The organism is Micromonospora peucetia, assembly GCF_900091625.1.
Lineage (GTDB): Bacteria > Actinomycetota > Actinomycetes > Mycobacteriales > Micromonosporaceae > Micromonospora > Micromonospora peucetia.
Map to the genome: position 1 here is coordinate 5251333 of NZ_FMIC01000002.1, position 57671 is coordinate 5309003.

The 57671-nt window shown below is 72.5% G+C and carries 45 protein-coding genes (2 of these 45 only partly in view); 28 read left to right on the plus strand and 17 right to left on the minus strand.

Annotation, left to right across the window (positions count from 1 at the left end):
• Positions 1–465: the 3' portion of a M23 family metallopeptidase gene (locus GA0070608_RS23730; protein ID WP_091630699.1), read on the plus strand. Its footprint begins 711 nt before the window's first position; the window shows 465 of its 1176 coding nt (coding positions 712–1176); its start codon lies off the left edge, out of view; the stop codon is at positions 463–465.
• A gap of 115 nt (positions 466–580) precedes the next feature.
• Here the strand turns inward: GA0070608_RS23730 and GA0070608_RS23735 are convergent, their stop codons facing one another.
• The 3 genes from GA0070608_RS23735 to GA0070608_RS23745 form a co-directional block, all read right to left on the minus strand.
• The gene (locus GA0070608_RS23735; protein ID WP_091630700.1) at positions 581–1369 is read right to left on the minus strand and encodes a class I SAM-dependent methyltransferase; all 789 of its coding nucleotides are present in this window, start codon (positions 1367–1369) and stop codon (positions 581–583) included.
• A 111-nt stretch (positions 1370–1480) separates the two neighbouring features.
• Entirely contained in the window at positions 1481–1972 is a 492-nt protein-coding gene (locus tag GA0070608_RS23740; RefSeq protein ID WP_091630701.1) for a hypothetical protein, read from the minus strand.
• On the minus strand, positions 1965–3350 hold the full coding sequence (locus GA0070608_RS23745) for a molybdopterin-dependent oxidoreductase (protein WP_176733818.1): 1386 nt from the start codon (positions 3348–3350) through the stop codon (positions 1965–1967). Before GA0070608_RS23745 ends, GA0070608_RS23740 begins: the two co-directional genes overlap by 8 nt.
• 301 nt (positions 3351–3651) lie before the next feature.
• Here GA0070608_RS23745 and GA0070608_RS23750 point away from each other — a divergent pair, with 301 nt between their 5' ends.
• On the plus strand, positions 3652–4713 hold the full coding sequence (locus GA0070608_RS23750) for an NAD-dependent epimerase/dehydratase family protein (protein ID WP_091630702.1): 1062 nt from the start codon (positions 3652–3654) through the stop codon (positions 4711–4713).
• A 17-nt stretch (positions 4714–4730) separates the two neighbouring features.
• Here GA0070608_RS23750 and GA0070608_RS23755 read toward each other — a convergent pair whose 3' ends face one another.
• Positions 4731–6146 (minus strand): hypothetical protein, encoded by a 1416-nt coding sequence (locus tag GA0070608_RS23755; protein WP_411970731.1) that lies wholly within the window; start codon positions 6144–6146, stop codon positions 4731–4733.
• A gap of 145 nt (positions 6147–6291) precedes the next feature.
• On the opposite strand from GA0070608_RS23755, the gene GA0070608_RS23760 reads away from it, so the two are divergent.
• From GA0070608_RS23760 to GA0070608_RS23770, 3 genes are read left to right on the plus strand one after another with little or no spacing between them, the layout of a single operon-like run.
• On the plus strand, positions 6292–6966 hold the full coding sequence (locus GA0070608_RS23760) for a glycosyltransferase family 2 protein (RefSeq protein WP_091630703.1): 675 nt from the start codon (positions 6292–6294) through the stop codon (positions 6964–6966).
• A complete protein-coding gene (locus tag GA0070608_RS23765; protein ID WP_091630704.1) occupies positions 6963–7643 on the plus strand; it encodes a TIGR04282 family arsenosugar biosynthesis glycosyltransferase in 681 nt (226 codons plus the stop codon). Before GA0070608_RS23760 ends, GA0070608_RS23765 begins: the two co-directional genes overlap by 4 nt.
• On the plus strand, positions 7640–8383 hold the full coding sequence (locus tag GA0070608_RS23770; protein WP_245715903.1) for a class I SAM-dependent methyltransferase: 744 nt from the start codon (positions 7640–7642) through the stop codon (positions 8381–8383). The genes GA0070608_RS23765 and GA0070608_RS23770 overlap by 4 nt, the downstream gene beginning before the upstream one ends.
• A gap of 60 nt (positions 8384–8443) precedes the next feature.
• Here the strand turns inward: GA0070608_RS23770 and GA0070608_RS23775 are convergent, their stop codons facing one another.
• Complete coding sequence (locus tag GA0070608_RS23775; protein ID WP_176733819.1) at positions 8444–9514, minus strand: CapA family protein; 1071 nt, start codon at positions 9512–9514, stop codon at positions 8444–8446.
• Positions 9515–9659: 145 nt separating this feature from the next.
• On the opposite strand from GA0070608_RS23775, the gene GA0070608_RS32780 reads away from it, so the two are divergent.
• Together GA0070608_RS32780 and GA0070608_RS23785 are read left to right on the plus strand one after the other, a co-directional pair.
• Positions 9660–10271 (plus strand): hypothetical protein, encoded by a 612-nt coding sequence (locus GA0070608_RS32780; RefSeq protein WP_176733820.1) that lies wholly within the window; start codon positions 9660–9662, stop codon positions 10269–10271.
• Positions 10264–10878, plus strand: coding sequence for an HD domain-containing protein (locus GA0070608_RS23785; RefSeq protein ID WP_091630707.1), 615 nt, complete (start codon positions 10264–10266; stop codon positions 10876–10878). The genes GA0070608_RS32780 and GA0070608_RS23785 overlap by 8 nt, the downstream gene beginning before the upstream one ends.
• Before the next feature lie 59 nt (positions 10879–10937).
• Here the strand turns inward: GA0070608_RS23785 and GA0070608_RS23790 are convergent, their stop codons facing one another.
• Entirely contained in the window at positions 10938–12119 is a 1182-nt protein-coding gene (locus GA0070608_RS23790; RefSeq protein WP_091635996.1) for a citrate synthase, read from the minus strand.
• A gap of 68 nt (positions 12120–12187) precedes the next feature.
• On the opposite strand from GA0070608_RS23790, the gene GA0070608_RS23795 reads away from it, so the two are divergent.
• Positions 12188–13387, plus strand: a complete 1200-nt coding sequence (locus GA0070608_RS23795) for a citrate synthase (protein WP_091630708.1) — start codon at positions 12188–12190, stop codon at positions 13385–13387.
• A gap of 33 nt (positions 13388–13420) precedes the next feature.
• Here GA0070608_RS23795 and GA0070608_RS23800 read toward each other — a convergent pair whose 3' ends face one another.
• Positions 13421–14368, minus strand: coding sequence for a helix-turn-helix transcriptional regulator (locus GA0070608_RS23800; protein WP_091630709.1), 948 nt, complete (start codon positions 14366–14368; stop codon positions 13421–13423).
• Between the two features lie 63 nt (positions 14369–14431).
• On the opposite strand from GA0070608_RS23800, the gene GA0070608_RS23805 reads away from it, so the two are divergent.
• Positions 14432–15643: an epoxide hydrolase family protein gene (locus GA0070608_RS23805; protein ID WP_091630710.1), complete on the plus strand. Its 1212-nt coding sequence runs from the start codon at positions 14432–14434 to the stop codon at positions 15641–15643.
• A 29-nt stretch (positions 15644–15672) separates the two neighbouring features.
• On the opposite strand, the gene GA0070608_RS23810 is transcribed toward GA0070608_RS23805, so the two are convergent.
• The gene (locus GA0070608_RS23810; RefSeq protein WP_091630711.1) at positions 15673–16416 is read right to left on the minus strand and encodes an N-acetyltransferase; all 744 of its coding nucleotides are present in this window, start codon (positions 16414–16416) and stop codon (positions 15673–15675) included.
• Positions 16417–16885: 469 nt separating this feature from the next.
• On the opposite strand from GA0070608_RS23810, the gene GA0070608_RS23815 reads away from it, so the two are divergent.
• The gene (locus GA0070608_RS23815) at positions 16886–17323 is read left to right on the plus strand and encodes a TraR/DksA C4-type zinc finger protein (protein WP_141719539.1); all 438 of its coding nucleotides are present in this window, start codon (positions 16886–16888) and stop codon (positions 17321–17323) included.
• A 112-nt stretch (positions 17324–17435) separates the two neighbouring features.
• Here GA0070608_RS23815 and GA0070608_RS23820 read toward each other — a convergent pair whose 3' ends face one another.
• Positions 17436–18362 (minus strand): quinone oxidoreductase family protein, encoded by a 927-nt coding sequence (locus tag GA0070608_RS23820; RefSeq protein WP_091630713.1) that lies wholly within the window; start codon positions 18360–18362, stop codon positions 17436–17438.
• Positions 18363–18485: 123 nt separating this feature from the next.
• On the opposite strand from GA0070608_RS23820, the gene GA0070608_RS23825 reads away from it, so the two are divergent.
• Positions 18486–18938 carry a MarR family winged helix-turn-helix transcriptional regulator gene (locus GA0070608_RS23825; RefSeq protein ID WP_245715904.1) on the plus strand — a complete coding sequence of 151 codons (453 nt, stop codon included), beginning with the start codon at positions 18486–18488 and terminating at the stop codon, positions 18936–18938.
• 162 nt (positions 18939–19100) lie between these two features.
• On the opposite strand, the gene GA0070608_RS23830 is transcribed toward GA0070608_RS23825, so the two are convergent.
• Positions 19101–20363: an NAD(P)/FAD-dependent oxidoreductase gene (locus tag GA0070608_RS23830; RefSeq protein ID WP_091630715.1), complete on the minus strand. Its 1263-nt coding sequence runs from the start codon at positions 20361–20363 to the stop codon at positions 19101–19103.
• Positions 20364–20498: 135 nt separating this feature from the next.
• Here GA0070608_RS23830 and GA0070608_RS23835 point away from each other — a divergent pair, with 135 nt between their 5' ends.
• Complete coding sequence (locus GA0070608_RS23835; protein WP_091630716.1) at positions 20499–22076, plus strand: helix-turn-helix domain-containing protein; 1578 nt, start codon at positions 20499–20501, stop codon at positions 22074–22076.
• Positions 22077–22257: 181 nt separating this feature from the next.
• Here the strand turns inward: GA0070608_RS23835 and recD2 are convergent, their stop codons facing one another.
• Positions 22258–24462: an SF1B family DNA helicase RecD2 gene (gene recD2, locus GA0070608_RS23840; protein WP_091630717.1), complete on the minus strand. Its 2205-nt coding sequence runs from the start codon at positions 24460–24462 to the stop codon at positions 22258–22260.
• A gap of 146 nt (positions 24463–24608) precedes the next feature.
• Between recD2 and GA0070608_RS23845 the strand changes: the two genes are divergently transcribed.
• The 4 genes from GA0070608_RS23845 to GA0070608_RS23860 all read left to right on the plus strand — a co-directional run bounded on the left by GA0070608_RS23845 (position 24609) and on the right by GA0070608_RS23860 (position 30020).
• Positions 24609–25070, plus strand: coding sequence for a hypothetical protein (locus GA0070608_RS23845; protein WP_091630718.1), 462 nt, complete (start codon positions 24609–24611; stop codon positions 25068–25070).
• Complete coding sequence (locus GA0070608_RS23850) at positions 25067–27805, plus strand: M48 family metalloprotease (protein ID WP_091630719.1); 2739 nt, start codon at positions 25067–25069, stop codon at positions 27803–27805. The genes GA0070608_RS23845 and GA0070608_RS23850 overlap by 4 nt, the downstream gene beginning before the upstream one ends.
• Positions 27806–28066: 261 nt before the next feature.
• Entirely contained in the window at positions 28067–29119 is a 1053-nt protein-coding gene (locus GA0070608_RS23855; RefSeq protein WP_091630720.1) for a zinc-dependent alcohol dehydrogenase, read from the plus strand.
• Between the two features lie 127 nt (positions 29120–29246).
• On the plus strand, positions 29247–30020 hold the full coding sequence (locus GA0070608_RS23860; protein WP_091630721.1) for a YqjF family protein: 774 nt from the start codon (positions 29247–29249) through the stop codon (positions 30018–30020).
• Positions 30021–30093: 73 nt separating this feature from the next.
• On the opposite strand, the gene GA0070608_RS23865 is transcribed toward GA0070608_RS23860, so the two are convergent.
• The gene (locus GA0070608_RS23865; RefSeq protein WP_245715905.1) at positions 30094–30585 is read right to left on the minus strand and encodes a winged helix-turn-helix domain-containing protein; all 492 of its coding nucleotides are present in this window, start codon (positions 30583–30585) and stop codon (positions 30094–30096) included.
• A gap of 415 nt (positions 30586–31000) precedes the next feature.
• Between GA0070608_RS23865 and GA0070608_RS23870 the strand changes: the two genes are divergently transcribed.
• Positions 31001–35326: a S8 family serine peptidase gene (locus tag GA0070608_RS23870; protein WP_245715906.1), complete on the plus strand. Its 4326-nt coding sequence runs from the start codon at positions 31001–31003 to the stop codon at positions 35324–35326.
• Between the two features lie 157 nt (positions 35327–35483).
• Here the strand turns inward: GA0070608_RS23870 and GA0070608_RS23875 are convergent, their stop codons facing one another.
• Together GA0070608_RS23875 and GA0070608_RS23880 are read right to left on the minus strand one after the other, a co-directional pair.
• Complete coding sequence (locus GA0070608_RS23875; RefSeq protein WP_091630724.1) at positions 35484–35999, minus strand: winged helix-turn-helix domain-containing protein; 516 nt, start codon at positions 35997–35999, stop codon at positions 35484–35486.
• A 390-nt stretch (positions 36000–36389) separates the two neighbouring features.
• Positions 36390–38189, minus strand: a complete 1800-nt coding sequence (locus tag GA0070608_RS23880) for a serine hydrolase domain-containing protein (protein ID WP_091630725.1) — start codon at positions 38187–38189, stop codon at positions 36390–36392.
• Between the two features lie 221 nt (positions 38190–38410).
• Here GA0070608_RS23880 and GA0070608_RS23885 point away from each other — a divergent pair, with 221 nt between their 5' ends.
• Complete coding sequence (locus tag GA0070608_RS23885) at positions 38411–38758, plus strand: RNA polymerase sigma factor (RefSeq protein ID WP_245715907.1); 348 nt, start codon at positions 38411–38413, stop codon at positions 38756–38758.
• Here the strand turns inward: GA0070608_RS23885 and GA0070608_RS23890 are convergent.
• On the minus strand, positions 38703–40232 hold the full coding sequence (locus GA0070608_RS23890; RefSeq protein WP_176733821.1) for a DUF8189 domain-containing protein: 1530 nt from the start codon (positions 40230–40232) through the stop codon (positions 38703–38705). The two genes, GA0070608_RS23885 and GA0070608_RS23890, sit on opposite strands and share 56 nt — an antisense overlap.
• A gap of 449 nt (positions 40233–40681) precedes the next feature.
• On the opposite strand from GA0070608_RS23890, the gene GA0070608_RS23895 reads away from it, so the two are divergent.
• On the plus strand, positions 40682–42178 hold the full coding sequence (locus GA0070608_RS23895; RefSeq protein WP_091630727.1) for an aminopeptidase P family protein: 1497 nt from the start codon (positions 40682–40684) through the stop codon (positions 42176–42178).
• 49 nt (positions 42179–42227) lie between these two features.
• Here GA0070608_RS23895 and GA0070608_RS23900 read toward each other — a convergent pair whose 3' ends face one another.
• Positions 42228–43610 (minus strand): hypothetical protein, encoded by a 1383-nt coding sequence (locus GA0070608_RS23900; protein ID WP_091630728.1) that lies wholly within the window; start codon positions 43608–43610, stop codon positions 42228–42230.
• A 991-nt stretch (positions 43611–44601) separates the two neighbouring features.
• Between GA0070608_RS23900 and GA0070608_RS23905 the strand changes: the two genes are divergently transcribed.
• The 6 genes from GA0070608_RS23905 (at position 44602) to GA0070608_RS23930 (ending at position 50524) form a co-directional block, all read left to right on the plus strand.
• Positions 44602–45531 (plus strand): acetaldehyde dehydrogenase (acetylating), encoded by a 930-nt coding sequence (locus tag GA0070608_RS23905; protein WP_091630729.1) that lies wholly within the window; start codon positions 44602–44604, stop codon positions 45529–45531.
• Positions 45528–46538: a 4-hydroxy-2-oxovalerate aldolase gene (gene dmpG, locus GA0070608_RS23910; protein ID WP_091630730.1), complete on the plus strand. Its 1011-nt coding sequence runs from the start codon at positions 45528–45530 to the stop codon at positions 46536–46538. Before GA0070608_RS23905 ends, dmpG begins: the two co-directional genes overlap by 4 nt.
• A 101-nt stretch (positions 46539–46639) precedes the next feature.
• On the plus strand, positions 46640–47446 hold the full coding sequence (locus GA0070608_RS23915; RefSeq protein ID WP_091630731.1) for a cupin-like domain-containing protein: 807 nt from the start codon (positions 46640–46642) through the stop codon (positions 47444–47446).
• Complete coding sequence (locus tag GA0070608_RS23920; protein ID WP_091630732.1) at positions 47446–48699, plus strand: 8-amino-7-oxononanoate synthase family protein; 1254 nt, start codon at positions 47446–47448, stop codon at positions 48697–48699. The genes GA0070608_RS23915 and GA0070608_RS23920 overlap by 1 nt, the downstream gene beginning before the upstream one ends.
• A complete protein-coding gene (locus GA0070608_RS23925; RefSeq protein WP_091630733.1) occupies positions 48696–49565 on the plus strand; it encodes an HpcH/HpaI aldolase/citrate lyase family protein in 870 nt (289 codons plus the stop codon). The genes GA0070608_RS23920 and GA0070608_RS23925 overlap by 4 nt, the downstream gene beginning before the upstream one ends.
• On the plus strand, positions 49562–50524 hold the full coding sequence (locus tag GA0070608_RS23930; protein ID WP_091630734.1) for an ornithine cyclodeaminase family protein: 963 nt from the start codon (positions 49562–49564) through the stop codon (positions 50522–50524). Before GA0070608_RS23925 ends, GA0070608_RS23930 begins: the two co-directional genes overlap by 4 nt.
• A gap of 1 nt (position 50525) precedes the next feature.
• On the opposite strand, the gene GA0070608_RS23935 is transcribed toward GA0070608_RS23930, so the two are convergent.
• A complete protein-coding gene (locus tag GA0070608_RS23935; protein WP_091636000.1) occupies positions 50526–51020 on the minus strand; it encodes a MaoC family dehydratase in 495 nt (164 codons plus the stop codon).
• 150 nt (positions 51021–51170) lie between these two features.
• On the opposite strand from GA0070608_RS23935, the gene GA0070608_RS23940 reads away from it, so the two are divergent.
• From GA0070608_RS23940 to GA0070608_RS23955, 3 genes are all read left to right on the plus strand, one after another.
• Positions 51171–52535: a hypothetical protein gene (locus GA0070608_RS23940; protein ID WP_091636004.1), complete on the plus strand. Its 1365-nt coding sequence runs from the start codon at positions 51171–51173 to the stop codon at positions 52533–52535.
• 193 nt (positions 52536–52728) lie between these two features.
• The gene (locus GA0070608_RS23945; protein WP_091630735.1) at positions 52729–53154 is read left to right on the plus strand and encodes a VOC family protein; all 426 of its coding nucleotides are present in this window, start codon (positions 52729–52731) and stop codon (positions 53152–53154) included.
• 427 nt (positions 53155–53581) lie between these two features.
• Positions 53582–57671, plus strand: the 5' end (the start) of a protein-coding gene (locus GA0070608_RS23955; RefSeq protein WP_091630737.1) for a carboxypeptidase regulatory-like domain-containing protein. The gene runs 5171 nt beyond the window's last position; only the first 4090 of its 9261 coding nucleotides appear in the window; the start codon lies at positions 53582–53584; its stop codon lies beyond the right edge, outside the window.

Here is a 57671-nt window from a genome sequence, read left to right on the forward strand (position 1 = left end):
TACACCGGCACCGACGTCACCTGCGGCGGGTCGGCGACCGGCCGGCACGTCCACTTCGGTCTGCGGCAGAACAGCGCGTACGTGCCCATCGCCGGCCACGGCATCGGCAAATGGGAGATCACCAACGGCGCCGGTGCCTACCAGGGCGGCGCGCGGCACGGCTCGGCCTGGGCCGGTGTTGGCGGCGGCCTCTACAACTACGGGGCGCTGGGCTTCAACCAGGCCGTGGTCGACGCCAACGGTGGCGGCACGCTGACCAAGCGGGCCGGGCCCGGCACCGGCTACGCCGTACGTGGATCGGTGGGCGACGGCGCCACGGTCACCGTCTCCTGCTCCGCCAACGGCACCTCGCACACCGGGCGGTACGGCACCACCGCGCTGTGGAACCGGCTGAGCGACGGGACCTGGGTGTCCGACGCCTACCTGTGGACCGGGTTGAACGGGGCGATCAACGGCTGGTGCTGACCGGGCACCGACCAGGCGTTGACGCAGGGGCCTCCGCCACTTCGGCGGGGCCCCTGTGTCGCGCGAGGGTGCCCGCCGGTCAGACCGCCCGCACGACCTGGATGCCCCGGATACGTCAGTCGGGCAGCCCGAACTGAAGCGAGACGTGGACCCGCTCGGTGACCGTGTCCCGCCCGCCGAGGGCGTCGCGGACCCCGGCGGTGAACGCGGCCCTGCCTTCCGGGGAGGGCAGCAGTTCGGGTGACATCGCGGAGAAGACGCCGCCGACCATGTCGTGGACGGTGAGCGGAGCGGCGTACGCCACCGACGACTCCACCACCCGGTAGCCGGCGGCGACGAGGGCGTCCCGGTTGTGCCGGCGGCCGGCGTCGTCGGTCTGGCAGGTCGCGGTGACGGGGTGCCCGAGCAGATCCTCCAGGCATCCGCGCAGTGCCCGGGACCACTCGGCGTCCTGCGACCACAGCGGCGCGCCGTTGGTGATCACGACGACCCCACCTCCGGGGCGCAGCAGCGGCCGGGCGGCCCGGAACAGCGTCTCGCGGTCCATGAAGTGGATCGCGACGGCGACGGACAGGGCGCCGACCGTCCCGTCTCCCAGCAGCCGGCCCAGGGCGGGCAGGTCGCTGTCCGCGCCGAGCAGCCACGCGGCGTTGGCCACCCCCGTGTCGACGGCGGCCCGACGGGCCAACGTCAGCATGTCCGGTTCCGGATCCACGCCGACGACCGCGCCGACCCGGGCGGCGAGCGGCAGGCTCAGTTGGCCGGTCCCGCAGCCGAGGTCGATCACGGTGTCGCCGTTGTCGAGACCGAAGGCCCCGACGACGGCGTCGAGCACCTCCGGCGGGTATCCACGCCGGTGTCTCGCGTAGTAGGTGGCCACCTCGCCGCTGAAGCCCGTTGCCATGCGGCCAGCCTCCGCCGGCCCGGCCCGGAAGGCGAGCGATTCTGCTCAGGGCAGCGTGATTCCGCCGAGCCGTGGGCCACGATGATTCTTCGCGGCGACGGACAGCGGCGGCTACCGGCCGCCCGGCGCGGCAAGCGACCGCGCCCGCCGCCGGAGCGCGTAGAGGATGCCGCTGGCCAGGAACAGGGCGGCGCTGAGCAGCAGCCAGCGGACCAGGAAGGGCTGCTGGTCCTGACCGGTCGCGGCGGCGTAGGTCTCCCGGCCCTGCCTGAGGATGCCGGGGAGGTAGACGAGGAACAACAGCCCGGCGGCCAGCGCCGGCACGCGGAGGTGGTTAAGCAGCGACGGCCCGGACGCCGGCACCGCCGACCGGTTCCGCAGGGCCCGCCGCAGGCCCCGGTCGGCCAACGCGTAGACCGGGAACAGGACCAGGTCGTGGGCGACCGCCGCGCCGACGAACCAGAGCAGCAGGGTGACGGATCCCGGCTCGCCGGCGACCCGGAGGACCACCCATCCGGTGACGGCGAAGCAGCCGGCGAGCAGGAGCAGGTGCCGCGCGCCGGCGCCGTACGCGGTCCGGAACCGGGCCCGAGGCTCAGCCATCGGTACGCGTCCGGAACTCGATCTCGCCGACCCACTTCGTGCAGTGCACCCCGGGCAGGGCGGGCACGATGATCCGGGCCGGGTAGCCATGGTCGAGGGAGAGGTCGGCGCCGTTGACGCCCAGGGCGAGCAGGGAGTCGGGGTCGAGCACCTGGTTGGCCTGGAGGGTCGCCTGGTTGAAGAGTCCCGACTTCTCCAGGGAGCGGACGTGGGCGGAGGCGGGCGTGCCCGCCCCGACGAGGGCGGCGAGGTCGCTCAGGCGTACGCCGGTCCAGGTCTGCACCGTCGACCACCCCTCGACGCAGGCGATCGGCAGCCGGGCGGTGTGCTGGGCCATGGCCAGCAACGCGGCGCGGTCGAGGGCGACCACCCGTTCGCCGGCGCGCAACGTCACCCGCCAGCCCGGTCCGGCGTCGGCGGCCCCGACGCCGGCCGCGGCGGCGGTGCGGTTGACCGGGAAACCGTTCGGTCCCTCGCCCGGCTGCCGGCCCCGGGGCAGCAGCAGAGCGGTACGCCGCCACACCCCGTCGAGGCTCTGCCCGACGGTGAGCGCCCCCAGCAGCAGGGACAGGCCGCCGACCAGGGCGAGGGCCCCGCGCCGGCTGACGGTCGCCGGCCCGGGGTGGCTGGCCACCAAACCGTCCGGGTCCGGCGGCTCGGGTCGGGTGGCGGCGCGCGGGGTGGTCAGCGCGGCGCGCGGGGGGCCCGACCGCAGCGCGGAGAGCATCCGGGGCAGCTTGAGGGCCACGTGCGCGACCAGGGCGGCGGTGAACACCCAGGCGCCGAAGTAGTGGGCGGTGTAGAAGTCGAACCCGAACAGGTACGCGTACTGGATGTCCAGCAGCCCCGTGGCGATCTGGAACAGGATGCCGCCGACCAGCAGGAGCAGGGACAGCCGCTCCAACACCTGCGCCACCGACCGGGCCGGCGGCCAGTCGAACAGCTTCGGAATCACCGACCAGAGTTTCGCCAGCACCACCGGGATCAGCACGATCCCGAGCGTCACGTGCAGCCCCTGGGTGAGGCGGAACAGCCAGGCCGGGCGGGTCGGCCAGTCGAACTGCGGCAGCCGCAGCCAGCCGACGTCGCGAGGCAACGCCTGGCCGAACTGCGGGCCGTAGGCGAGATAGTCGAGCAACCCGGTGATGATCACGAGCGGCAGCGTGGCGAGCAGGACCACCCCGAAGACAGCGGTGAGCCAGGGGCCGCGCAGCGGACTGCGCCACCGGTCGGCGATCCTCGCGAGGCCAGGCGGGGGATGCGCTGCCAGAAAGCGCCACCACCGCCGAGGGAAGCCGGGCGCCGGACGCTGTGTGGTCCCGGCCCGCGTCGGCCGGTCGGAAGGGTTCCCGGCGGGGGTGGCGCTGTCGGTGCCCACCGATCCTCCTCAACGGCTGTCGACGGGATGTCCCCCCGGCCGTGGATTCCTTCTGGGAGTCGCGGGAACACGTCGGGTCGGCAGAGCCGCCCGCGCCAGGCATGGCCGGGCCGCGGCGCCGGTGACGCCCGCGCGGGCCCACTGACCGCAGGGTAGAGGCGGTGCGGGGCACAGGGGTGTGGTTGTGGGATTCCGGCAGTTCATGAACCCCGGGGTACTCCGGGTGGGGCGATGTTTCGAGTTTCTTACGCCTGCCGTGACCCGGCCCGCCACCGCCGTCCGCCGACCTACGCTGAGCGGCATGCGGTTACTGGTCACCGGCGCCGCCGGCTTCATCGGGTCGCAGGTCGTCGACCTGCTCGCCGCCGAGGGGCACGAGGTGGTGGCACTGGACGCGCTGCTACCCCAGGCACACGGGGGAGAGCTGCCCGAATGGTCCCGGCGGCACCATCCCGTGGTCGGTGACGTCCGCGACGCCGAGCTGCTCGACCGGCTCCTGCGCGGGGTCGACGTGGTCTGCCACCAGGCGGCGATGGTCGGCCACGGGCTGGACCCGTCGGACGCTCCGGCGTACGCCAGTCACAACGACTACGGCACGGCGGTCCTGCTCACCGCCATGCACCGGGCCGGTGTGACCCGCCTGGTGCTGGCCAGTTCGATGGTCGTCTACGGCGAGGGACGCTACGAGTGCGCCTCGCACGGGGTCGTCCGTCCCGCCTCCCGCCGCCCCGCCGACCTGGCCGCCGGCCGGTACGACCCGACGTGCCCGCGCTGCGCCGCCGTCCTCACCCCGGCGCTGGTCCCGGAGGACGCCCCGCTGGAGCCACGCAGCACGTACGCCGCCAGCAAACTGGCCCAGGAGCACCTGGCCGGCGCCTGGGCGCGGCAGACCGGCGGAGGTGTGTGGGCGCTGCGTTACCACAACGTCTACGGTCCCCGGATGCCCCGCGACACCCCGTACGCCGGAGTGGCCTCGATCTTCCGGTCCGCGCTGGCCGACGGCCGGCCGCCCCGGGTGCTGGAGGACGGCCGGCAGCGCCGGGACTTCGTGCACGTCACCGACGTGGCGCGGGCCAACCTGCTCGCGCTGGGCACGCCCCCGCCGGGGGAACTGGTGCCGGTCAACATCTGTTCCGGTGCGCCGCGCACCGTCGGCGAGCTTGCCGCCACCCTCGCCACGGCGATGGGCGGGCCGGCGCCGCTGGTCGTCGGCGGCGCCCGGTCGGCCGACGTGCGGCACGTGGTCGCCGACCCCGCCCGGGCGGCCGAACTGCTCGGCTACACCGCGCGGGTCGGGTTCGCCCAGGGGGTCGCGGCCTTCGCGACCGATCCGCTGCGTGAGCCGGCTGCGTTGCCGGCCTGAGCGGTCGCCAGTGCGCTTCAGGAGACCGTCCAGACCAGGTGGCTGACCGCGAGCGCGGTCGCGGCCTGCCCGGCCAGCCACCAGCGGCGCGTGGCCGGGGGCAGGTGGGCGGCGGCGATCAGCAGCCAGCCCACGAACGGCAGCCAGATCCGTTCCACTTCCGCCTTGCTCAGCCCGGACAGGTCCGCCGCGAGCACCACCACTGCCGCGGCCACCGGCAGCAGCACCGTGGGCCCGCCGGCCCGCCCGGCCACGGCCGGCACGGCGAACCGGCGGCGGGCCGGCCCGCGCGGGCCGGTCGGCACGGACCGCGCCACCGCGACAGCGGCCGTCACCGCGCGGCACAGCGCCGGCCCGAGTACCGGGCCGGCGGAGAGCACCAGCGCCGCCAGGTTCGCCCACACCCAGTAGCCGTACGGGCGGTCGGCCGCCCAGCCCTGGTAGTAGCGTTCCACCACGCGCTGATAGCCGTCCCACCACCGGAAGCCGGCGAGCCCGAACGCGGCCACCACCGCCGCGACGCCCGCGAGGCCGGCGCACAGCGCGGCGATCCGGTCCGCCGGCCGCAGGACCAGCACGGCCAGCGCCAGCAGGCCGACCAGGACGAAGCCGTACGACAGGTGCAGCGCGAAGCCCAGCAGCAGCCCGCCGACGGCGGGCGCCACCCGACCGCGTACCGCCAGCAGGGCCAGACCGGCGGCGACCACGCCGGCGAAGATGCCGTCGGCGGAGGCGCCCACCCAGACCGCGCCCGGCAGCAGCACCAGGAACGGCAGGACGGCGCGGGCGGCCCCGCTGGCGCCGAGCGCCCGCAGCGCCACCGGCACCGAGACGGTGACGGTCGCGCCGACCAGTACGCACGCCAGCGCGGCGGCCGTGCCGCCGCCCAGCCCGATCCGGTCCAGCCCGACGAAGACCAGCAGCGCCCCGGGCGGGTGACCCGCGGTGTGGGTGGACCACGAGTCGGGCTGGAAGTCGAGGATCCGGCCGGTGAAACCGGCCAGCATCGCCGGGATGTCGGTGGTCCCGGGCACCTCGTGCAGGTACTCCGCCTGTGGGGTGAGCCGTTCGGTGAGCCCGGCCGACCAGCCGTCCACCAACGCCAGCGACAGCGTCCACGCCGTCGATGCCAGCCAGGCCACGCCGAGCAGCGGGACCCAGCGGGCGGTCCGGGCCCAGCGCACCCCGAGACCGATCACTCCGCCCGCCACCAGCACGGCGGCGGGCGTGCCCCAGCCGGCGTGCGGTTGCCAGGTGGCGTACAGCGGGGCGGCGTCCGCGTGCAGACCCACGCCGCGGGCGTTGAGGACCGCGCCGACCGCCGTGGCGACGGCGACCAGGGCCGCCTCGACGCCCAGCACGGCCAGGTCGAGATGCCGCCGGCGGGTCGACGTCCGACCGGGGGTGTCCGGCGGCGCGGTGGTCGTTCCCATGTTGACCGGACGGTACGGCCTGAGGCCGACCGATGTCAGCCGAACAACCGAACGTAACTGTCTGTTAAAGGCCGACTGGGTACCAAAAAATCGGTATGGCCCGATCTGCCCACCGGGACCCGGGCGGCGTCCTAGCGTCAACGGTATGCCGACACTGATCGACGTGGTGCTGCCGTGCCTGGACGAGGCCGCGGCCCTGCCGGGTGTGCTCACCGCGCTGCCGCCCGGATATCGGGCGATCGTGGTGGACAACGGCTCCCGGGACGGCTCGCCCGAGGTGGCCACCCGGTACGGAGCCCGGGTGGTGCGCGAGCCGCGCCGCGGCTACGGTGCCGCCGTGCACGCCGGGCTGGAGGCGGCCGAGGCGGACCTGGTGTGTGTGCTGGACGCCGACGGCTCCTTCGACCCTGCCGAACTGCCCGCCCTGGTCGCCCCGGTGGCCGACGGAGCCGCCGACCTGACGGTGGGGCGGCGCCGGCCGGTCGTCGCCGGGGTGTGGCCGTGGCACGCCCGCGCCGGTACCGCCCTGATCGCGGCGTTGCTGCGGCAGCGGGGCGTGCCGCTGCGCGACCTAAGCCCGATCCGGGTGGCCCGACGCGACGCGCTGCTCGCGCTCGGCGTCACCGACCGGGCCTTCGGCTACCCGCTCGAGCTGCTGATCCGGGCCGCCGCCGCCGGCTGGCGGATCCACGAGCTGGACGTCAGGTACGCCCCGCGGGCCGCCGGCACCCGGTCCAAGGTGTCCGGCTCGGTCCGCGGAACCCTGCGCGCCACCCGCGACTTCGCCGGGGTGCTGCGCGACGTGGGACGATCGCGATGACCGTGCTGCTGGTGATGGCCAAGGCGCCCGTGCCGGGCGCGGTGAAGACCCGGCTCGGTCCACCGGCCACCCCGGGGCAGGCGGCGCGGCTCGCCGCCGCCGCCCTGCTGGACACCATCGACGCCGCGCGGGCGACGCCTGGCGTGACGGCCGTGCTGGCGTTGTCGGGACGTATCGAGGACGCCGAGGCCGGCGACGAGCTTTCGGCCGCCCTGGTCGGCTGGTCCGTCCTGCCACAGCGGGGCGGCGGGCTCGGCGAGCGGCTCACCAACGCGTACGCGGACGTCGCGGAGTCCTTTCCGGGGCAGGAGGTGGTGCAGGTCGGCATGGACACCCCGCAGCTGACCCCGGCGCGGCTGCGCGCCGCGATCCACCGGCTCGCGTCGACCGACGCGGTGCTCGGCCGCGCCGTCGACGGCGGTTGGTGGGCGCTCGGGCTTCGCGAGCCCCGGCACGCCGTCGCCCTCCGCGACGTGCCGATGTCCACCCCGCAGACCGCGCGACACACCTGGGCGGCGCTCGTCGGGCGAGGGCTGCGGGTCGCGCCCCTGCCCGTCCTGCGCGACGTCGACGTCTGGACGGACGCACTGGCGGTGGCCGCCGAGGCCACGGAAAGCCGGTTCGCTCGCCAGGTCGCGACACTCCGCCCCACCCTCGTTCCCGGCGGCCTCCCGTGACGGTGCGCGCTGCCGGGCAGGCGGCTGGGCCAGGCGATACGGAAGCAGGCGCCGGTTCGACCGGCGGGCCGGGGGACCACCGGGACGAGAGCGCCGCAACCGGCGGCGACGTCTTCGCCGCCGCACTCGCGGCGCGGCCCGGCGGGCACTGGCTCGATCACAGCGACGGCCGGTGTGACCCGCTGCCCGTGCACCGCTGGCAGGGCCCGGCCGAGCCGGCGCTGGCGGACGTCGTCGCCCGGTGCGCCGGCCCGGCGCTGGACGTCGGCTGCGGACCCGGCCGGCTCACCCTCGCGCTCAGCCGGGCCGGGCACGCCGCGGTCGGCGTCGACGTCTCCGCGCGCGCGGTGCGGCTAACCCGGGCACGCGGGGCGGTCGCCGTTCACCAGGACGTCTTCACGCCCCTGCCGGCCGAGGGACGGTGGGCTCACGTCCTGCTGATGGACGGCAACATCGGCATCGGCGGCGATCCGGTCGCGCTGCTCGCCCGGTGCCGGCAGTTGGTCCATGCCCGAGGGACCGTCGTCGTCGAACTCGAACCTCCCGGCCCCGGACTCTGGCGCGGGTACGCCCAGGTGGGGTCCCGCTCACCCGACGGCGAACTGCGGCGCAGCGGGGCGTTCCGGTGGGCGCGGCTGGACACCGTCGCCGTGCACGTCGCCGCCGGGGCGTCCGGGCTGAGGGTTCGGGAAACGTTCGCGGCGGGCCGGCGCTGGTTCGCCGAACTCGCCGCCGGCTGACCCCGGTCAACGGCCCTCACCAGCCTCGCCGGGCGCGGGGCCGGGGAGGCGACCTGCGAACTACCCCGTGGGCGACGCGGCGAGCCCGGTGCAGCCGCGCAGATCCGCGTACTCGCGGAGGATACGGGTCGCGTCCTGCCCGCCCGCGAGTTGGGACTGGCCGGTGCGCCGGGAGATCAGCGCCGGCACCAGCGCCGTCTTCACGATCTCCGCACCGCGCAGGGTCACCCGCAGCACGCCGGTGTCGTTGCTGTACGCGTCGTTCCGCCACCACAGGAAGTTGCCCAGCCCGTACTGGACGAAGGTCCTGCCGATCCAGCCGTCGCCGAGCAGCAGGTGGGCGTGGGTGCCGACGACGATGTCAGCGCCCGCCTGGGCAATCTCGTCGGCGAAAGCGCGCGCCTCGGCGGGCGGGCACGCGGCACCCTCCGTGCCCCAGTGGACGTAGACGACGACCACGTCGGCCCGCTGCCGCGCGGCTCGCACCGCCGCGACCGCACGGGGAAGGTCCCTCGTCATCGCGATGCCGGCCCGGGTCTCCGTGGCCCTCCATTCCGACCACAGCTCGTCGACCTGGCTGAAGGCGAGGAACGCGATGCGCGTACCGCTGACCCGGGTGATCCACGGCGCGTACGCCGCCGCCGCGTCGACACCCGCTCCGACGGCCGGCACCCCGGCGGCCTTCGCCGCGTCGACGGTATCGGCGAGTCCGTCCCGTCCGTAGTCCAGCGTGTGGTTGTTCGCGATCGACACGACGTCGACCCCGGCCGCCCGCACCGCGTCGTAGGTGGTCGTCGGTGCCCGGAACAGGAACTGCTTCGGCTCGGGGGAGCCACGCGTGGTGACCGCGGTCTCCAGGTTCACCATCGTGAGGTCCGCGGCGGACAGCGTCGACGAGATCGGCCCGAACGCGGTCGTCGGGACGTCCAGCAGGCCGGCCGTACGGCCCGCGAAGTGCACGTCACCCGCGAAGGCCAACGTGATCTCGGCGGGCCCGACCGGCGACGAGGGGGCCGCCACCTCGGCGGAGCGGGCCGGCGCACCGGCCGGCGGGTTCGGCCCGGCCGGGCACGCGGTCAGCGCCAGGGTCAGGGTCGCCACCGGCGCGACGAGGGATCGTGACCACCTCACCTCAGGCAGCCTACGGCGCACCGCCTGTCTCCGAGCCCGCTTGGCCGAGTTGGTCGGCACTGCCGTTGCTCGCCGGCAGCCCGATGCGTGGGCGGTCGTCCGTCGCTTCGTCGACGGGCGGGGGGAGACCTGACAGCATGTGTCCATGCGGGGCTGGCGGAAGCACGTCCTGCTCATCGTCTGGGTGGTCCTGCCGGTGACCGCCTGCACGTCCTCACCGGACGCGGACCATGGCCCCCGGCCCTCGCCGGGAGCTGCCACCTCGGTCGGCGCCGCCACCGGTGCGCCGGCCCCGACCGCCGGTGGCCCGGGACAGGTGTCGTGTGCGGACTCGATCGACGCCGCGCCGCAGCCCCCGGACGGATACCGGGTCGTCGTGGGGGACGTGGCGGTACCTACCCGGACGGTTCTGCAGGCGGCGGAATCGGGGGAGGCCGATCCTGCTGCGCGTCTGTTCGCCAAGTGGGGACTGGTGGTGCGGTCCGGCGCGGTGGTCGATCTTCGAGTGGCGCCCGGTTGGGAGGACAGGGCGCGCATCGGCTGGGGCCACTCGGCCGTGCCCGCGGTGAACGTACGCGTGGGCGCCTGCCCGCCGGTCGCCGGTCGGACGCAGTGGCTGGCCTTCGCCGGCGGGACCTGGGTCGCGCAACCGGGCTGCGTACCGGTGGTGGTTCGTTCGGGCGGCGGGCAGGCTCAGGTGCATCTAAGCATCGGCGTGCCGTGCGACGGCGTGGACGGCCGGTACTCCGATGACTGATCTCCGGGTCGCAGTTCCCACCGACAGGCAGATCCGCGCGCTGCACGAGCGCTACGCGCCCACCCCTGAGGCCTTCGATCTCGTCCACACTCACTGTCGGATCGTCTGCGGCCTGGCTGAGCAACTCCTCGACGGTCTGGGGGCGCACGCCCTCGACGTCGAGCTCGTGCGCGCCGGAAGCCTGCTCCACGACATCGGCGTCTACCGCCTGTACGGCCCTTCTGGCGTGCTGGATCAGAAAAACTACGTACGCCACGGCGTCCTCGGCTATGAACTTCTACGCGACCTCGGATTTCCGGAGGCGCTGTGCAGGTTCTGTTCTCATCACACCGGAGTCGGACTGTCGCGCGAGGATGTTCTCCAGCAGGGACTCCCGCTACCGGTCGGCAACTACCTCGCCGAGACCGACGAAGAGCGGTTGGTGATGTACGCCGACAAGTTCCACAGCAAGACGAGCCCGCCGACGTTCGTGAGCGCCAACTCCTACCTGGCCGGCGTGCGGCGTTTCGGCGAAGACAAGGCAACTCGATTCATGTTCATGGTGGCTGAGTTCGGTGAACCAGACCTGGCGGTGCTGGAAGGCGAGTACCAACCCGGTCTGGCGTGACGGTGGGCGTCGGAAATGTCGTACGGCAGGCAACCCGCCGAGGCCCGTGCCGCCGGGGTTCACGACCTCGGTGGCGAGTACACCTGGCCCATTGGCGGTGCGGCCTCGGCCGGCAGCGGCTGGGGCGGGCGGGGGCCCACGTACCGTGAGTCCGGCCGGATGATCTTCGAGTCCTCGGCCTGCTCCAGCACGTTCGCGCACCACCCGATGACCCGGCTGGTCGCGAAGGTGGGGGTGAACATCTCCCGAGGCAGCCCGCACAGGTGCATGACGACGCCGGCGTAGTACTCCACATTGGTGTGCAGTTCGCGGCCCGGCTTCAGCTCCGCCAACAGCGACAGGACCCGCTCCTCGACGGCCGTGGCGAAGTCCACCAGTTCGCCGCCGAGAGATCGGGCGACCCCCTTGAGCATGCGCGACCGGGGGTCCTCCGTGCGGTAGACGGGGTGCCCGAACCCCATGATCCGCTCGCCGTTCAGGATGCGGGCGCGCAGCCACGCGTCGGCCCGGTCCACGGAGCCGATGGCGTCGAGGGTGTCGAGGGCCCGGCTGGGGGCGCCGCCGTGCAGCGGACCGGAGAGCGCGCCGAGGGCGCCGCCGACGCAGGCGTAGATGTCGGCGCCGGTGGAGGCGATGACGCGGGCGGTGAAGGTGGAGGCGTTGAAGCCGTGGTCGACGGTCGCGATCAGGTAGCGCTCGATCGCGCGGGCGTGCGGTGCGGACGGCTCCTCGCCGGTGATCATGTACAGGTAGTTCGCCGCGTGTGACAGGTCGTCGCGCGACTCGATCGGCTCCAGCCCCGCCCGCAGCCGGAACAGGGCGGCCAACAGGCTGGGGGTGAGGGCGCAGAGCGCCATCGCCTGTGCCCGGCGTTCGGCCGGCGAGGTGTCGTACAGCGGGCGGGCCCCGGCGGCGAGGCCGGCGACGGCCAGCGCGGCCCGCAGCCCGCCCATCGGGTCCGGCGACGTCGATGCCGCGGCGATGTCGGGCAGCGCGGCGGCGACGGCGGGCGGGATGTGGCGCAGCGGCGCGATCTCCCGGTGTGCCGCCGTGGGATCGGCGGGCAGGCAGCCGTCGACGAGCAGCGCCCAGACATCCTCCAGCGTGCGGTGCTCGGCCAGGTCGATCGCCGAGTACTGCCGGTAGTGGTAGAAGCCCTCGGCGCCGCGGACGCGGCCGATCGTGGTGTCGGTGACCACGACGCCGGCGAGCCCGCGCGGAACGGTGATGGTGTCAGGCATGCGGGCAGCGTCCCGCCGACGGACGAACACAGTCAATGTTGATCCAGTCAACATGAGACCATGACCACATGTCCGGGGAAAAGCTGCTGACAACCGCCGAGGTGGCACTTCGCCTGCGCGTCAAGCCAGAGACGGTCTACGCGTACGTCAGCCGGGGGTTACTGGCCCGGGTCAAGGTCCCCGGCGAGCGGACCAGCCGGTTCCGGCTGGCCGACGTCGAGCGGCTCGCCGCCCGCACGCAGGCGACCCGGCCGGACCGCGACGCCGCCCCGGCGATGCGGACCGCCACCACCCTGATCGCGTACGGGCGGCTGCACTACCGGGGACTGGATGTCGCGAAGCTGGCGCCGGAGACCCCGTTCGAGGAGATCGCGTACTGGCTGTGGACGGGTGAGCGGCGCCGGGAGACCTTCGCGGCATCCGTGGAGACTCTCGACCGGGCCAGGCTGGCGAGCAGCCACCTGCCCGCCCGGGCCCGACTCTTCGACCGGCTGCCGGTGGTCGTGGCCGTCGCAGCCGCGATGGACCCGCTGCGCTTCGACCTGGCGCCCGCCACGGTGACGGCTCTCGCGCCGGCGTTGTTGTCGACCATGGTCGATGCCCTGCCCGTCGCCGGGCAGGCACCCTCCGACGAGCGTGTCGCCGCCCGCCTGTGGTCGCGGCTGACGGGCACGCCGCCGACCGCGCCCGGTCTCCGGGCGCTCAACGCCGCACTCGTCCTGCTCGCCGACCACGACCTGGCCGCGTCGACCATTGCGGTACGCGTCGCCGCCTCGACCCGGGCGAACCCCTACGCGGCGGTGCTGGCGGGTCTCGGCGCGCTGGACGGACCGATGCACGGGGCGATCGGCAGCGGTGTCCACCGGATGATCGGGGCGGCCCGGCGGGAAGGGGCGCCGGCGGTGATCGCCGAGTGGCTGCGGACCGGCGGCCTGCCCGGGTTCGGGCACCCGCTCTATCCGCAGGGCGACCCGCGGGGCGCCGCCCTGCTCGGTCTCGTCGCGGACCTGCCGGTCGACGGCGACCTGCGGCGGGCCGTCGACGACCTGACCGGCACGGCGGCACGCCGGGACGCCCCGCCGAACGTCGACTTCGCGCTCGGCGTGCTGGCACACGCGACCGGCATGGGGCCCGGCGCCGCCGAGGTGATCTTCTCCGTCGCCCGGACGGCGGGCTGGATCGCGCACGTCAACGAGGAGTACGTCCAGCCGGCCAACCGGTTCCGGTGGAACAGCGGCTACACCGGGCCGGCACCCGCCTCGCCGTGAACCCCGGCACGGCTGGTCCTCGCGGGTGTCCGGTCAGGTGGCGCGACGGCAGCGGTCCCCGAGGGCGCGGATCGCGTCGACCAGTTCCGGAGGACCGGTAACGGTGAAGTCCACGCCGACCGAGGTGACCATCCAGGCCAGGTCGGCGGCCGTATCGGCACCGAGGTGCAGCAGGCAGGTGCCGTCGTCGACGGGCTCCACCGCGCCCATTCCCGGCCACACCAGGTCGGCCACCGTCGCGGCCGGCCGGTGCATGGTGACGGTCGCCCGTACGGCCCACGGGCCGGTGGACAACTGCCGGGACAGGTACCCGGTCACGTCACCGTCGGGCGGCTCCCTCAGGGTGAAGCGTGGCCCGCTCGGGGTGCGGGCGCGCAGCCGGTCGACGCGGAACGTGCGCCAGTCGTCCCGATCGGTGTCCCAGGCGACGAGATACCAGTGCCGGCCCCAGTTGACCAGGGTGTGCGGCTCGACGTCGCGTACCGTCCCGCCGCCCTGGTGGTTGGTGTAGTCGAACCGCAGGCGCTCGCGGCGCGCGGTGGCCTCGGAGATGGCGAGCAGCACGCTCGGGTCGACCCGTGGGCCCCCGTCGGCGACCCGGACGGTGGCCTGTTGCAGGGTGGTGACCCGGTGTCGCAGCCGGGACGGCAGCACCCGTTCCAGCTTGGCCAGCGCGCGCAGCGCGGTCTCCTCGATGCCGGTCACCGAACTGGCCGTGGCGGTGCGCAGGCCGATGGCGACCGCTACCGCCTCGTCGTCGTCGAGCAGCAGCGGCGGCAGGGCCGCGCCGGCGCCCAGCCGGTATCCGGAGATGCCCCGGGTGGCGCGCACCGGATAGCCCAGCTCGCGCAGCCGGTCCACGTCCCGGCGTACGGTGCGGGTGGTCACCCCGAGCCGGCCGGCGAGGTCGGCGCCGGACCAGTCCCGGTACGTCTGCAACAACGACAGCAGTTTCAGCAGGCGAGCCGACGTCTCCAGCACGAGGACAAGGATGCCAGCCGGTTAGGAAGCATCCTGACCTAACCGGCTCCTAATGTCGTCGCCGTGACCGATTCCCGTTCCGAGATCCGCCCCTTCCGCATCGACATTCCCCAGGAGCAGTGGGACGACCTGACCACCCGGCTGGCGAACACCCGCTGGCCCGTGCTGCCCGACGTCGGCTGGAGCCGCGGCGTGCCCGTCGCGTACCTGAAGGGTCTGGCCGAGCACTGGCGCACCGGCTACGACTGGCGGGCCCACGAGGCGGAGCTGAACAGGATCCCGCAGTTCGTCACCGAGATCGACGGGCAGCGGATCCACTTCCTGCACGTCCGCTCGCCCGAGCCGGACGCGACGCCGCTGATGCTGCTGCACGGGTGGCCGGGCTCGATCCTGGAGTTCCTCGACGCCATCGGCCCGCTGACCGACCCGCGCGCACACGGCGGCGACCCGACCGACGCGTTCCACCTCGTCGTGCCGTCCCTGCCCGGGTTCGGGTTCTCCACGCCGCTGGCCGGGCCGGGCTGGGGGAGCGAGACGATGGCCACGGCGATGGTGCGGCTGATGAGCCGGCTCGGCTACGAGCGCTACGGGGTACAGGGCGGGGACACCGGCTCCTGGGTCGCCCCGGCCATCGGCCGGCAGGCCCCGGAGCACGTGCTCGGGGTCCACGTCAACGCGCTGCTCACCTACCCGATCGGCGCCGACGGCGAACTCGACGGGCTCACCGACGCCGAGCAGCGGCGCCTGGCGGCGATGGCGAGCTACAACGACGGCTACCTGCAGATCCAGGCCAAGTCGCCGCACACGCTGGCGTACGGGCTGCACGACTCGCCGGCCGGGCAGCTCGCGTGGATCGCCGAGATGTTCCACCGCCTGACCGACCGCCCCGCCGACGAGCCCCTCGACACCGTCGTCGACACCGACCGGCTGCTCACCAACGTCAGCCTCTACTGGCTGGCCGGCGCGGGCGGATCGGCGGCACAGGTCTACTACGAGGACATCACCGCGAACGCGTGGAGCGACGGGGCGGGCGAGTGGGGCGACACCGGGGCGGACGGCGACGCCGCCGCCAGCTGGTCGGCCCCCGCCGCCGGCACGGTGCCCACCGGCGTGCTGGTGTCGACCGCGAAGGACGTCACGATCCGCCGCTTCGCCGAGCGTGAGCACCGCGTGGTGCACTGGACGGAGCACGACCGGGGCGGGCACTTCTTCGCCCTGGAGCAGCCCCGGCTGTTCACCGAGGACGTGCGCGACTTCTTCCGAAAGGTCCGCTGAGACGGCCAGCCGTGAGCGGCCGGCAGCGCCTACAGCCGGTGCCGGACCCAGACGTTGGGCTCGACGTAGACGGCGTGGTCGTGCGCCACGTCGCAGTGCACCGGCACGAGGGCCCCCGGCACGTGGACCGGCCCGGTGGTGTCGAACGGCAGGCCCGTCCAGCGACGCCAGTCGGCGAGGGTCCCGGTGATCGTCATCGACCTGGCGGCGACGCGCTCGATGTGTCCGCCCGCGCGGACGTGCACCCGCAGCCACGGATCGACCGGCAGGCCGTCCTCGCGGACCTGCGCCGCGTACTGCGTCATCGGCAGTTCGGGCCGGGCGTGCTTGCCGCTCGGGCGGACCGGCGCGACCAGCGTGTCGTAACCCAGTCGGGCGACGGCCTCCCGCATGGCGGCGAGCATCAGGGCGGACAGCCCGGTGCCGCGCCGGTCGGGCCGGACGCAGATCTCCAGCGCCGAGACGATGTTCGTGGCGGTGCCGGTGAGGCGGTTGATGGTGGCCCGCTGGATGACCCGGTCCCAGCCGCCGTCGGGAAGCTCGTCCTCCGTCCAGCGCAACGGTACGGCGTACGCCCGGGCGACGGGGCAGCCGGGATCGGCGGGGTCTACGGCGGCGAACACGAACTCGGGATACAGGTCGTGGGCGACGCCGTAGTACACCGCGCCCATCGGGTCCCACAGCATGAACGGCGGCCAGGCCCCGTCGAAGTCCTTGTCGAGCGGACCGGCGAGGTCGGGGCGGTCCGCCAGGCTCACGATGTCGAGGGTCACGGCGGCACCGTAGAGCGCCGGCCCGGCACGCGCACGTTGTTTTCGGGGCCTGTGCGCCGGGTCACGCGCCCGGATCGAGGCGGCAGCGCAGCGACGCGCCGCCGGGACTCCGGCGCCGCTGGCCGGTACACGGGCGTTCGGTCTATGGTGGCGCCGTGATCGCTCCCGGCCCATTCCGGCAGCCCCGCACCGTGGCCTACCAGGACCTTTCCGTGCAGTCGCGTACGACTGCGGCGGTCGGGCCGCGGACCCACCTGGTCGCGGGCGCGATCACCCGCCGCCCCCTCGTGCCGTCGGTCGCCCTCGCCCGCCGGGGCGCCGTCGCGCCGCCGACCCGGCGGATGCCTCTCCAGCGCCGCCCGCCGCCACCCGGCCGAGATCCACAGGACCGGCACCGGCGGGCGGAGCGCACCAGCGCTCCGCCCCTTCTTTTCATTCCGAGCAGGGAGAAAAACCGATCGTGTACGTCGTGAACAGGCAGGACGAGCTGGGTGTGCTGCGGATCGTCCTGGAGGAGCAGTACGAGCGGCACAGCACCCAGCTGGCGCTGCTGGACCGGCAGGCCCGCCGGATCCGCTCCGACGGCGCCGACCTCGAGGCCGCTTCCGCGTTGACCGCCGCCACCCGACGGGCGCTGGGTGACATCGCCCGGGCGCTGCACTACCTGGAACAGGGCCACTACGGCGGCTGCGAGGGGTGTGACCGCGACATCCCGATCGAAGAGCTGGCGCACCGGCCGTCGACCCGGTTCTGCGCCACCTGCCAGCCCGTGGCTCGCCAGCGCGCTGCCCACAGCCGGCGTACGGCACCCACCATCGGCATCGCCCCGCGTGAGGGCAGCTGGCCGAAGGCCGGAGCACCCTCGTGGAGCGACCGCTGTCGCCACCGGAGCGGCCCCGGGGCATGAGGTGACTGTCTTGCCGGTGCCGACCGGTCCTGTCGCAGGGCCTCCCACAGGCGTAAGCCGTACGCCGGTCGGCAGCGGCGGGTCGGCCGGAGGGGGCGGTCCTCCAGGCGAACTACGGCATCAGGACGATGCGCTCGTCCGTCTCGGCGGTCCACGCTTGCGAGATCTCCGCGAGTGGGATGCGCCGGGCCCGCACCTCGATCGCGCCCTCGGCCACCGCGATGGCCAGCTCCGGCAGTTCTGAGATGAATTCGTGGGGGGAGACGGAGCCGATGCCGCTGCCGATGATCTGTAGCTGGGCGCCGCGCAGGGCGGCGGACGGGACCGGTGCGGAGTCACCGGCGATCGATCCGATCTCGATCCAGATCAGCGGGACGCGGCGGTCGGTGCGAGCGGTGAGCAGCTGGATCATGGCCTGGCCGGTGGGTTCGCCCCAGACGTAGTCGAGAACGACATCGACGTCGGCTGCCTGCTCGATCTGGTCGAACGTGATCACCTCGTCGGCGCCGAGCGCGGGCAGAGTGGCCAGACGCGCGGTGTCGCGGCCGGCGGCGATCACCTCGGCGGCGCCGAATCGCTTGGCGATCTGGATGGCCATCCGTCCGGCGCTGCCTGTGGCACCGAGCACGAGGACCCGCTGGCCCTTCGGGAAGTCGATGCGGCGGCGCAGCGCGACCCATGAGGACATCCCGGGGTTCATCGCGGCGGCGCTCTGCACGGGATCGATGTTGTCCGGCAGGAGAACGCTGCGGCGCGGGTCGATCACGGTTCGTTCGGCGAACGTGCCCAGGGCCGTGTCGTCCAGCACCGCATAGCGAAGTCGCCCCTGGTTGTCGCGCACGACGCCGTCGACGCCGGGAACGAGCGGCAGTACGCCGTTGCTGGAGTAGTGCGAACCGTCGGCCTTTGCCCTCGTCAGGTGGTGCAGTCCGGCCGCGAGAACCTCCACGACCATCTCATTCTCGCCGGTAGCAACCGGTTCGGGGTGCTCGCCGTAGCTCGGCGGGGTGTTCAAGGCGGTGATGACAGCCGCGTGCATGTGGCTCCCCTCGGATGGTTTGTATTACCAACAAGAGTGATGATGGTTGGTATTGCGAACCATGTCAACTAGCATGCGGACATGACTACCGATGCGCCGGCTGGAGTCTCCGCGGACCCTCTCGTGGACGCCCTCGTCCGCAACGCCTTTCAGGTGATGGGCGTGCTCACCCGGGTCGGCGCCGAGCATGACCTGTCATTGACGCAACTGCGGGTCCTTGGCCTGCTGCGCGACCGCAGGCCGCGGATGACCGAGTTGGCCGCGTTCCTCGGCCTGGACAAGTCGACGATGTCCGGCTTGATTGACCGTGCCGAGCGCCGGGGGCTGCTCGCGCGTGGCAAGAGTGCCGAGGACCGCCGAGCCGTTGACGTGTTCCTCACCGCGGTCGGACTTGAGTTGACCGAGCGGCTCTACGGCGAGGTCAGGGCCGCGCTGCTGCCGGCAACCGGCCGGCTGGACCCGGAGCAGCGCCATCGGCTCACCGAACTGATCGAACCGGTCCTCGCTCCTGTCGCTGGCGCCGGGGAGCCCTCGCCGAAGAGAATCCCGGCGCGCTTGGAACTCGCTGCCGACTGACGGTCTTCCAACGAATCGGTCTCTACTGGCGCGAAGGTGAAACAAACGTCCAGTCAGACGCGCCCGGCGCTCCGCACCGCGAGCGGGAGAAGGGCGGCTCGCCCGTTTCCCGCCTGCCAGCCATCAGCTCAGCACTGCTGAACCGGCCCGCCATACTCACCGTCAGCGCAGCGGGTCGAACGGGCGGAGCTCCACGGGCTGCCCGTCGCCGGTGATCTGCGCGGCGAGCAGCTCGCCGGTGAGCGGGCCGAGGGTGATGCCCCACATGCCGTGGCCGCCGGCGGCGAAGACCCGCGGTGACCTGGTCCGCCCGATCAGGGGAAGGCCGTCGGGGGTGCAGGGCCGCGAGCCGACCCACTCGTCGGTGCGGGCATCCAGGTCGGCGCCCCGCAGCAGCGGTCGCGCGGCCTCGGCGATGGCCGAGATGCGACGCCGGTCCAGCGGCGCCTCGGCGCTGCGGAACTCCATCATCCCGGCGACACGCAGCCGGTCGTCCAGCGGCGTGCAGGCCACGCGCTGCGCGGGGAAGTAGACCGGACCGGCCGGCAGGTGCTCGATCGCGACGCTGAAGCTGTATCCGCGGCCGGCCTGCACGACGGTCCGGACGCCGAAGCGCCGGGCCAACTGGCCGAGCCAGGTGCCGGTCGCCAGCACCACCGCGTCGTAGCGCTCGTCGGTGCCGGCGGAGGTCACCACCCGGACCCCGGTCCCCTCGTCGCGGACGTCCACGACGTCCACCCCGGCCACGATCGCCGCGCCCCGGGCGCGGACGGAGTCGGCCAGTGCGTGCACGTACTGCCCGGGGTTGATGTAGCGCTGGTCGTGCAGGCGGATGGCGGCGCCGACGGTGTCCGCCAGCGAGGGCTCCACCTCCCGCGCCTCGGCCCCGGTCAGGACGTCGAACTCGATGCCCTGGCCCGCGGCGTGGATGTGCGCCAGCTCGTCGAGCAGGACCGACCGCTCGGCCTCGGTCCGGTATGCCGCGATGAACGACTTCGCCTCGTGCGTCGGCGCCCCGACCCCGCCGGCCGCCAGCACGTCGAACGCCTCCAACGCCCGCCGGTTCATCGGGATGAAGGCCCGCATCGCGGCCTGCCACTTCGACGGGGTGCTGTGTCGCGCGAAGCCCGCCAGGAACCGCAGGAGCCGGGGGTCCGCGCGCGGCGGCACGTAGACCGGCGAGGACGGGCTCAGGACGGCGCGCAGCCCGTAGCGCAGCACCGCCGGCTCCGGCAGGGGAGTGGTGATGCCGGGAGTGAGCCAGCCCGCGTTGCCCCACGACGCGCCCGCCGCCACTCCCGTACGGTCGAGCACGGTGACCCGGACCCCCCGCTCCTGCAGGAACCAGGCGGTGGCCAGCCCGACCATCCCCGCGCCGACGACGGCGACGTGCTGGGGGGCGGGCACTGACTCGACGGGGGACATGTCGTTTTCTCCTTCAGGGGCAAGCGAGGTTGCGGCCAATCCTGTCCCCGCCGGGCCGAGAGGTCATTGTTCGTTGCGACCAAGGATCGCCCAGGTGGTTGGCCGGACCGGACAAGACCGAGGCACAATCGGGTCATGCTCACCGTGGCTGGCGTGGTGGACGCGGCCGGCGCCGCGTTGCTCAAGATCGTCGTGGCCGCCGGCGAGGCGGAGGTCCGCGACGTGACCCTCGCCGAACTCGACGACGCCACGACCGGCCAGAGCGGCGACCTCGTCCTCGGTGCGGGCATCTCGACACCGGACCAGGCACTCGCCGTCCTCGCGCGCTGCGACGAGACCGGGGCCGCCGGCCTCGTCCTCAAGCCCCCGCTGGCCGCGCACCCCGGGGTGACGTCGGCCGCCGCCGAACGGCGCCTGACCCTGGTCGAGTTGCAGCGCCACGGCTCCTGGGCGCAGCTCGTCTGGCTGCTGCGCGGGGTGATCGACCGGGCCGTCGCGCCCGGCTCGCCGGAGACCGGGGAGCCCGGCGTGTACGACGAGTTGTTCGCCCTCGCCGACGCGACCGCCGCCGTCGTCGACGCGCCGGTGACGATCGAGGACGCCCAGTCGCGGGTACTCGCCTACTCGTCGCGGCAGGACCGAACCGACCCGGCGCGCGTGTCGACCATCGTCGGACGCCGCGCCCCCGGCAACGTGATCGCCCACTTCCGTTCCCGTGGCGTCTTCCGCAAGCTCGCGACGGGCAGCGAGCTGATCTTCGTACCGCAGGGCCCGGACGGGACGCTGCCCCGGCTCATCGTCCCGATCCGCGCCGGCGGCGAGCTGCTCGGCTCGATCTGGGCCGTTGTCGAGGGCCCGGTGCCGGACGGGCGGCTGCGCGATCTCCAGGGCACCGCGTCCGTGCTGGCCCTGCACCTGCTTCGCCTGCGGGTTCAGGCCGACGTCGCGCGCCGGGTGTCGGCCGACCGTCTGCGGGCCGTCCTGCGGGCCCCCGGCAGGATCGGTCGGGAGGAGCTGGCCCTCTCCGAGGGGCCGTGGCGGGTCGTCGCGCTCGGCGTGGACGGTGGGACGGGGGAGATGGTCGACAACCTCGCCCTGTGGGAGTCGATCACCCGCCGGCACGGCTGGCGCCAGCCGCTGCTCGCCGACGTCGGAGACGTCCTGTTCGCCGTCCTGGTCGACGAGGGAGCCTCGCCCGGGTCCCGGCGGTGGATGGAGAAGCTGATCCACGACGTCGCCGTGCACGACCCCGGGCTGCACGCCGCGTCCGGCGGCGTCGCCCGTGACCTGACGGACCTGCCGCGCTCGCGCGCCGAGGCGGCGGAGCTGCTCGCGTTGCGTGGTCCGGCCGGACCGCGGGGCCCGATGCTGCGGTTCGAGGACCAGTGGGCGGAGGTGGTCGTGCACCGGCTGGTCGGCGCGATGCCGAGCGTCGACCTGCTGGTGGGTGGGCCGCTGCCCGACCTCGTGGCCCACGACCGGGAGCACGGCACCGACTACGTCGCCACGGTCGCCGCCTGGCTCGACCAGCAGGGCGACCCGAAGCGGGCCGCCCGGCAGTTGCACGTACACCCCAACACGCTCCGGTACCGGATGCGCCGGCTCACCGAGGTCGTCCCCGTCGATCTCGGGTCGCCGCGTACCCGACTGGCGTTGCAGATCCAGCTCGCGGCGCTGCGCCCCGCGCCGACCACACCCCGTTCGGCTGGGTAGAAACGCGGGCCGGCCACGCCCCGGTGCCCAGCATCCGGGCCACCGCCTCCGTCGGGCTCGCCCGGTGGACCCCGCAGTCAGGGCATGCCAGGATGTCCGTTCCGGCCGGCAACTCGTCGGACAACAGTTCGTCGTCCATGGGCGGTGGCTGAGGCCGTCACGGGCCGGAGCGTCGAGTCGCTCAGCCGAGGCGGTGGTCGAGGGCGGTGTGGCGACGCCCGGCGCCGACGGTACGGACGGCAGCCGCGAGGGCGCGGCGGGAACCGACCAGGACGACCAGCTTCTTGGCGCGGGTGACGGCCGTGTATAGCAGGTTGCGTTGCAACATCATCCAGGCGCTGGTGGTCAGCGGGATGACGACGGCAGGGTACTCGGAGCCCTGCGAGCGGTGGATCGTCATGGCGTACGCGTGGGCGAGTTCGTCGAGTTCGTCGAAGTCGTAGTCGATGCTCTCGTCCTCGTCGGTGCGTACGGTCAGGGTCTGCTCCTCGGTGCTCAGGGCGGTGACGATGCCGACGGTGCCGTTGAAGACGCCGGCCTGGCCCTTGTCGTAGTTGTTGCGGATCTGGGTGACCTTGTCGCCGACGCGGAACACCCGTCCACCCAGACGTCGCTCGGGTTGCCCGTCGCGGGCCGGCGTGAGCCGCTGCTGGAGCAGTGTGTTCAGGGCCGCCGCACCGGCGGGGCCGCGGTGCATGGGGGCGAGGACCTGGACGTCGCGGCGCGGGTCGAGGCCGAAGCGGGCCGGGATCCGGGTGCAGGCGACGTCGACGGTCAGGGCGGCGGCGGCCTCGGTGTCGTCGCTGGCGAACAGGAAGAAGTCGCTGAGGCCCTGGAGCAGGGGTGGCTTGCCGGCGTTGATGCGGTGGGCGTTGGAGACGACCCCGGACTCCGCGGCCTGGCGGAAGACCTGCGTCAGCCGGACCCGGGGGATGGCCGGGGCGGCGAGCAGGTCCCGCAGGACCTCGCCGGCGCCGACCGAGGGGAGCTGGTCAACGTCCCCGACGAGCAGCAGGTGCGCGCCCGGTGGTACGGCCTTGACGAGCTTGTTGGCCAGGATGAGGTCGAGCATGGAGGCCTCGTCGACGACGAGGAGGTCGACGTCGAGGGGATTGTCCCGGTCGTGGCTGGCCTCTCCGCCGGGGCGTAGCTGTAGCAGTCGGTGCACGGTGGCCGCCGGATGCCCGGTCAGCTCCGACAGTCGCTTCGCGGCGCGGCCCGTCGGCGCGACGAGGGTGACCTTGGCCCTCTTCGCGGCGGCGAGTTCGACGATCGAGCGGACGGTGAAGCTCTTGCCGCAGCCGGGACCGCCGGTCAGCACGGCGACCCTGGAGGTGAGGGCGAGCCGGACCGCCTGTTCCTGCTCGGCGGCGAGGTCGGTGCCGGTGCGGGCCTTCAACCAGGCCAGCGCCCTGCCCCAGTCGACGCCTGTGAAGTGGGGCAGCCGGTCGGCGCGGTCGCGCAGCAGCCGCAGCAGGGATCCGGCCAGGGACTGCTCGGCGCGGTGGAACGGCACCAGGTACACCGATGCCGTCGGCTCGCCGTCCGGTCCGGGCAGCGTCTCGCGGACCACACCCTCCTCGTCGACGAGTTCGTCGAGGCAGGCGGTGACGAGGTCGCCCGGCACGTTGAGGATCTTGGTCGCGTCGGCTACCAGTTGCGGGTGGGGCAGATAGCAGTGCCCGTCGTCGGTGGCCTCGGACAGGGTGTGTTGCAGGCCGGCCTTGACCCGCTGGGGGCTGTCGTGCGGGATCCCGACGGCCTGGGCGATCGTGTCGGCGGTCTTGAACCCGATGCCCCACACGTCGGCTGCCAGCCGGTACGGCTCGTTGCGGACCACGGTGACGGAGGCGTCGCCGTACTTCTTGAAGATCCGCACGGCCAGCGAGGTGGACACGCCGACGCCCTGGAGGAAGAGCATCACCTCCTTGATGGCCTTCTGCTCCTCCCACGCCGCGGAGATCTTCGCGGTGCGTTTCGGTCCCAGGCCGGGCACCTCGACGAGGCGGGCCGGCTCGTCCTCGATGACGCGGAGGGTGTCGAGGCCGAAGTGGGCGACGATCCGTTCGGCGAACACCGGACCGATGCCCTTGACCAGCCCGGAACCGAGGTAGCGGCGGATGCCCTGGATGGTGGCCGGCAGAACCGTGGTGTAGGAGTGCACCTCGAACTGCCGGCCGTACTGCGGGTGCGACGACCACCCTCCGGACAGCCGCAGGCTTTCCCCCGGCTGGGCTCCCAGCAGCGCACCGACCACTGTGAGCAGGTCACCGCCGCGGTCGGTGGACACCCGGGCGACGGTGTAGCCGGTCTCCTCGTTGACGTAGGTCAACCGCTCCAGCACCGCGTCCAACACGGCCGACGGCGGGCGGGTGGCGGCAGTCACCCGCCCATCCTGCCTCCTGCTGAGGCGGGGGCGCCGTCGGCCCAGCCGTCCTGCCGCCACGAACTCCCGGACGGGCCTTCAGGCCCTGGTGCCGGAAACCTTACTGTCGGGTATCCGGGCTGGCGGCGTACCGGCACGATGGCACCGTGACCGAGCCCCAGAACACCACCGCCGAACTGGTTGTGGACGCCGCTCACGCGGCGGTGCGTCGACTCGCCCCCGAGGAACTTCCGATCTTCGACGAGGTGGCCGCCGGCTGGCGACGGCAGCTGTCGAAGGGAGGCCCGACCTGGTCCGTGCCGCAGGGCGGGGTCGGCTTCGGCATCGACGTCACCCTGCTCACCGAACTCGTGCTCCAGGTGGTGGCCGCGGCCGTGGGTGAGGTGCTCGTCCTCGGTGCCACCGCCGCCCGGGTCGGTCTGCTGCGTCGCCGTCGCCGTGAACTGCCTGCCCCGCCCGAGGCCGGACCGGGACTGGATTCCACCCAGGCACGCCGACTGCGGGAGGCGTGTCACCGGCACGCGGTGGCGCTGGGTCTCGATCCCGCCCGGGCGGAACTGCTCGCCGACGCGGCCGTCGGCGCGATGGTCGATCCACCGGACGCATGACCGGGCCAGGTGCCGGCCCAGGCACCCCTCCGGACCGGCTCGGCTGGCTCTACACACTCGTGCTGGCATCCCTGATCAGCGTCGGGATCAGCGCCGGCGGCCTCTACTTCCACGCCGACCGCTCGCTCGCCCGCCCCTGGGCGGTCGCCGTCGACGTCTGCACCCGGGTCCATCCGGCGGAACAGTCGGCTGCCCGCGAGCGTTGTCTGGCCGGGCAGTTCGGCCGGCGCGGAGCGGTCATGGCCACCGGGGCGGGGATCGCGCTGGGCGGGGCGGTGGTGCTCGTCCTGGTACTGCCGCTGACCGACCGGCGCCGGCTTCGTCGCCGGCTCACCCTGCCGGGCGCACAGGAACGGTTCGTCGAGCTCTGCGACCGGAACCGGTTGGTCGGGCGACACCGGCCGAGGTTGGTCGTCGCCGCCCCACCCGTACGGCAGGCGTACACCACCGGTGGCGTGCTCGGCCGGCCGACGGTGGTGCTCCCGGCGGCCGTCGCGGTGGCCCATGCCGACCCGGCGCGGTTCGACCCCGTCGTCGAGCACGAACTCGCGCACGTCCTCGCCCGGGACGTGGCCTGGGCATCGGCCGTCCGGGGCCTGATCTGGCTGCCGGTGCCGGCGGTGCTCGCCGCCGGCCTGCTCGAGGTGGCCTTCTTCGGGCTGAACGCGACCTACCTGGCGGCGCTCGGCCGGACGGCGCTCATCGCGGTGGTGGCCGCGCTGCTGGCTGCCGGGCTGCTGCGGCGACGTGAGCGGGAAGCCGACCGGTATGCCGCCGACGCCGGCCACACCGAGCACCTGGTCGCGCTGCTGGGCACCGGGACCGCTCGGCCGACACGACGGAGTTGGCTGCTCGCCCGGCATCCCGCTCCGGCGGTCCGGGCTGCGGCGCTGGGCCGGCCCGCGGACCCGCCGGGTGGCTGGACCCACGGGCTGGCGGTCGGCGCGGTCGCGATGCTGGCGATGAGCTCCGCTGCCGCCCTCGTGGGTGATCTCTTCCTGACCGGGCAGGCGACCGTCGGGCCGCCCGTCGCGGTCTGTGTCGGCTCCGTCCTGCTGAACCTCGGACTGCTGCCCACGCTGCTCCGCCGGGCCACCGCCGGCGCGGGCGGCTGGTGGCGGCCCGTTCTCGGCGTGGCCACCGGCTTCGCGGGGGCGGCGTTCATCGCCACCGCGCTGCCGGTCCCGGGAAGTTCGGGCGTGACCGCCCGGGCGGACGTGTCGGTCGCGATGCTCGTCGCCGCACTGGCGGGAGCACTCGCCGCCGCGGTGGCCGGGCTGTGCGTGTTGCTGGCGCGACTGGTGGTCGCCCTCCGGCCCGGACCGGCCGGCTGGCGTTCGGCCACGTACCTGGTCGCGGTAGCTGCCGGTGTCGCGGTGCTCTGGCCGTTGCCGGCGCTGGCGTCCGTGCCGACCGATGGCCAGGCGGCCCGCGACTGGCTGGTCTTCGCGCTGCCCCGCACCGGTTGGCCGCTGCTCGCGTTACTGGTCCCGGTGCTGGTCGGCCTGCTGCTCCGCGAGGGCCACCGGCGCCCTGCGTCCCAGCGGGACCGGGGGATCGTGGCGGCGGTCCTGATCGCCGTGCTGATCGGTGCCGGGGCCGCCATCTGGCGGACCGAACTGTTCCCGCCGGACACGCTGGCCGAGGCGAACCGGATGGCCCAACAGCGCTGGCTGCTCTGCGCGCTCACCGGCTGGGCGGTCCTGGTGGTGCTCGCGTTCGGCCGTCATGCCGGTGTCGGCCGGGCGTTGACCGCAGGCTGGCTGGCCGGCACGGCGGCGGCGCTGTCGCAGTACCTGCACGCCCTGCTCACCGGACGGGCGGACGGGCTGGGAACCGTCGAGGCGCACCTGCTGGCACCGCTGGTCTGGCTGGGCTACCTCGTCGCGTTCACCCTCCCGTTCCTGGTGTCCCGACCGCCCGTGCCCGGCCCGGATCCGTCCTCTTCGGACCGGCACCGGTCGGCCGTGCCGGCGGTCGCGATGCTGGCGGCCGCGCTTGCGGTGGCGGTGCTCGGGCCGGGGATCCCCGGGGTGTACGCGCCGGTCCCGGCGGCTCCGAACGGAGCCGCAGCGCCGTCGGCGGTCCCGGCCGTCCCGCCGGTGCCCGACGCCACCCCAGGGCCCGCGCGACCCGGTCCCGGTCGGCTGCTCACCCGTGCGGAGGCCCGCCGGGCGGCCGGTGCGGTGCGGGCGGTGCTGCCGCGGGGCTGGCGGGTGCCGCCCGACCGGGCCGACAGCGGCAGCTCCCGGATCGACCCGTCGGCCTGCCGGCCGCTGGCCATGGACTCCTACCTGGACCGCCTCGGTAAAGCCGAACGGGTTCGGGAGCGGATCCGCTACGCGACGGTACCCGGCCCCACGGCCACCGCGTCGACCGAACTGGTGGTAGAGATCAGGTCCCATGCCGCTCCGGTGCCCGTGTCGGTGCTCGCCGAGGCAGAGTCGTCGCGCCGGGCCTGCCCCCGCTTCACCGCCCGGGGCGCGAACGGCTCGGCCATCCGGTTCGCGGTCGGCGCGAAGCCGCCGCCCACGCTCGGTGAGCAGTCCTGGCGGGTGGACTACCGGCTCACCGCGGGCAGCGGGCAGACCCGGATCACCGGACAATCGGCCTTCGTGATCGTCCGGGCGGGGCACAACCTGGTGACCGTCTATGCCAGCGCCATCGAGGAGCCCCTCGACGAGCGGCTGCTCGGTGCGGCGGTCGAGGCCGCCGTCGCGGGACTGACCGGCTGACGGCGAACCCCAGCGGCTCGTGCCGCCAAAACCGCCCGCTCAACCGCCGCACCACCACGGCGTCGTCGAAGTCGCCAACCCCGCCACGACCGGCACTTCGGCCGTCGGGCGGGTCGACCGATGTGGGCGGCGGGGCAGGATCGGCGATCTGCGGCAGTCCGGTGACCCGACCGGCGATGAGCCACTGCCTGATTCTCCTGATCGAGGTTTCCCGCGCCGCCCGGGTGGAAGACGGGACTGTCGCCGAGAGGAAGGGTCCGCATGTCTGCTGATCGCTATCTGGCAGTCGCCGGTCCGCGCGAGCTACGCGAGGGTGAGGTGTCCCTGGCTGACCCGGGAGCCGGCCGCGTGACGGTCGACATCACGTACACGGGGATCTGCGGCACGGACGTTCACGGGTACACCGATGGGCACATGCTGCCGCCGGCTGTCTTCGGGCACGAGTGGACCGGATCGATCTCGGCAGTGGGCGAGGGCGTGCAGGGGCTGCGGGCCGGCCAGCGGGTGGTCGGCGGCGTGGGGTCGGCGTGTGGTCGTTGTCCCCAGTGCGTCGCCGGGCATGCCCGCAACTGCGACACCGTGTTCGCCGAGGCCAACGGGGTCGACGCCGACGCACCTGACTACGGCGCCTTCGCCACCCGGGTGCAGGTCTCGGCGCGGCGGGTGATACCCGTTCCGGAGAGCCTCTCGGATGTCGAGGCGGCGCTCGTGGAGCCGACCACGGTCACCTTCCACGCCGTACGGCGCGTCGCGGCCGAGTACGGCGCCACCACCGTGGTCCAGGGTGCCGGACCGATCGGGCTGCTCACCGCCCAGAACGCGCGCAACGCCGGAGCCGGACCGATGATCATCTCCGAGCCCTCGCCGGCTCGCCGTGCGCTGGCCGGCAGGCTGGGATTCGCCCATGTGGTCGAGCCGGCCGACCTGCGGACCGCGCTGGACGAGCTCACGGCCGGTCTGGGCGCAGATCTGGTGTACGAGTGCACCGGCGTACCGTCGCTGCTCCAGCCGTCGGCGGAGCTGGTGCGCCGGGGCGGGACGCTCGCGTTGCTGGGCTACCCGCTGGAGAACTCGAGCATCAGCTACGGCGACTGGCAGAGCCGCGAGCTGACCGTGATCGGGTCGCTGGCCTACCACCACGAGGACTTCGTCGGCGCCATACGCGGGATCGCCGCGGGTCGGATCGACGTGGCGGCACTGCACACCGCCACCTTCGGCCTGTCGTCGCTCAGGGATGTTCTCGAAGAACTCGATTCGGGCCGCAGCGAGCACACCAAGGTGCTGATCGACCCGAAGCGGGACGGTCGGGCCTGATCCGGACGGCAGCGCGCCGATGCCGGGCAGGGTGCCGGGTGCAGGCCGGGAGGCCGCGACGAGAGCTCCCGTGGTCGTCGACCAGCGATTGTGGACATGTTCTTCCGCCGGTGGGCAGGATGGGCGCGTGGACATCGAGCCGGTCGACTCGGCGCCCGGGCAGGCGTTTTCGCGGACGATCCTCCGACAGCGCTGGGCGGACCTCACGTTCCTGCACTGGGCGGTCGCGCCGGAGCTCGTCGCGCCCCTGCTGCCCGCCGGCACCCGCCCCGACACCCTCGACGGGGTCAGCCACGTCGGCCTGATCGGCTTCCGCATGGTGGGGCTGGGCCTGGGCCGCGGGCCGGGGGTGCCCTACTTCGGCAGCTTCTGGGAGACGAACGTGCGGCTCTACTCGGTCGACGACACCGGCCGGCGGGCCGTGGTGTTCCGCTCGCTCGACGCGTCGCGGCTGGTCCCGGTGCTGGTCGCCCGGGCGACCCTGCGCCTGCCGTACATGTGGTCGGCGATGCGGCTGGACCGGGACGGTGACCGCTACACCTACCGGTGCCGGCGCCGCTGGCCCGGCCCGGTCGGTGCGACGAGCCGGATGGTGGTGCGGGTGGGGGAGCCGATCGCCGACCCGACCCCGCTGGAGCACTTCGTCACCGCCCGATGGGGGCTGCACACCCGGGCGTACGGGCGCACGCTGCACCTGCTGAACTGGCATCCCCGCTGGCCGCTGCACCGGGCGCAGCTGTTGCACCTGGACGACGAACTGGTCACCGCCGCCGGGCTGCCGGCGCCGATCGGAGCGCCGGCCAGCGTGCTGTATTCCCCCGGCGTCCCCGTCCGGTTCGGCCCACCGGTCCCGCTGCGACGGCCCGGTGGCCGGGCCGAGCCGTCAGGCGCAGCCGGTTGAGAGCGGGCTAGCCGTCCCGCAGAGCTCGCTTCGGCAGCGGACCTGGACGCGTTCTGCCCAAGTCAGGCAGTCGTCATGAACCGCTGACCTTCGGCTGCTGGTGGTCGGTCAACCGGAACCCGACGCCGCGTACCACGTCGATGGCCACACCGGTGCCGAGTTCGTGGAGCTTGCGACGCAGCCGCTTCACCAGGGACTGCACGTCGGCCTTGCGTTCCCGCCCCTCGTCCCGCCAGACCGCGTGGTGAAGTTCGGCGTAGCTCCAGGCCCGGATCGGCTCGGTGGTCAGGCAGGCCAGCAGGTCGTGTTCCAGCCGCGTCAGGCCGATCTCGCGGCCCCGGATGCGGGCCGTCGACCGGGCCGAGTCGATCAGCAGAGTGTCGTCCTCGTTGGCCGTGGTTGTGCCGGCGGGCGCCCCCGCGGAGGGCTCCGAGCCAAGCCGCGGTGAGGCCGAGATCAGTCTGCGCAGCTCGTCGAGGTCGGCGACCAGCAGCAGCGGCGCGACGCCGTCCAGGCGTTCCGCGAGTCGTATCCGCTCGGCTGGCGACGGCGTCACCGCGATCACCAGCGGAAATGGTTCGTCGGCCGGATCTGGTCCGGCCGGCGCAGTGCTTTCGTCGCGTGCCCCCACAGCACCCACCCGCAAACCATGGGCAGTCTCTGCCCATTCTCGTCATGACCGTGACAATCATTGGCAAGCTCTCCGAACGCCGGCCAACGGTTAGTGACAAATTGCTTACGGCAAGTTCTTGATCGTCCTTTCTTGTCGATCATAGTGTCCACACGGGCAGCCAGCGCGACCCGCGCGGTGCCTGGGGGGCATGTAGGGGTCGGTTCCGGTTCAACCGAACGGAGACGAGTCCCTGCACCCTCCACCATGGCTCGTTCCACTCTGGGTCGTTCTGGAGGAGGCACCACCGATGTTCATACGTCCACCCACGAGGCGTTTAGCCAGATCCCTGGTCAGCGCCGGCGCGGCGATGATCCTCGCCGCAACAGCTCTGGCCGCGACCGGTGCAGGCGCACAGGCCGCTCCGTCCGACAAGATCCGGCCGGAACTCACGAAGGAACTCCAGGGCAAGACCGAGGGAGACTTCTGGATCCGCTTCAAGGCCCGGCCGGACTTCGGCCAGGCCACCGCGATCAAGGACTGGGCCAAGCGTGGCACCGCGGTCGCTGACGCGCTGAAGAAGACCGCCGCTGACAGCCAGTCCAAGATCCGGGCTGAGCTCGACGGCTCGGGAACGAAGTACCAGACCTTCTGGGCGACCAACGCGATCAGGGTCAGCGGTGGCTCCCTGGCGATGGCGCAGAACTTCGCCGCGCACGCCGAGGTCGAGGGCCTGTACGCCCCGATCGCCTACAAGGTGCCCGAAGTCAGCAAGGGCACCGACGAGAAGACGGTGAACGCCCTCGAGTGGGGCATCGCGAACATCAACGCCGACGACGTCTGGTCCCAGTACGGCGTCAAGGGCGCCGGCATCACGGTGGCGAACATCGACACCGGGGTCCAGTTCAACCACCCCGCGCTGGTGAACTCCTACCGGGGCAACAACGGTGACGGCACGTTCGACCACAACTACAACTGGTTCAACGCCGCCGGGACCTGTGCCACCGCGCCCTGTGACAGCAACGGTCACGGTACGCACACGATGGGCACGATGGCGGGCTCCGCCGGTGCGAACCAGATCGGCGTCGCGCCCGAGGTCAAGTGGATCGCGGCGAACGGCTGCTGCCCCAACGACGCGGCGCTGGTCACCTCCGGCCAGTGGATGCTCGAGCCGACGGACCTCAACGGCCAGAACGCGGACGCCAGCAAGCGGCCGAACATCATCAACAACTCGTGGGGAACGACCCTGCCCTCCAACGACCCGTTCATGGAGGACGTGACGCTGGCCTGGACCGCGTCGGGCATCTTCGGTGTCTGGTCCAACGGCAACAGCGGATCGGCGTGCCAGACCAGCGGCTCACCGGGCAGCCTGGTCAGCAACTACTCGGCCGGCGCCTACGACGTAAACAACAACATCGCCAGCTTCTCGGCCCGCGGTGCCGGCCAGAACGGCGAGATCAAGCCCAACATCGCGGCGCCCGGTGTGAACGTCCGGTCGAGCATTCCGGGCAGCGGGTACGCCAGCTACAACGGCACCTCGATGGCCGCCCCGCACCTCGCGGGCGCGATCGCGCTGCTGTGGTCCGCCGCACCGGCGCTGGCCGGTGACGTCCCCGCGACCCGGGCGCTGCTCGACAACTCGGCGATCGACAAGGCCGACGCACAGTGCGGCGGCACCGCCGACGACAACAACGTCTTCGGTGAGGGACGGCTGGACGCGCTCGCGCTGCTCAACGCCGCCCCGATCGGCGACACCGGCACCCTGGCCGGCAAGGTCACCGACGCGGCCACCAACGCCCCGATCGCCGGTGCCACGGTGACCCTGACCGGCCCGGCGGACCGCGAGCTGGTCACCGGGGCCGACGGGACGTACTCGTCCCTGCTGCCGGTCGGCGACTACCAGGTCGCCGTGGCGGCGTTCGGCTACCAGGCCAAGACGACGCCGGCAGCGGTCGCCCGCAACGCCACCACGACGATCGACGTGGCCCTGACGGCCGTGCCGAGCGTCACCGTCAGCGGAACCGTCACCGACGGCTCCGGGCACGGCTGGCCGCTCTACGCCAAGGTGACCGTGGAGGGTTCGTCGGGCGTCTCCGACTACACCACGCCCGTCAACGGCCGCTACAGCCTCAAGCTGCCGGCCGGGAGCACGTACAACCTGAAGGTCGAGGCGCAGTACCCGGGCTACCAGACGGCGACCAAGCAGGTCGTCGTCGGCACGGGCAACGCCACCGCCAACGTTGCGGTGCCGGTGCAGACCAACGCCTGCAAGACCGCGCCCGGATACACGTTCGGCTCGGACGGCGAGTACGAGACCTTCGACGGCAGCACCGTGCCGGCCGGTTGGTCCGTGGTGGACCACGCGGCCAGCGGCCAGGTCTGGAAGTTCACGGATGACGGTGCCCGCGGCAACCTGACCGGCGGCACCGGCAACTTCGCGATCATCGACAGCGACGAGTACGGCTCCGGCGGCAAGCAGGACACGTCGCTCGTCAGCCCGGTCGTCGACCTGACCGGCGTCGCGGCACCGGTGATCCGGTTCAACCAGGACTACAACTGGCTGGGCAGCGACCGCGCCGACGTCGACCTCAGCCTCGACGGCGGGACCACGTGGACCAACGTGCTTCGGCAGGCGGCCGACGTCCGCGGTCCGAAGGTGACCGAGGTCGCGATCCCGCAGGCCGCGGGCCAGGCCCAGGCCCGGGTCCGGTTCCGCTACTACGACGCCTCGTACGAGTGGTGGTGGGCGGTCGACAACGTGCTGATCGGCAGCAAGCTCGTCTGCCAGCCGATCGACGGCGGTCTGGTGCTCGGCCACGTCCGCGACAAGAACAACAACGGCTACGTCAACGGCGCCACCGTCACCAGCGACGACCGGCCGACGGAGAAGGCCACCACGGTGGCGACCCCCGACGACCCGGGCCTGGCGGACGGCTTCTACTGGATGTTCTCGTCGCTGACGGACACCCACGGTTTCACCGCGCGGGCCGGCAACTACGTCAGCCAGAGCAAGCAGGTCGACGTCCAGGCAGACTGGGCGACCGCGTCGACCTTCCAGCTGGCGGCCGGCCGCCTGTCGGTCAAGCCGGCCCAGGTCACCGGGACGGTCCGGATGCCCACCGGCAAGGTCACCAAGGCGTTCACGGTGACCAACACCGGCGGGGCCCCGGTCGCGGTCGAGTTCAGTGAGCGCGACGGCGGATTCGAGCTGCTCCGGGCCGACGGGTCCCGGATGAGCAAGCAGGAGGTGCTCGGCTCCCGCGGCGCGCCGGAGCAGCGGCTCGAGGTCCCGACCTCGTTCGCCGCGAAGACGTCCGGCAAGTCGGCAGCGGCGACGTCGGCCGCGGTCGGCCCGCAGGCCGAGCCCTGGACCGACATCGCCGACTACCCGGCGGTCGTGATGGACAACCGGGTGGTGAACCTGGACGGCAAGGTGTACTCCATCGCCGGCGGCACCGGATCGGTGTCCAGCGCGAAGAACTACGCCTACGACCCGATCGCGCAGACCTGGGCGCCGATCGCCGATCTGCCCGGCGCGCGCACCGCCATGACGGTGGGCGTCGTGGATGGGAAGATCATCGCGACTGGTGGCTGGGCGGCGGCCGGCCCTGACGGCACCACCTGGTCGTACGACCCGGCGGCCAACACCTGGACGGAGAAGGCCGACAACCCCGCGCCGCGCTCCGCCGCCGGTCAGGCGGTCGCGGACGGCAAGCTCTACGCCATCGGTGGCTGCACCACGTCGTCCTGCACGCCGATGTCGAACGACGTCGTGCGGTACGACCCGGCCAGCGACAGCTGGGAGACCCTGGCCGACTACCCGAAGTCGGTGGCCTTCGTCTCCTGCGGCGGGATCGACGGCATCGTCTACTGCACCGGAGGCAACGACGGCTCCGCGGCGCAGAAGGCCAGTTACGCCTTCGACCCGGGTGCCAACACCTGGACCGCCATCGCCGACGCGCCGTCCGACAACTGGGCCAGCTCGTTCGCCGTGGCCAACGGCAAGTTCCTCGTCGTCGGTGGCTCGCAGGGCGGCGCCATCACCAACGCGGGCTTCGCCTACGACCCGGCCACCAGCTCGTGGTCCAGCCTGCCGAACGCCAACACGGCACGGTATCGCGGTGGCGCGGCGTGCGGCTTCTACAAGGTCGGCGGCTCGTCCGGTGGCTTCACCGCCACCAACGACAGCGAGGCGCTGCCCGGCTTCGATGAGTGTGCCGCCAGCAGCGCCGACGTCAGCTGGATGACGATCGACAAGACGGCGGCCACCCTGGCGCCGGGCCAGGCTGTCACGGTCAACGTCGGCATGACGGCGAGCGTGGACCAGCCCGGCACCTACACCGCCTCGGTCGCCATCAAGGAGAACACCCCGTACACGGTGGAGCCGGTCGCGGTCACGATGAACGTGCTGCAGCCGACCACCTGGGGCAAGTTGATGGGTACGGTCACCGGGACGAGCTGCCAGGGTGGCAGCTCGCCGATCTCCGGTGCCATCGTCCAGGTCGACTCGTGGGCGATGTCCTGGACCTTCGCCACCGACGCCGAGGGCAAGTACGCCTACTGGATGGACCGCCGGAACAACCCGTTGACGATGATCGTCGCCAAGGACGACTGGAAGCCCCAGACCCGTCAGACGAAGATCAACACCGCCACCCCCACGGTGGAGGACTTCGCGTTGTCACCCGTGCGCTGCTGACACCGGCCGTCAGCTGACAGATCCGGCCCGCCTGGTTTCCGACCAGGCGGGCCGGACCGCGTCCGGCCCGCACCGGATGAGGGTTCGACGGCCGACAGGCTGCGACCCCGGTGGTGCACGTCAGACCCTGATGGCCGTCAGACCTCGGTGGTGCCCGTCAGAGCGGGGCGAGGCGGAAGCCGACCCCGCGGACCGCGTGGATCGTCGCCGAGGCGTTCAACCGGGCGAGCTTGTGCCGCACCCGCCGCACCACCGAGTGCATGTCAGAGCCCCGCCCGAGGTGGACGTTGCCCCAGACCTCGAGGTGCAGCCGCTCGTAGGTCCAGACCTGCCCGGGTGCGCCGAGCAGGCACCGCAGGAAGTCGTGCTCCAGCCGGGTCAACTCGATCTCGCGGTCCAGCCAGCGCAGCACGCGTCGGTCGGAGTCGACGCTCAGGCCGGTCGGCGGAGGTGTCACGGCGCCCTGCGCGGGCTCGGCTGTCACGGCCACCGGGGGCGCGGCCACGGCCACGGGCGCGACGTGGGGCGTCCCGGCCACGTCGAGGAACTTCCGTGCCTGATCGACGCTCGACACGATCAGAAACGCCTCGGTCCCGCCGAGCAGACGCGCGAGCTGCCTGCGTTCGGCCGGCGAGGAGGCGATGCCGATGACCAACGGAGCGACCCCCCTCATTCCCACCCCTTCCGGTTCTCCACCCACTCCGGGACGAATTCCGTCACGACGCCGATCAATCAGCGCACTGACCCTAGTGGTGTCTTGTCTCGCTTCGGTTAAAAACAGTGACACTTTGGCATGGCTGAATTGCTTGCGATTCGCGGGTGGAGCCGGGGTGTCGCCCTTCATGATGGCTTGACCTCATTCGACGGATGTGTTCTCCGGCTGTACGGGTCCAACAACCGACAATGCCCTGGCCGGAGTGATCGGGGCCGCGCGTCAGGTCCGGTGAATCGTCACACCTCGGCACCCGCCGACGGCGGTTCGGTCACCATGTCGACGCTCCCGCGCCCTGCCGGACGGTGCCGGCGGCGAGGCGACGGACCCGGGGCGTACCACGTCGGCCGGTCAGGTCCGGGCGGGCGACCAGCCGGCGGGAACGAGCCGGGCGCCGTCGCCGCCCTCGCCCTGGAACAGGAACCCGTCCCGGTCCGCCGCCACGATCCGATCGACGTAGACGCCCCGACCCTGGCTGGAAGCGTCGGTGCTGCTGCTCCAACGCAGGTGGGTCGCCCGGTCGGGCAGTTCGACCGAGACCTGCCACCAGACCCGGCCGCCGTAGCCGGTGACCGTGCCGTCACTGGCCCACCGCCGGTCCCCCTGGCGTAGCAGCATCCGTCCCGGAGCCCAGGTCGAGCCTCCGTCGGTGGAGACCTCGAACCGGGCACTGTCGTAGCGGGGCTCGGTGTCGTACCAGAGCAGGAAGCTCGCCGTGCCGCCCCGCGCCGCCCGGCGTAGCGGGGCGGTGAGGGTGACCGTCGCGAGGTCGCGCGGGTCTGCCCGCCAGGCCTCGCGCGACCGGGGTCGCACCGGCATCGCCTCGGCGAGATCGCGGGCGACGGCGCGCCGGGCGACGTTGTTGCTGCCCCAGCCGCGATCGGGGTGCACCCGGTTGCTGAGCAGGATGACGAACGAGTGGGAGAGCGGGTCGACGACGATCGACGTCCCGGTGAAGCCGGTGTGCCCGAAGGCCACCGGGGAAGAGAGCCCCGTCATGTACCAGTGCTTGTTGAGCTCGAAGCCCAACCCGCGATCGCTTTCGGGGTAGGCCTGCTCCAGCGGGGCGTTGTGGTTGACCAGCATCGCGCGCACCGTCTCCGGGCGCAGGATCCGTCGCCCGCGGTACTCGCCGCCGTTGAGCAGGGACTGGCAGAGCACGGCCAGGTCCGCCGCGGTGGAGAAGACGCCCGCATGTCCGGCCACGCCGCCCAGCGACCACGCGTTCTCGTCGTGCACCTCACCGTGGACCATGCCCCGTCCGGTGTACGGCTGGTACTCGGTCGCGGCGATCCGCGACCGTCGCTCCGGCCCCGGGTTGTAGCCGGTGTCCGTCATGCCCAGCGGCGCGGTGACGCCGTCCGAGACGAGCGCGGCCAGCGGCCGGCCGGTCACCCGTTCCACCAGCACGCCCAGCGCGATCAGCCCGAGGTCGGAGTAGACGTAGCGGGTACCGGGCTGCACCCCGGGCGCGAGCGGCGTGGCGAGCGCGGCGGCGAACCGCTCCGCCGGCGTCGGGTACCTGCTCCACAGCGGCGTGAAGGCGGGCAGGCCCGAGGTGTGGGTGAGCAGCATCCGTACGGTGACCGCCTCCTTGCCACCGGCTGCGAACTCCGGCACGTACCGGGCGACCGGCGCGTCCAGGTCCACCCGTCCCCGCTCGACCTGCTGCATGGTCACGATGGTGGTGAACAGCTTCGACACCGACGCCAGGTCGAAGATGGTGTCGGGCCGCATCGGGATCTGCTCATCGGCGGGGAGTTCCACCCCGACCAGCCCGGGCGGCGGTCCGACGGCGGCGTATCTCAGCGCGGACCCCACCGCGGCGTGCTGCACGATGACGCCGTCCTTGGCCGCCAGGACCACGGCACCCGAGTAGGCGGGATGGCCGGGGTGGTCCGGCGTCGGGCGCAGGTACGCCGCCAGGTCGGCGGGCAGCCGATCCACGTGTTCGGGGAGTAGCCCGGCCTCGCGGGCGTGGCCGGGCCGCAGCGTGTCGTGCCGGAAGTGGATGTCGGCGGGCGTGACGGCCGGCGGTGCCGATCCGGCTGGCGGCGGCGCGGCCCCGGCGCCGGCCTGGACGGGCAGCGGTGTGAGGGTGGTCGACAGTGTGGCCACCAGGACGGTCGCGGTAAAGAGTCGGGCCTTCATCGATGACGACCTCTCAGTCCGGATGGCTGAAACTTAGCTACGCATCGATGAATCGTCAAGAAGGTTTGCTACAGGTCGGGGAACCGGGACGACCTGACGAACGCGCTCTCCCGAATGGAACCCGCGGGACGCGGGCGGTGTCATGAAATCGTCCCCACCGGAGGTATCCCTGAACGACGAAGAACTGGTCGCCCGCGCCGGAGCGGGCGACCTGGAAGCCTATGAGTTCCTGGTCGCCCGGCACACCGCATCCGCATACCGGACGGCGGTGCTGCTCGGGTGCGGGTTCGGACGCGGAGGACGTCGTCCAGGAGGCGTTCGTGAAAGGACACCGCACACTCTCGCGCTACCGGGGAGAGTCGTCGTTCCGGTCGTGGCTGATGGCGATCGTGGCCAACGAGACCCGCAACCTGCACCGGTCGCGCGGCCGGCGCGACGGGCTCGCTGCCGCCGGTCGACGAGGCAGCCCCCACGGCGGGGCCGGTGGCACCGTCCCGCCGTGGGGGCTGGGCGTCACTCGCCGACGATCACCAGTTGGGTGGAGTTGTCCGGGAGGCCGGCCATGCTGACCCGGCTGCCCTTCGCCCCACTGGTGGTGCCGACACCCGCGACTGTCCGGAACTCCGACCACGCACCCGTCGCCGCCCGGACCCGGTGGTGGATCTGGTTGTCCGCGCCGACGATCGTCACCTGCGACGTGCCGTTGGGTAGCCCGGCGACGGTGACGTCCTTCGCCACGGCGGGCGTGCTGGTGCCGGCTCCGTTGAGCGGCTGGAACTCCGACCACGAGCCGTTCGCCTGGCGGATACGGTGGTGCAGTTGGCCGCCCGACCCGGCGATGACGACCTGGGACGACCCGTCGGGCAGCCCGGCGATGGCAACCGCGCTGCCCTTGGCGGTGGTGGTCGTGCCGGTGCCGGTGAGCGGTCGGAACTCGGTCCAGGTGCCGTCGGCGTGCCGGCCGCGGTGGTAGATGCCGTCGTCCATGCCGACGATGAGGACCTGCGCCGAGTTGTCCGGCTGTCCGGAGATCGCGACGTCCCGCGCCCCGGCCGCGCTCGTGGTTCCGTACCCGTTGAGGCGCCCCCACCCGGTCCAGTTGCCGTCGGTGTTACGGACCCGGTGGTAGACCGTGTCGTCCGTGCCGATCATCACGACCTGGGTGGTGCCGTTGGGCAGGGCCGCGATCGCGACCCGCTTCCCCTGGGCGGGACTGGTCGTGCCCATCCCGTTGAGTGGTTGGAACTCGGTCCAGGTGCCGTTCGCGTGCCGGCCACGGTGGTAGATCCGGTTGTCCGCGCCGACGATGACCACCTGGGCGGTGCCGTCGGCGAGCCCGGCGACGGCCACGTCCTTGGCGTCTCCCGGCAGCGGCGTCTGGTAACCGTTCAATGCGCCGAAGCCGCTCCACGACCCGTTCGCCGCCCGCACCTGGTGGAACATCGGCCCGGCCCCGGCCGGCTGCGCCCCGGGCGAGGTGAAGATCCGCACCGCGCCGATGAAGTCCGAGCTGCCGCTCTGCGCGCGGGTGCGCACGGTCAGGCCGGGGGAGGGCGCCTCCACGATGGCGTTCTGCCCCAGGTACATGGCGACGTGGTAGATGCCGGCGGCGGTGCCGTTGTCGCTGTAGTAGATGAGGTCACCGGGGAGCATCGCGGACCAGCTGAAGACCCTCGGCCAGCCCTCCGCCTGCGCCCGCGCCCACTGGGCACGGGTGCTCCCGGCGCCGAGGATGTCGCGGCCGGTAGCCCGGGCGTACGCGTACCGCACCAGGCCGGAGCAGTCGAAGCCGCCCCCGGTGGCCCCGGGGCTGCTGCCGTGCCCACCGCCCCAGACGTACGGGACGCCGAGCTGGGAACAGGCATGATGGATGGCGGTCTGGGCCTGCGGTGCGGCCCCGGAGGCCAACACGCCACAGGCGGGCGCGGCCTTCGCCGGGGCGGCCACCAGCAGGGAGGCCGCCAGGACGACGAGCGCGGCCAGCGTACGCAGGTAGGTGAGCCGCCAGCGGGCGGTCGGGTGGGGGAGGGCGGGTGGAGACATGACCACTCCTTGCATCGGTGGGCTCGGGCGGGGCCGGCTCGCATTGTGCGGGACCGCGACGGCTGCGGAACAGATCGCTCTTCGTAGATACACTTTCGTCGACGGGTGCGGGGCCGGGACGTGCCATCACGGGAATGGTCAGTCGCTTCGCCTGGGCGTTGGCCTGGTTGTCGGCGGCCTCGGCCTTGAGCGCCCGGTAGTAGCGCCCCGGATGCCGGTCGAGCGGCTTCGGAAATGTTGCAACGGATGTCAAGACATCGATCTACTGTGGCGTTTCGGTGAAACTCGACGGTCCGTGCCGCTGCCACCGACGTCGATACCCGCGCCGGCTGCGTACGCATTGCGGTGACGACCGCGAACCGCCCGCGCCGCGAGGGCGCCTCAGGCGGCCCGGTCGAGGGTTCGCACAGCTTTGCCGGGGCACCGGAGCGCATGGCAGGATATCGACCATGACAAGCGACGAGCAGGTGAAAGCCAGCCATCGGAACACCCCGACGAGCGACGAATTCCGCGCTTTCATCGCCTCCGGTTGGGCCCGTCCGGAGGCGGCGCCTGTCCCGCGCGTGGAGGTCGCCGACCACGCGGCCCGCCGCCGGGCGGCCTTGTCACGGCGGTTCCCGGGCGAGCGCCTCATCATCCCCGCCGGCGGCCTCAAGGTGCGCAGCAACGACACGGACTACACCTTCCGGCCGCACACGGCCTTCGCCTGGCTGACCGGGCTCGGGTTCGACAGCGAGCCCGACAGCGTCCTGGTGATGGATCCGAAACCCGACGGCCACGAGGCGATCCTGTTCTTCCGGCCGCTGGCCCCGCGCGACAGCGAGGAGTTCTTCGCCGACTCCCGGTTCGGCGAGTTCTGGGTCGGGCCCCGCCCCACCATGAGCGAGGTCGAGCAGCGGCTGGGCATCGGCACCCGACACGTCGACTCGCTCCCGGACATCCTGGCCAAGGACGCCGGCGCGACTGTCGTACGCGTCGTGCGCGGGGCCGACAGCGAGCTCGCCCGGCTCGTCGACGAGACCCGGGCCCAGGCGGAGGCGTCCGCGCCGGTGACGCAACAGCACGAGGCGGATGAGGAACTGGCCCGCCATCTCTCGGGGATGCGACTACTCAAGGACGAGTGGGAGGTGGGCGAGATGCGCAAGGCGATCGCCGCCACCCACCGTGGCTTCGACGCGATCATCGCCGGGCTGCCCGAGGCCGTCGGCAAGGAGCGCGGCGAGCGGTGGGTCGAGGGCCTCTTCGGCCTGTACGCCCGGCACGACGGCAACGGGATCGGCTACGAGACCATCTGCGCGTCCGGCGACCACGCCAACACCATCCACTGGACGAAGAACACCGGGCCGGTCCGCGACGGCGACCTCATCCTGGTCGACGCCGGGGTCGAGGTCGACTCCCTCTACACCGCCGACATCACGCGCACCCTCCCGGTGACCGGTCGCTTCACCGACGTGCAGCGCAAGATCTACGAGGCGGTCCTGGAGGCGCAGGAGGCCGGCCTGGCGGCGGTGAAGCCGGGCAACAGGTTCAGCGACATCCACGCCGCCGCCAACGTGGTCATCGCCCGGCGGCTGCACGAGTGGGGGCTGCTGCCGGAGGGGGTGACCATCGAGCAGACCCTGGACCGCGAGCGTGGCGGCTGGCACCGGCGGTGGATGGTCCACGGCACGTCCCACCACCTCGGCATGGACGTGCACGACTGCCAGATGCTGCTGCGTGAGGAATACAACGACGGCGAACTGAAGCCCGGGATGATCCTCACCGTCGAGCCCGGCCTGTACTTCAAGGCGGACGACCTGCTGGCGCCGGAGGAGTTCCGCGGCATCGGCGTCCGCATCGAGGACAACGTGCTGGTCACCGAGGACGGTCACGAGAACCTCTCGTCGGCCATGCCGCGTACCGCCGACGACGTCGAGGCCTGGATCGACCGGGTGCGCTCCGCCTGAGCCGTCGGCGGCCGTCGGGCACCGGGATCCGGTGCCCGACGGCCGTCGGTCAGCCGCCGTGGAAGGTGCAGCCGATCTTCGCGCCGCCGGCCATGCTGACCACCCCGACCTCCGGGTCGGTGCTGCCGCGGACGAGGCAGCCGGCATACCCGTCCTCGTCGACGACGTCGCGGTCGGCCAGATAGATCCCCCAGTTGAGATAGAGCTCCTGTACGCCGCCGACCCCGTCGGGAAACGGCTCGGCGGTGGGCTGGACCCGGCGTTGCAGCACGTACGGGCCGTCCATCGCAGAGTCGAGCCGGGCCTGCCACTCGGCCTCGCCCACCGTCCAGCCGGCGAGGACTCCGTTGCCGCCGTGCAGCAGCGTCGGCTTCAGGATCAGCTCGTCCCGCCGGGCCCGGGCGTAGGCGAGCAGGTCGACCTCGGCCCCCTCGGGATCGGTGCCGCGCGGTCGCACGTGCCGGGTCCACGGCAGGATCCGGTCGATGCAGGCCAGCTCGTCGGCGTCGAACAGGCCCCGGTGCCGATCGTCGGAGAGCATGGCCAGGGTGCCCTTGTTGCCGTAGAGCTCGGCGTCCAGGCGGCTGAACAGGCCGACCTTCTCCTGCTCCACGGCGGCCAGCAGCGGTTCCACCTGCGCCTCCACTGCCGGGTCGGCGAGGTCCTCGGGCAGGAAATATCGCAGGACGACGTCGACGGCGCGGCCCGCCACCGTCGGCCGGCCGTTCGGGTATGTGAACTGGCCGAGGTGGCAGCCGATCCCCTCGACCCCGTACCCGGTCAGCATCTCGGCGAGCACCTCGAGCCGGGACCCCACGATCGGGTAGTTCTCCGTGGTGTCCACCACGGCGACGACCGGTGGCCGGTCCGTGGGGATCATCGCGGCGCACTCCGCGTACATCGTCCGCACGATGCAGCCCAGCGTGTCCTGGTACCCGAGCCGGTGCTGCTCCACGAACTCCCGCAGCGGGGGGTACGCCAGCATCGCCCGGTTGATGTCGGCACTCTCGAAGCCGCCGAGCGCGCTGGTGACGTTGAATTCGAGCAGGCGGAATCCCGCGCCGTCGTGGTAGAGGTCGGCGCGGCCCAGCGGGACGAGCGACCCGGCGCGGGCGCCGCGCGTGATCAGCGCCGTCTGCCGGGGATCCATGCCGACGGCCTCGGCCAGTGCGGTGAGGTCTCCGTCGAAGACCCGCTCCGGCAGGGCACGCAGCAGGTCGTAGACCGTGCGCAGGTCCCGGGCGACGGTCCGGCATTCGGTCTCACCGAGGAAGGCCGGGCCGTTCATGAACCGGTCCCGGTACGGCTCGAGGGTGGCCGACTCCCGGGCGGCGGCGGTCGGGTCGTCCGTCGACGCACTCCGGGCGAGTTGCCCGACGTACGTGCGGCCCAGTGCCGACCTGCTCAACACGGGCGGGTGGCTGGTCGTCATGGAGTGTCCTTTCGGGCGGATGGCACGTCCGGTCCGGGGCGGGCGGGGGTGCGGCGGCGAGCTTTGTCGGCGACGAGGCCGACGATTCGTTCCATTTCCTTTCGATCTGTCGGCCCACCACCGCCGCCGCCGATTCGACCGGACAGTCTGGAATTGTCAGCAGGGTGGAACTGACGAAGATGGTCGCAAATTGGCGCGACGGCGTCGACGGCGCAGTGTCGCCGGTGCGGCACGACGGATCTGTGACCTGACGCGGAAGGGGCCCGGGTTGCGGGGAGGGCGCGGAACGGGGCGGGTGGACGACCCGCCCAAGGGGTGTCAAAGTGCCGCAACCTGGCCGACGGGCAGGTCGGCATGCTCCACCATCGGCAGTTCTGTGACCGTTTGCGCTCCAGCATGGACTGTCGTGAGAGTGACGTAACAGCCCGGTCCACTTCCGGTGACCATCTGATAGCTTCGATGCCGGCGAGCCGCTGCGGCTGACGGGAGCGCAACGGCAGCATTGGTTGTCGTGCATGCAGACGGGAGCTTCTTCGGTTGTTACGTCGAGACTTCTGAGATCAAGCTGTATGTCCGATTGTTGCTCGACGACGTGGCAATTCCAGCCGAACGGAATCCGCCGACCTGCTCCCGGCCACGAGGTGTCCCGACACCCGCCCGGCGTACCCGCCTCCCGGCGACCCACCGATCGCGACGTCCCTGAGGGGCGGCAGCGCCGCTGTGGGCGTCGCGCGCGTCGTCCGGACACCGAGCCCAGGCTCGGCACGGCTGGTCAGCCCCGGCGGCGACGCCGACCCCGCGCACCCGGTCCCGGTGGTGCCGGCACGGAGTTCCACCCGGGCCGCTGCCGGTCCCGCAGCGCACATCGAATGGTGAGGACGACGTACATGAGAACCTACGATCCGGACACCGCGAGCCACGCGACCCGCACCCGCCGATCCTCCGCCCAGCGGTCGCGGACCGACCGGCTCCGGCGCCGTGGAGGCACGCCTTGAGTCTCACCGTGGACGTGACCGACGCCGAGGCCCGGTTCGCCGAGCCCGCCTCCGTCGCCGTCATCGGCACCGGGGCGATCGGCCAGGACCTGATCAGCAAGATCCACCGTTCTCCCTCGTTGGACTGCCGCCTGGTGGCCGGGCGCAACCCGGCCTCGGCCGGCCTGCGGCACGCCGAGCAGTTCGGCTACCCCGTCACCGCCGCCGGGATCGACGCCGTGCTGGCGGCGGGCGATCCGTTCGACGTCGTGTTCGACGCCACCAACGCGGCGTCCCACCTGCGCCACTGGGCGCTGCTGGAGCCGCTGGGCACGCTGGTGGTCGACCTGACGCCCAGCCGGGTGGGCCAGATGGTGGTGCCGACCGTCACCGGGGTGGGAGCGACGACCGGGCGCAACATCAACCTGATCAGCTGCGGCGGCCAGGCGTCCATCCCGGTCGCGCACGCGCTCGCGAACCGCTTTCCGGTGACCTACATCGAGGTCGTCTCGACGGTGGCCAGCGACGTCGCTGGCCGCGGCACGCGACTGAACCTCGACGAGTACGTGGCGACCACCCGGCACGCCATCACGACGTTCTCCGGCGTGTCCGACGTCAAGGCGATCCTCAACATCAGTCCGGCGGTGCCGCCGGCGACCTTCCGGACGGCCGTGCACGCGCGGATTCCCGGCGCCGACGTCGCCGCGGTGCGCGCGGCGGTCGAGGGGGTGGCCGAGCAGGTGCGCTCCTTCGCCCCCGGTTACGCGGTGACCGCCTGCACCGTGGTCGACGACCGGGTGACCGTCGCCCTCCAGGTCACCGCCCACAGTGACGTCCTGCCCGGGTACGCCGGCAATCTCGACATCATCAACTCGGCCGCCATCCTGGTCGCCGAGCAGCACGCGGCCCGGCTGGGCCGGACCGCCCGCACGGAGGCGGCCCGATGAGAAGCGTCGTGATCCACGACCCGACCCTGCGCGACGGCCAGCACGCCGTCCGCCACCAGCTCGGGGCGGTCGCCCTGCGCCGGTACGCGGAGGCGGCGGACGCGGCGCGGATCCCGGTGGTGGAGGTCGGTCACGGCAACGGTCTCGGCGCGTCGTCCCTCCAGGTCGGCCAGGCCGCGGTGAGCGACGACGAGATGCTGTCGACGGTCCGGCAGGCGCTGCGGCACAGCCGGATGGGCGTGTTCATGCTGCCGGGCTGGGGCACCTCCGACGACCTGCGGCGGGCCATCGGCCACGGCGCCGACGTCGTCCGCATCGGTGTGCACGCCACCGAGACATCGCTGGCGGAGCGTCACCTGGAGGTCCTGCGCGAGGCCGGCGCCGAGGCGCACTGCGTGCTGATGATGAGTCACATGGCGTCCCCCGACGAGCTGGCCGAGCACGCCGCGCAGGCCGTCGGGTACGGCGCGCAGGCGGTGGGGATCATGGACTCCGCGGGCCACTTCCTGCCCGCCGACGTCACCGCGCGGATCGGTGCGATCGCCGCGGCGGTCGACACGCCGGTGATCTTCCACGGCCACGACAACCTCGGCATGGCCGTCGCCAACTCGGTGGCCGCGGCGGAGGCCGGCGCCCGGATCATCGACGGGTGCGCGCGGGGCTTCGGCGCCGGGGCGGGAAACACCCAGCTCGAGGTGCTCGTGCCGGTGCTGGAGCGCAGCGGATTCACGACCGGCATCGACCTGTACGCGCTCCTGGACGCCGCCGACCTCGCGGAGCGCGAGCTCATGCCCGCGCCACCGGTGACCGCCTCGATGACCATCGTGAGCGGCCTGGCGGGGGTGTTCTCGGGATTCAAGCACCGGGTGCTCGAACTCTCCACCCGCGCCGGTGTCGACGCGCGTGACGTGTTCTTCGAACTGGGCCGGCGGCAGGCCATCGCCGGCCAGGAGGACCTGATCGTGGACGTGGTGGCGGAGTTGAGTGCCCGCAGGGCCACCACGTGACCGGCCGCGCACCGCGGCCTTCAGCAGTGAGGAAAGGCGACATGGGAGTTTCGGACGCAGTGTCCAGGGCGAACGGGTCGGCGGGTGTCCCCGTCGCCCGCATGACGTTCGACGAGTTCATGGCCGTCGGCCCCGGCGGCCTCTTCAAGGCCGACGTGCCCGTGGTGATCGCGCTGCCGGGCGACGTGCAGGGGCTCGGCCGCGACGGCGTGGCGGCCCGGCTGGCCGACCTGACCGTCACCCTGTTCACCGAGCCTGGCGACAAGAACCATCCGGGACGCTGGGAGACCCGGGACATCAGGCTCCGCGACTTCTTCGCCGACGAGCGTCACCTGAACAGCCCGGACACCTGGCACCGGGTGGTGTCCAACATCCGCAACAGCCCGGCCGACGTGAACGCCGTCATCGGCTTCGACGCGGACAGGTTCTTCGGCTACGGCGACACGTTGTACGCGGCGAACCTGTGGATCAGCCACCGCGGCGTGTTCACCAAGAACCACTTCGACGAGTTCGAGAACTTCAACATCGCGTTGGAGGGCCGCAAGCGGTTCATCATTGCCCCGCCCGGCTCCCGTGAGTACTACCCGCGCTCGGTGTTGCGCGGGTTCGGGGACAAGTCCCAGGTGTTCGACCTGGACAACGTCGACCTGGCGCGCTTCCCGAGGCTGGCGCCCAAGCTCGCCCAGCGCCGTGACTTCGTCCTCGAACCGGGCCACATGCTCTACCTGCCGCTCGGCTGGTGGCACCAGGCCGAGTCGCTGGACGAGATGAACATCAACGTCAATTTCTGGCTGAAGTCGAAGAAGCTCCTCCGTAGGCCGCACGCGCTCGGCGTCGCGATGTACACGTACGCCTACCGGAGGGTCAAGGGTGTCTACAGCTACAAGCCCACCGAGGTGAACTCCTGATGAGCGACCGCAAGACCATCACCCCCACCCACCGCTACCGCAACAACGACAAGCTCATCGGGGTGGGAAACACCTTCTGGAACATGTCCGAGGAGCACGGGGTCGCCGGCATCGTCGGCGACCTCTCCGACGGCGTGTTCCGGATGGCCGACGGCCACGAGTTCGTCAACTTCACCGTCTGCTCCTACCTGGACCTGGACACCCACCCCAAGGTGATCGACGGGGCCGTCGCCGCGCTGCGCCGCTTCGGGGTGCTGGACCACTGCATCCCACGCACCCGGGTCCAGACGTCGGTGCTGCTGGAGCTGGAGGAGTCGCTGGGTGAGCTGTTCGACGCGATGGTGATCAGTGCGATCTCCACGGCGGCGGCCAGCACCGGCCTGCTGCCGCTGATCGCGTCGGGGCACCTCGGCAACGGCACCCGACCGCTGATGGTCTTCGACAAGAACGCCCATGTGTCGTTGGCCAACGCCAAGCCGAGCTGCGCCGACGAGACCGAGGTCGTCACCTGCCGCCACCACGACCTCAACTACCTCGAGGACATGTGCCGCAGCTACGAGCGGGTCTGCTACGTGGTGGACGGCTCGGACAGCCTCGGCGGCTACGCGCCGGTCGAGGAACTGGCCGAACTGCAGGACAGGTACAACCTCCTGGTCTTCTACGACGACTCGCACTCGCTGTCCGCGTACGGCGAGCGCGGCATCGGCTACGTCCGTACGCACTGCCCGGTGCGCGACGACCGGACCATCACCGTCGCGACCCTGAGCAAGGGTTTCGGGGCGGGCGGCACGGCGATCCTGCTCGACGGCTTCCCGAAGGAGACGCGGCGGATCATCGAACGCTTCGCGGGCCCGCTGGGCTACTCACAGAAGATGAACGCCGCCGCGGTTGGTGCCGCGCTCGCCTCGGCCGAGATCCACCGCACCGAGGAACTCACCCGGTTGCAGGGACGGCTGCGATCCAACATCGCGCTGTTCGACTCGCTGCTCGCCACCGAGCAGTCCGGCAGCACGTACCCGATCCGGGTGGTGCCGATGAACGACGAGACCGTCGTCCAGGCGGCCCAACAGGTCTTCGCGGCCGGGTTCTACACCTCGCCGGTGTTCTTCCCGATCGTCGCCCGCGGCACCGCCGGACTGCGGGTGATGCTGCGCGCGGGCCAGACCGAGGAGCAGATCACCAGGCTGTGCTCCGTGCTCGTCGAGGCGGGTGCCCGCCCGGCCGCCGCGCTGCCCGAGCCGGTGACCCGGTGACCGGCGCCGCGCGGGCGGTCCCGCGCAGCATCCTGTACACCCCGGCGCTGTCGCTGGACCGGGTCGTGAAGGCCTGGTCCTACGACGCGGACGTCCACCTGATCGACCTGGAGGATTCCGTACCGGCGGCCGACAAGCCGGCCGCACGCGCCGTGTGCCGGGCCGCGCTGGAGAAGGCTCCACGGCCGGAGAACGTCGCGGTACGCATCAACGAGTTGGGCAGCGTCGCGGCGGTGCAGGACCTGATGACCCTCACGGAGTCTCCGGTGCGGCCCGGCATCGTCATGATGACGATGGTGACCTCGGCGGCCGAGGTGGCCCTGCTGCGGCAGATCCTGGCCTCGGCGGGCGCGCATCCGGAGATCTACGTGACGGTGGAGACCGTGGAGGCGGTCGCCCAGATCGACGCGATCGCCGGGGCGAGCGACGGGCTGGTCCTCGGCTCGGCGGATTTGGCCGCCACGCTCGGGGTCGAGATCACCTGGGAGGCCATGCTGGCCGCCCGGCAGTCGATGGCGCTGGCCTGCGCGCGACACGGCACCGCCTGCATCGACACCGCCAACTTCCGGCTCGCCGAGCCGGCCGTCCTGGCGCGGGAGACCGCCCGGGTGCGGGCGCTCGGCTTCCACGGCAAGGCGACGGTGCATCCGGGCGAGCTCGACGAGATCAACCGGGTACTGCGCCCCCAGGCTGACGACCTGCGACTGGCGCGCAGGGTGGCCGAGGCCGTACGGGCGGCGAACGGCGGGATCGCCGTGCTGGACGGGAACATGGTCGGCCCGCCGTTCGCCCGGATGGCCCGCGCCACGGTGGCCCGAGAGGACGCCTGGGCCGCCCGGTTCGGCACCGAAGGAGCTGCCGGATGACCGGGCCGGTGACGCTCGGCGCCGCGCAGATGGCGGGTACGCCTCAGCTGGTGCGGGTGATCGACGTGCTGGGCGAGATGTTCGCGGACCTGGCCGCCGGCCGGACCAACTCCCCGGCGCGAACCGTTATCGAGCACGGTCCCCAACGGGTCCTGCTGGTCAGCCCCGCGGTCTGGGAGCGGCGCGGGGTGGGCAGCGTCAAGATCACCACGCTCACCCCCGACAACCCCGACCGTGGGCTGCCGCTGATCCACGGGATCGTCGCGCTGACGGACCTGACCACCGGGCAGATCACGGCCCTGCTGGACGGTGCCGAGCTGACCGCCGTACGCACCGGCGCGGTCGCCGCCCTGGCGACCCGCTGGTGCACCGCCGACGACGCCGAGGACCTCGCGGTGATCGGCGCGGGGGTGCAGGCCCGGGCCCTGGTGCGCGCGGTGTCGGCGGTGCGCCGGATTCGCACCGTCCGGGTGTTCTCCCGGACCCGGAGCAGGGCGGAGCAGTTCGCCGACTGGGTGCGTGACGCGGTGCCCCACCCGGTGCACGTCAGCGTCGGCGACAGCGCGAAGGCCGCCGTCGCCGACGCGGCGATCATCTGCACGGCGACCTCGACCAGCGACAACACACCGCTGGTCGAGGCGGACTGGGTGGCACCCGGAGCGCACGTCAACGTGATCGGCGGCACCCACCCGGACGCGATCGAACTGGACCCCGCCCTCCTGGCCGGGGCCATGGCGGTCGTCGAGGACCGGACCGCGGCGCTGGAGGGCGCCGGCGAGGTGCGGGCCGCCCTGGCCGCCGGTCTGATCGGCGTGGACGACCTGCACGAGTTGGGCGCGCTGGTCACCGGCGAGGTCCGGGTGGGGGGTCGGACCTCCGTCCTGCGTACCGTCGGAATGGCCATCGAGGACACGGCCGCCGCGGTGGCGCTGTACGAGGGAGCGGCGGCCGTGGCGTAGGTCAGGAGGAGCTCTCCCGGCAGCGGACCATGAAGGAACGCTCGAAGACGATGACGGTCTCGCCGGTGGACTTCGTGCCCGTCGTCTCCACCGTGATGATGCCCTGTCCGGGCCGGGACCGGCTCAGCCGCCTGTCGAGGATCCGGCTGGTGGCGTACAACGTGTCCCCGACGAAGACCGGCTCGCGCAGGCGGACCTTGTCCCAGCCCAGGTTGGCCACCGCCCGGGCCGACAGGGCCTGCACCGTCATGCCGCCGACCAGGCACAGGGTGATCCCGCTGTTGACGAGCACGCGGCCGTACTCGCTGCCCGCGCCGTAGTGCTCGTCGAAGTGCAGCGGGTGCTGGTTCATGGTGAGCAGGGTCAGCCAGGTGTTGTCGGTCTCCGAGATGGTGCGGCCCGGCCAGTGCCGGATCACCATGCCGGGCTCGAAGTCCTCGTAGTCCCCGCCGTGTTCCTCGCGGTACTCGTTGCCCTGGACATGACGCAGCGTCATCGACGACTCTCCCGTCTCGCTCGTGGACGAACCGGCGCGGTCCACGTCGGACGTGAATGTTAGTCTATGTCGATCATCGTTTCGGAGATGCCGGCCCGCGGCGAGCACGCTCGGGCGGCCGGCCCGACGTGCGACTCCGGGGAGCGTCAGATGACCGTGCGCGAGGATGTCGACCACACCGGGCTGGCCGGGCATCCGTGGTTCGGCGCCCACCAGGTGACGCCGGCCGCACCCGTGGAGACGATCCGCCAGATGCTCCGCCACGAGCTGCGGGACACCGGCTGGCCCTACCAGCGGCTGCTGCCCGCGGCGCCGATGGCCATCCCGCGCGCCTCGTCCGCCGAGATTTTCCGGGCAGCCGCCGCGCTGGTCGACCTGCTCCGCCGCACCGCCCTCGAAACGGCGCCCACCACGGCGGGCCGGCTGGCGGCCTACCGCATGCCGCAGAGCGAGAACCAGCTGTTCGTGCGGGATCCGTTCGTCGAGGAACGCTACCCGGACTGCGTGGTGCGGCCGGACGTCGTCATCGGGCCGGACGGGCCCCAGTTCCTGGAGTTCAACGTCAGCGGTGCGCTCGGCGGCGTGGTGGAGACGCACTGCCGCCTCGAGGTGTGGCGCAGGCTGCACGCCGATGCCGAGGGTCGGACCCCGTTCAGCTCCCCCGACCCGTTCGCCGTGCGCGCCGAGATGTACCGGTCGCTCTGCACCGAGCTGGGGCTGGCGCCCCGGGTGGCCATCGCCGGCAGCGCCCGGGTCGACGGCGTGCGCAGCCGCTATTTCCAGCTGGAGGCCGACTATCTCAACAACCACGGCCTGACCGCGCGGTTCTTCGAGCCGGAGGAGCTGCCGGAGGCGTGGGACTGCCCGCCCCACCTGCGCTACCCGATCGGGCTGCGCAACTTCACCATCCCGGACTGGCTGGACGCCGGCCTCGACACCACATACGTGCAGGACGCGCTGGACAACGGCTGCCTGTTGGTGGGCACCCAGACGTCGACCTTCATGCACAGCAAGCTGACCGTGGGCCTGCTGTCGGAGGGCCGGCCCTGGATGAGCGCGGCCGACCGGAGCCTCGTCGACAGGTACGTGCCGTGGACGCGGATCCTCACGGACCGCCGGACCGGTCGCGAGGGCCGCGAGGTCGAGCTGCTCCCGTTCGTCGTGGCGAACCGGGACCTGCTGGTGCTCAAGGCGGGTCTGGGCGAGAGCGGCAAGCAGGTGGTCATCGGCCGCGAGGTCGACCAGGCGACGTGGGAGTCGGCCGTCGACGAGGCCGCCGCCGAGGGCACCAGCGTGGTGCAGGACTTCGTGGCGCCGCGGACCTGCCGGGTCGCGCTCGTCGCCGATGGTGCCGACGAGCCGCACTACGCCGAGGTCGCTCCGGTGATCGGGCCGCTGCTGTTCGGCGGACGTCCGGCGGGCCTGTTCTGCCGCTACTACGGCGACGGCTCCGCCGGCATCGTCAGCGCCCGGGGGAGCGACAGCAGCTCCGACAACTGCATGGTGGCCGTCTGACCGCAGGGCGCGTCGTGACACCTGGTCCAGGCCGGTGCCGGCGCCGGGTGCGCTGCCGACAGCAGTCAGCCCGGACACGGACACCTGTGGGTGGAGGCGGCCGGCCGCCCACGCTCGTTCACGGGGCAGCGGTGTGCGGTGCCTGCGAGCGAGGGGGGCTCGTGGGAGGCTCATGGGCTGGCAGGATGGGCCCATGGACGGACGACTGGAGGGCGCGGGCTCACCACGAGAGTCCCGTCGCGACTACTGGGGTGCGGTGCTGGACGCACCCGACGCGGTGGCGCTGGCACGGTTCTACACAGAGTTGCTCGGCTGGGAGACCACGAGGGAGGAACCGGGCTGGGCCACCATTGCGCCGCCCGACGGCGTGGCCTATCTGGGCTTCCAGACCGCCGTCGGATATGTGCCGCCGGTGTGGCCGCCGGCCGAGGGCCGGCAACAGATGATGGTGCATCTCGACTTCGAGGTCACCGACCTCGCCGCAGCCGTCGCGCATGCGCTCGACCTCGGCGCACGAAAGGCCGGACACCAGCCCCAGGACGATGTCCGGGTGATGCTGGATCCGGCCGGGCACCCGTTCTGCCTCTACGTGTCCGACGGGGCGGACCCTGCTCCGTGAACGGGTTGCCGCCCCCGATCGGCCCCTCCCGGGCCTCGGCGTGCCGCCACCCGCCGTCGGGGTCGGCGACCGGACCGCGACGCTGAACGAGTCCGCGCCGAACGCCTTGCGCCCGGTGATGATGTACTTGCCGCCCTTGCGGGCGGCCACGGTGAGCGTGGCGTTCCACGACGCCCGGCTCGGTGGAGACACCGTCCATGATCAGGTCGGAACCTCGTGGACGAGGCCCGCGTGGCGTGTTCCGGCCCGTGCTTCCGAGGGCGGCGGTTCGTGGTCGCTCTCCGTTCCGCATCGGCGTGGCCGCGTGTTGCTGTAAGCAACTTTCATGCCTGGTGCCAATCGGTGTAGACAAATGCCGGCTCGACGGATCAGGATTGCTCGATAGATCAATAGATACGCGTAGGTGTCTGGCAGCAGGAGGCACGCGGTGGCGCTGCGTAGCAAGCTCGCTCATGTTCTGATCGTGGCGATGGTGTGGGGAGCACTCGGCGTCCCCGATGTGGCCGCCGCGGCGCCGAGCAGCGCCTCGACGGACGGCCGGGTCTCGTTGCGGGACGGCATCCCGGCCGGGCAACAGGCCACGGCTGCGATCGGCACCAGAACCGGGCCGGCCGCCGCGCTGGTCGGCGAGAAACCGCAGCGCCCGAAGGTCGCCCCGGAGGTGACCGAGGCCGCCGCCGACGGCAACGGCAGGGTCGGCGTCATCATCCGGCTGCGCGATCAGGTGAACCTGTCCACGGTGGCCCATCAGGCACGCGACGCGGTCGCCGCGTCCGGCGAGGCGGAGTCGCGCGGCCGGACCGTCGTCAAGGCGTTGCAGGCCAAGGCGGCCACGACCCAGGGTGGGGTTCGCAACCTGCTGGCACGTGCCGGCGCGACCAGGGTGCGGCCGTACTGGGTGTTCAACGGCTTCTCGGCGTCCGTGCCGGCGTCCGCGCTGGAGCAACTCGCCGCGAGTCCCGAGGTGGAGAGCGTCGCGCTGGACGAGCAGTACACGCTGCCGGAGACGACGCCGGGTGCGCCGCGCCTGCCGACCTGGGGCCTGGAGAAGGTACGCGCCACCGACGTGTGGGCCGACCACGGCTTCACCGGTGAGGGCGTGGTCGTCGGGATCATGGACGGCGGGGTCGACGGTGGACACCCGGCGCTGGCCGGCAGCTACCGGGGTCGCGACGGCGACCACGCGCACAGCTGGTTCGCCGCCACCGGCGAGAACTATCCGACGCCGGCCGACGGTGGTGGGCACGGTACGCACGTGGCCGGCACCATCGTCGGCGCCCCACCGGGCGACGTGACCGGCGTGGCTCCCGGTGCCGAGTGGATCGCCGTCAAGATCTTCAACGACGCCGGCCGGGCCAGCACATCGGGCATCCACGCCGGGTTCGAGTGGATGCTCGCCCCGGGCGGCGATCCGAGCAAGGCACCCGACGTGGTGAACAACTCGTGGGGCTCGGACGACACCTACGCCACCGAGTTCTGGGAGGACGTCAACGCCTGGGTGGCGGCCGGCATCTTCCCGAACTTCGCCGCCGGTAACAATGGACCCGGTCCACTGACCGTCGGCTCGCCCGCGAGCTTCCCGCAGACGTTCGCGGTCGGCGCCACCGACATCAACGACCAGATCGCCTCGTTCAGCAGCCGCGGGTCGGCCACCTGGGACGGCGTCGCGCACGTCAAGCCCCAGGTGAGCGCGCCCGGCCAGGACATCTACTCGACCTGGCCGCGGGCGCTGGATCCGGACGGTTACCACACCATCAGCGGCACCAGCATGGCCACGCCGCACGTCACCGGCGTCATCGCGCTGCTGCTCTCGGCCAAGCCGGGCCTGTCCGTGGACGCCATCCGCGAGCTGCTGACCTCCACGGCGCGGACCGAACCGCACATGGGCAGGTTGCCCAACAACGACTACGGCGTCGGTATCGCCGACGCGCGCGCGGCGGTCGTCGCGGCCCGCTTCAGCGGCACCGTCAGCGGCACGATCCGCGGCCCCCAGGGCCCGCTCGGTGCCACCGTCAGCATTTCCGAACTGGGCGTGAGCACCACCGCCGACCCGGTGACCGGCTTCTACGACCTGCGGGTCAAGGCCGGCACGTGGACCGTCCGGTTCGCCGACTACGGCTCGGTGCCGCGGGAATCGCGGGTCACCGTGACCGCGGACGGTCAGCACAAGCTGGACGTGACCCTCGCCGCCGCGGCCGTACACGACGTCTCCGGCACCGTGCGTGCCGCCGACGGCCCGCCGCTCGCCGACGCGGAGATCAGGTTCGGCGGTACGCCGGTGGCGCCCGTCTACACGGGCCCCGACGGACGGTTCGCGGCGCGGATCGCGGCCGGGACGTACCCGATGTCGGCGCAGCTGACCGGCTACGCGCGGCAGTCGGCCGAGAAGACCATCTCCGGCGGCACCACGATCGACTTCTCGTTGACCCCGCTGAACGTGGACTCGGCGCCCGAGTGGCGGGAGTACCAGAACAACCCGCGGCGCACCGGGCAGTCGGCCGAGCCGCTGACGCCCGAGGCGCTGACCCGGCGCTGGCAGGTCGACCTGCCGGGCGGGCAGGCCGTGTTCAGCTCGCCGGTGCTGGCCGGCGAGCGGATCTTCCTGGTCACCGAGGACGGCCAACTGCACTCCCGTGCCGTCAGCAACGGCGTCGAGCTGTGGCGGTTCAGGGGCGGCGGCGCGATGCGCGGCACCCCGGCGGTCGCCGGCGGCAAGGTGTACGTCGGCGGCGGCGACAACCAGGTGTTCTACGCGCTCGACGCGGGCACCGGAGCGCCGGTCTGGACGTACCCGACCGGGGATCGGCTGACCTACACCACGCCGACGGTCGTCGGTGACACCGTCTACTTCGGCACCGGTTGGGGCGAGGGCAACGGCGGCTGGGTGTACGCCCTGGACGCGCAGACCGGCGCGTTGCGCTGGCGCTCGTTCATCGGCGGGCAGATCTACTTCGCCCCGACGGTCGCGAACGGCACCGTCTTCGCCGGCAGCTTCGACGCGCGTCGGCTGGTCGCGCTGGACGCCGCCACCGGCGCGGAGAAGTGGGCCCTGACCCGCAACGCCGACTCGTTCGCCGCGATGCCGACCCACGCCGACGGTGTGCTCTACGTGGGCACCAGCAACTTCGACACGGGCGCGGGCAGCCTGCTCGCCGTCGACGCGAGCACCGGTGCCGTGCGCTGGGAGGCCAGCGGGCACGGCGACGCCTCCGGCAGCGCCCCGAACGTCCACGGCGACCTGGTCATCGCCGGATCGCACAGCAGGTCGGCGGTCGCGGCGTACGACCGGACCAGCGGCGCCCGGCGGTGGATCACCGGGGCCGGCTCGGCGGTGAGCAGCGCGATGGTGCTCGCGGACGGCGTCGTCATCGGCGGATCGCAGCTGGACCGCCGGGCCTGGGCGCTGGACGCCTACACCGGGAAACTGCGCTGGGAAGCGACGGTGTCGGACAACGTGCTTGCCGCCCCGGCGTTCGCCGACGGCAAGCTGGTCGTCGCCGCCCGCAACGGGCAGCTCTCGATGTTCGAGGCGCCGGGCACCATCACCGGCACGGTAACCGGTCCCGACGGGGCCAGGCTGGCCGCCACCGCGCGGATCGGGCAGACGGGTGCGTCGAGTCAGACCGATCCGGCCACCGGCGTGTTCACGCTGCCCCACCGGGCCGGTAGCTGGCGGCTGGACGTCTCGGCGTACGGGTACGCCGCAACCAGCAGGAACGTGGCGGTCCGGCCCGGTCGTACCGTCACCGTCGACACCACCCTCCAGCCGATCGGCACCGGCTCGCTCGCCGGCACCGTGCGCGACGAGTCGGGCGTACCCCTGGCCGGAGTGACCGTCGCCCTCACCGGCACCCCGGTGCCCACCACGGTCACCGACGACTCCGGGCGGTACGAGTTCGGGGCCGTCGCGGCGGGCACCTACGAGCTGCGGGTGACCCGCAACGGATACGCGCCGTTCCAGAAGTCCGTCGCGGTCGCCCCCGGCGAGCGCACCGTCGCCGACGCCACCGTGCAGCGGTACCAGATCGCGGTCACCGGGGACTACCAGGGCATCCTGACCGGACTGCTGACGGCGAAGGGCTACCGGGTCGAGGCGACGACGGTGGCGGCGATCGCCGACCGGGCGGGCGACTACCGGCTCGTGGTGGCGAACGGGGCGAACGACGACCCGGGCGCGGAGGTGTTCAAGCGGTTCCTGGCGAACGCGGACACGGCCGGCACCAGCGTCATCTTCCTGGACACCTGGGCCGGCGCCTACGGCTCGCTGACGCATCTGTCCCAGTACACGGGCGATCCGCAGACCGTCGGCACGGGCTACGACAAGGGCGAGGTGAGCGTCATCGCCCGGGCCGGGCACCCGCTCACCACGGGCCTACCGGTCGGCGCGCAGACCGCGCTGCTCGACAAGAACCGCGAGTACGCCTGGTTCGCCGGCTACGGCGGTCGGTCGGTCGCGGATCTGCACGTCGGGACGCTGGAGGTCGCCGGGTCAACCATCGGCTACCAGCCGCGGACCC

Bases quoted from the DNA above. Each gene is read 5' to 3' on its own strand.
- GA0070608_RS23850 (WP_091630719.1), top strand. From the start codon at position 25,067: ATGACCGGGCCAGGTGCCGGCCCAGGCACCCCTCCGGACCGGCTCGGC.
- GA0070608_RS23835 (WP_091630716.1), top strand. From the start codon at position 20,499: ATGCTCACCGTGGCTGGCGTGGTGGACGCGGCCGGCGCCGCGTTGCTC.
- GA0070608_RS23930 (WP_091630734.1), top strand. From the start codon at position 49,562: ATGACCGGGCCGGTGACGCTCGGCGCCGCGCAGATGGCGGGTACGCCT.
- GA0070608_RS23760 (WP_091630703.1), top strand. From the start codon at position 6,292: ATGCCGACACTGATCGACGTGGTGCTGCCGTGCCTGGACGAGGCCGCG.
- GA0070608_RS23870 (WP_245715906.1), top strand. From the start codon at position 31,001: ATGATCCTCGCCGCAACAGCTCTGGCCGCGACCGGTGCAGGCGCACAG.
- GA0070608_RS23920 (WP_091630732.1), top strand. From the start codon at position 47,446: ATGAGCGACCGCAAGACCATCACCCCCACCCACCGCTACCGCAACAAC.
- GA0070608_RS23945 (WP_091630735.1), top strand. From the start codon at position 52,729: ATGGACGGACGACTGGAGGGCGCGGGCTCACCACGAGAGTCCCGTCGC.
- GA0070608_RS23885 (WP_245715907.1), top strand. From the start codon at position 38,411: ATGAGTTCCTGGTCGCCCGGCACACCGCATCCGCATACCGGACGGCGG.
- GA0070608_RS23855 (WP_091630720.1), top strand. From the start codon at position 28,067: ATGTCTGCTGATCGCTATCTGGCAGTCGCCGGTCCGCGCGAGCTACGC.
- GA0070608_RS23820 (WP_091630713.1), bottom strand. From the start codon at position 18,362: ATGCACGCGGCTGTCATCACCGCCTTGAACACCCCGCCGAGCTACGGC.
- GA0070608_RS32780 (WP_176733820.1), top strand. From the start codon at position 9,660: ATGCGGGGCTGGCGGAAGCACGTCCTGCTCATCGTCTGGGTGGTCCTG.
- GA0070608_RS23915 (WP_091630731.1), top strand. From the start codon at position 46,640: ATGACGTTCGACGAGTTCATGGCCGTCGGCCCCGGCGGCCTCTTCAAG.
- GA0070608_RS23890 (WP_176733821.1), bottom strand. From the start codon at position 40,232: ATGTCTCCACCCGCCCTCCCCCACCCGACCGCCCGCTGGCGGCTCACC.
- GA0070608_RS23795 (WP_091630708.1), top strand. From the start codon at position 12,188: ATGTCCGGGGAAAAGCTGCTGACAACCGCCGAGGTGGCACTTCGCCTG.
- GA0070608_RS23755 (WP_411970731.1), bottom strand. From the start codon at position 6,146: ATGGGAACGACCACCGCGCCGCCGGACACCCCCGGTCGGACGTCGACC.
- GA0070608_RS23750 (WP_091630702.1), top strand. From the start codon at position 3,652: ATGCGGTTACTGGTCACCGGCGCCGCCGGCTTCATCGGGTCGCAGGTC.
- GA0070608_RS23880 (WP_091630725.1), bottom strand. From the start codon at position 38,189: ATGAAGGCCCGACTCTTTACCGCGACCGTCCTGGTGGCCACACTGTCG.
- GA0070608_RS23900 (WP_091630728.1), bottom strand. From the start codon at position 43,610: ATGACGACCAGCCACCCGCCCGTGTTGAGCAGGTCGGCACTGGGCCGC.
- GA0070608_RS23940 (WP_091636004.1), top strand. From the start codon at position 51,171: ATGACCGTGCGCGAGGATGTCGACCACACCGGGCTGGCCGGGCATCCG.
- GA0070608_RS23735 (WP_091630700.1), bottom strand. From the start codon at position 1,369: ATGGCAACGGGCTTCAGCGGCGAGGTGGCCACCTACTACGCGAGACAC.
- GA0070608_RS23785 (WP_091630707.1), top strand. From the start codon at position 10,264: ATGACTGATCTCCGGGTCGCAGTTCCCACCGACAGGCAGATCCGCGCG.
- GA0070608_RS23895 (WP_091630727.1), top strand. From the start codon at position 40,682: ATGACAAGCGACGAGCAGGTGAAAGCCAGCCATCGGAACACCCCGACG.
- GA0070608_RS23935 (WP_091636000.1), bottom strand. From the start codon at position 51,020: ATGACGCTGCGTCATGTCCAGGGCAACGAGTACCGCGAGGAACACGGC.
- GA0070608_RS23740 (WP_091630701.1), bottom strand. From the start codon at position 1,972: ATGGCTGAGCCTCGGGCCCGGTTCCGGACCGCGTACGGCGCCGGCGCG.
- GA0070608_RS23765 (WP_091630704.1), top strand. From the start codon at position 6,963: ATGACCGTGCTGCTGGTGATGGCCAAGGCGCCCGTGCCGGGCGCGGTG.
- dmpG (WP_091630730.1), top strand. From the start codon at position 45,528: ATGAGAAGCGTCGTGATCCACGACCCGACCCTGCGCGACGGCCAGCAC.
- GA0070608_RS23790 (WP_091635996.1), bottom strand. From the start codon at position 12,119: ATGCCTGACACCATCACCGTTCCGCGCGGGCTCGCCGGCGTCGTGGTC.
- GA0070608_RS23875 (WP_091630724.1), bottom strand. From the start codon at position 35,999: ATGAGGGGGGTCGCTCCGTTGGTCATCGGCATCGCCTCCTCGCCGGCC.
- GA0070608_RS23830 (WP_091630715.1), bottom strand. From the start codon at position 20,363: ATGTCCCCCGTCGAGTCAGTGCCCGCCCCCCAGCACGTCGCCGTCGTC.